Here is a 52,872-nt window from a genome sequence, read left to right as displayed (position 1 = left end):
CAAGTTCATCGCCAACCGTCGTCTGTCGCAGATCGGCTTGAAGGAAGAGTACCCGGGGACCACCAACCCGTTCCCATGGATGAGCGAGATCATGGACTTGAAGAAAGAGAAGAACTTCTTCGAGACCCGCGTGATCGAGTATCAGACTGGCGGGGCATTGAGCTGGGATTGATGCCGCTGTTCACCCTGGGTGAATAGCCTGGAATACCGAAAAGCCCTGAACCTGTTCAGGGCTTTTTCGTTTGCGTCTGATCACTGCGTTATGAAGCCAGGTGCTTCGCTTCCAGCCCTCGCGTTTCGATTACATCGAACACGTCACTGGCATCCTGTAGCAACAACCGCGAGATCGAGGCGATATTGCCCAGGTCTCGCGAGTCGCTATCGCTTAGCCGGCTGCAGGTGAACAGGATCATCAGTTTATTGACCGCCCGCATGCGCTCGCTGACGCAGGCATGCAGATCAACCAGCGGGGCATTGCGGTCGATGTAGAGAACAGGGAACTCAGTGGATACGCTGTCCATCGGGATAAAGCGCCTGGGGGTATGCTCGGTATTCATCGTAAAACTCCGTGTTACTGGAGAATGACCGCCCTTCACTGCGAAACGAATTGGGTGGCAGCTGTGCGCGGGTTCGCAGACCGACAAACACGGAAATCGGCAGGCTCGAAAGCCTCCCACACACAGCCACCATGAAACGAGCAGCAGAAATACAGCCGCCAACGCTTTCATGATGCTTTTTCGTGTTGTGCAAAAGGGCTGCGAAACCCTTCTCGCCAGATTATCCAGCGAGTGACTCAAACTCTAAGCCCGCCTCTCCATCTGGAACAATTCGCCATAGTGGGCAGGTGCCAGATGATCTTTCTGACTTAAACGTAGGACTGATTGCCGAAGGATGTCCGTTTGGTTTTCATGATCAGATGCTTCCACGTCGGCGTCGTGTCGCATTGTGAACGCCTACGTATATCCCATTGACATATCCCAGCGAGGGAATATTATGGGATATACGTCCGACATATCCCGAGGTGTATCGTGGAACAAGGCTCGATTTTTCAGAGTAACCGTAGCCAGGCGGTGAGATTGCCCAAAGCTGCAGCGCTGCCTGATGACGTGAAGCGCGTCGATGTCATTGCAATCGGCAGAACAAGGATTATCACCCCCGCTGGCGAATCATGGGATAGCTGGTTTGAGGGTGAGGGGGTGACTGCCGACTTCATGACTGAGCGTGAGCAACCCGCCGATCAGGTGCGGGATTCCTTTTAATGCTCAAATTCATGCTCGACACAAATATTTGCATTTTCACAATCAAGAATCGGCCCCAGCAGGTTCGTGAGGTATTCACGCGCCATCATGGGCAGATGTGCATCAGCTCGGTAACCCTGATGGAGTTGATCTACGGAGCGGAGAAGTCAGCCAATCCCGAGCGTAACCTGGCAGTTGTCGAGGGCTTCGCGGCACGGCTGGAAATAGTGAAATACGACGAAGGCGCAGCGGCGCACACAGGTCAGCTGCGTGCTGAACTAGCCACGGCCGGGAGGCCGATTGGCCCCTATGATCAGATGATTGCCGGACACGCCCGTTCGCTGGGGCTGATTTTAGTCACCAACAACCAGCGTGAGTTTGAACGGGTATTAGGGCTGCGGATTGAAGACTGGGTTGAGAGCTCATCCGATCCATTTGACGATCAACATCGCGCCTGATTTAGTCACAGGAAACCACTGGTTTTAGCCTCTCATGCCAGCCTTTCCGGCTGAAATTCTGAAACTGGCCGAAGAGGTGTCATTCCAGGCAGAAAAACTGACCGGAATGGCCCTTCCAGAAATAGCGATCAATGATGGTTTCCGAGGTTCGGTAAAGTTTTTTGCTCAACCGGACCCCGCCCTCGAAACCTATAGGTTGATGCTAGGAGGACGACGATAAGTGGCGAGCGCTTCCATGCTCTTGCAGTTCCTGCTCGATAAACGCCGCAATCATGGCCCGGTAGACCTGTTCGACCACATCGGGATTGGCGGCGTACTCCTCGGATAATGCCCGCACCTTGGCGATGACCTGCTCCACGCGCTGTGGAGCCCTGACTGCATCGCTGTCTTTCTTGAAGCGCGCGGCCTCAGTGACATAGGTACCCCGCTCGGCCAGCAGCGTTACGATCTGCCGATCCAGACGGTCGATGTTTTCGCGGACTTCTTCGAGTGATGTACAACGGACGGCCATATCGTTCTATCTCCTGTTGAGACCGGCCACTCTGGCTGATACATCTCTCCCTTTGCAACCCATCAGGCATACAACTCGCGCAACGCCGCCGTCGCCAGAAACCCCGAGCGCGAGGCGTAGCGATGATCCTTCTGGACACGTTCGTCGATCCGCTCAAGCAGGTGCTCGGGCAACGAGGCATTGAATCTCACCGACTTGCCCAGGTAAGGCGTCACATCGAAGTCGACGATGGCCCAGAGACCGCCGGCATAGTCCGGGTTATCCAGATAGACATCGGCCTCCCGCGCATGGGGTAACGGCTCACCGTCAGCCAGCAAACCCTCGAAATGCAAGGCCAAGGCCTCATGCACATTCTCCAGCGCTTCGGAAAAAGTGCTTCCGGCAGAAAAACAACCTGGCACATCCGGCACGGTCACGCCGTAGTCTGATTCCGCCTCTTTGTGTAGTACCACTGGAAATTTCATTGGATACCTCGCCCATATGGAAACACGTCATTACGGTTGCCATCGCTATACGCTGTGCCCTTGAGGCCAGCCGACTTCAATATGTTGTGGAGTGTTCCCTTCGGAATTTCCGTTTTGGGATGGGGAACAGTGACGCGGCCTGTCTTGCTCGGGTGCCGAAATTGGTGGTGACTTCCTTTCACCGCCACCTCATACCAACCATCGGCTTCGATCAGTTCAATGACCTCTCCGCTTCGCATGCTCACTCCTTGAGCTCTGTTGTGTAAGGTACACACGCGCGTGAATCACATCAAGCCAAAAATACACACCCTACACAACATTGTTTTTACCAAGCAAAGAAAGGCCGTGACAAGGCATGTCGCACGGTCAATGCCTGCACATGGGCAGGTCCAATCCTTACGAACACAACAGCCCGATACCGATAATCGGAATGCTGAAAAAAACGTTTGATCCGCCCCGAAAACAACTGTACAAAAACACAGTACTTTCAAATCAGCCGATCAAACCCGGAGAGAGCCATGTCCAGCCAAGCCGCCAGTCATGTGATGAGGACCACCGTTGAACGCATCGTTTTGCATCAATTCACGCCCCGGCACTGCCTGCAGGCGCGCGTCATGCTGGGCTGGAGTCATGAGCATCTGAGCCGGGAGTCTGGCGTCTCGGTCGCGGCCATCCATCGCTTCGAGGCGGGGGAATCACTCAAGGATGTTACCCGGCTGGCCCTGGCCTTTCGTTTCGAGGCAGAAGGCCTGGTGTTCTTCCCCGGGTTTGCCCCCGGACGTGGCATGAATATCCGCGGAACCACACCGGACCCGATCGAGCGCAAGGATTACGAACTGATCGAATAATCGGCTTACAGCGATGCAGCCGGCCGCTCCAGCGCGTACATCACCTGTTCGACCAACGCCTCCACCGGATAATCGGTAGCGTCCAGCCGTAGCACCGGACATGGCAGGCTCCTGATCCAGGTTTCATGCCGTTTGAGACTGCGGGTGCCATGGTCGCCGCTATCGTAGCCGGCCGCCCAGTCCAGGAAGGTACGAGTCGCGACAAATCGCTCTCCCCCTTCGAGGATCTGCGCACCGTAGCGCTGGAACTCACGAACGCGCAAACGCTGCAAGCGGACCTCAGGGTCGAGGCGCAGGAAAATCGCCAGGGTGAACGCCGGAATCAGGGGATCTCCCCAGCCACAGAGCGAGCCGGAGAGCACCCAGTTGTCCTGCCGGGCCAGTTGCTCACGTAGCAACTGCACCCGCTGGTCACGGGGACGCTTGCAACTGAAAGGCTTGTCGGCGGGCTGCCAGTAAAAGTTGTCCGAGTCAAAATGGGCAATTTCCAGACGCTCGGCCAGCGCCATGCCCAAGGTCGTAGTGCCGGAGCCCGACGCGCCGAAAAGATGAATTCGATGGGTCATGGTTGTTCCTGACGCTCTGCTTCCAGTCTCGAACTCATGGTAGACCCCTACTGGCCTGGGGTCTGTACGAAAAATCCCGCGCGCTGAGCGAGGTGTTTCCGTGCAACGGCTACATCTGCAATTGCAGCGAGCGCCGGATCACCTGCGGTGGCTGGCCATAGGCGCGCAGAAAAGCGCGGCGCATGCGCTCCGGATCGGCGAAGCCAGTGTCGCGGGCGACGATATCGATGGAGTGCCAGCCCGATTCCATCATCAACCGCGCCGCTTCCAGGCGCAGGTGTTCAATCGCCTTGGCCGGCGATTGGCCGGTCTCGGCACGAAACAGCCGGCTGAACTGACGCGGACTGAGGTGAGCCACTTGCGCCAGTTGCTCAACGGATAAATCTTCCCGCAAGTTCTCCTGGGCAAACGCCAGGGCGCTCTGAATACGATCAGACTTCGGATCGAGGTCCAGCAATGCGGAAAACTGCGACTGGCCACCCGCCCGGCGGTGATAGACCACCAGCGTGCGAGCAAGATTGCGTGTCACTTCCACTCCCAGGTCCTGCTCTACCAGGGCCAATGCCAGGTCAATACAGGCCGTCATGCCAGCCGAAGTCCAGATCGGACCATCCACGGTGAAGATCCGATCCTCTTCAAGTCGAACAGCCGGATGCAGTTGCTTGAAGATCCGCGCGTGATACCAATGGGTGGTCGCTCGTCGCCCCTCGAGCAGACCGGCCGCCGCCAAGTGAAACGAGCCGGTACAAGCCGAGGTGATACGCCGGGCAAAAGCCGGTGCGCCTCGCAGGTAGTCAATCAGGCCTGCCGTTCCTGGCACCAGGTCGTTATCACCCACCACCACCAGCGTGTCGTAATCCTGCACACCGAAGGGCTGGGTCTCGACGCTGAAGCCGATGGAGCTTTTGACCGTACCGCCGTGTTCGGAGAGCAGGTCCACCTGGTAGACCTCGCGCTCGACTTCCAGGTTGGCGTGCTCGAAAACCGTACCGGTCGCCAACGTCAGCGCCTGGAAACCCGGGAACAGGATAATGCCGATACGGATCATGGACAGGACTCGATAATGTCTTAAAAGGTGGGAGATATGACATTGCTGCCAATAAATTACCACCATAATCTTAATTCCAGCAACGCCGACATCTCGTCGACCACTCTGGAGCCTTGCAATGACTCAATCATCTTCGAAGGGTTTTGCCCTGATTACCGGCGCCTCCTCCGGCATCGGTGCCGTCTATGCCGACCGTCTGGCGCACGACGGCTACGACCTTATTCTGGTGGCCCGCAACCGCGAACGCCTGGAGCAACTGGCCGCACGGCTGGGCAAGGACACCCAACGGACCATCGAGGTGGTGCAGGCCGACTTGAATGACACGGCCGATCTGAAGCGGATCGGGAAAATCCTCGGGCAGGACTCGCGGATCACCCTGCTGGTGAACAACGCCGGCGTCGGGGCAACCACCTCGCTGCTGGAGTCCGAACAGGACAAAATGGATGCGATGATTCACTTGAACGTCGTCGCCCTGACCCACCTGGCCAAAGCGGCAGCGACCAACTTTGTGGCCCGCGCTGAAGGGACGATCGTCAATATCGCCTCCATCGTCGCCATCACGCCCGAATTGCTCAACGGTGTGTATGGCGGAACCAAGGCTTTTGTACTGGCCTTCACTCAGTCCCTGCATCACGAACTGAGCGGAAAAGGCGTGAAGGTCCAGGCCGTATTGCCAGGGGCGATCAGCACCGAGTTCTGGGACATCGCCGGGTTGCCGATCCAGCATCTGCCCGGTGACATTGTGATGAACAGCGACGATCTGGTGGATGCGGCGCTCGCCGGCCTGGCTCTTGGCGAGCTGGTTACTATCCCGTCGCTGCCGAATATTGCCGATTGGCAGGCCTTCGAACAGGCGCGCCAGGCCCTGAAACCCAACCTGTCGCACAAGGTGCCGGCGGCTCGTTATCTGAAAAGCTCCAGATAAAGACTGTGGGAGCGGTGCTTACCCGCGAAGCTTTTGGTGGCTTTGAGTGCCTCTTCGCAGATAAATCCTGCTCCCACAGTGTCCGTGTCGGATCGTGAATCCGCAGATGACTGAATATCTGTGAACAGCTACCCGGGCTTATTCAAAGTCCGGGTCCTGTCGCGCATTCGAAGCCTGCTCGTAGCCATAGGCAATCGCGAGCAGCTCGGCCTCACTCCAGCGCGCACCGTAGAAATACACCGAAGTGGGCATGCCATCGGCATCCATGCCCGAAGGCACGGTAATCCCCGGATACCCGGCAAAGATTGCACTGCCCAGTTCAAGCACCGCAAACGGATGGGGATCCCCCAATGCCGCATCCAGTCCGTTATCCGCCAGCAGCTTATCGACGTTGCTGCGCGCTTCATCGCCCAGTCCGTCTGACAGCTTCAGGTATTCGGCTTCGTCAAACGCCAGTGCATTCGCTCGCTTGAGCAGGTCCTGGTTGTAGTTTCCCGCACCGGGATTGCTTTCGTTGTAATCCACCAGTTCCTGAAAGGTCGAGACCTTCAGGCCTGAGCGACTGGCCAGATAACCAGGCAACACCCGCTTGATCGTCATATCGAACATGCGGCTCACCCGCGACCAATCGTTTTCGCTCCAATCGGTCCCTTTCAGGTCAACCGGAACCAGTTGCGCACCGGCACCACGCAGGGTGTCCAGGGCCTGGGCAAACTGCGGATGCTCGTTCAAGTCTTCGCTACCCGGCTTGAAGCGGCTGGGATAGCCGATGACCTTTCCTTGCAAGGCATCGGCTTTGAGCTTTTGTGTGTAGTCCTGCCTGACGGGCACCTGTGCGGTCGCCAGGTCTTGCGGGTCGAGGGCCACCATGGCATTGAGGAGCAAGGCCGCATCGCGCACGGTGCGTGTCATCGGTCCCGCACTATCGAGTTCGCGGGAAGCGGGAATAATGCCTGTACGGCTGAGCAATCCGACGGAAGGCCTCAGGCCAACGATGCCATTCTTCGCCGCCGGACAAATCACCGAGCCGAAGGTATCGGTCCCCAACGACAGGGGCGCATACCCCGCCGCTATCGCCGCAGCGGAGCCGGAACTGGAGCCACAGACATCACCGTCGAGCGCGTGGGGATTGCGGGTCTTGCCACCGCGACCGCTCCAGCCATCAGGCAGTTGGTCACCGCGAAAATTCGCCCACTCGCTCATATTGGTCTTGCCCAGGATAATGGCGCCTTGCTCGCGAAGTTTTTGCACGATGAACGCATCGTCAGCTGCCGCGGCCCCGACCATGGCCAGCGACCCGGCCGCGGTCTGCATCTGGTCGGCGGTGTGGATATTGTCCTTGAGCAACACCGGGATGCCATGCAGAGGGCCACGAAGGTTGCCGGCCTGACGCTCTTCGTCCAGCGTCCGGGCAATCGACAAGGCTTCGGAATTGAACTCGATCACCGCCTCGATGGCCGGCCCGAACGAGTCCAGATCGGCCGCCCGCGAAATGAGATAACTCACCAGCTCCTGAGAAGTGAAGCGCCCTTCGGCCAGCGCAAGTGCCACCTCGGCGGCACCGGCATAGACCATCCCCGCCAACGCCTCGTTTTTAACCGAGGCTGACGCCGGAAATACAGGTTGGTCGGGGGGATTCGCCTGGCTGATAAGCGGTGTCAGACAAAGGGCGTGCAGCAACGCCAACCGAGTGAGCACCACGGCGCGCTTTCTGAGGGTTCGATACATCAATCGTGTCCTGATAAAACCAAACGCCAGTGATCCATTTCACTGGCGGCGGTCATCCTAATGGGCGCTTCCGTCAGAAGCGCCGGACACAATCGGTTGCAGGCTGAGTGAAAATTCAATGCAACACGTGAGACACCCTAGCGCGCCGTGATCGGCGTTTGCGCCTCTTCCGGGTGTTCCACTTCCAGCCACCAGGCGTAACCGCGATGGGGTTGCAGCAGGTTGAAGGCTTCGCCCATCCGCGGCGTGGTGATGGACACATTGCGTTCCCAGGCCAGGGCCAGGATACGGTCGAAGGGTTCATGCCAGGCATGGAAGGACAGGTCGAACGTGCCATTGTGGATCGGCAGCAGCCAACGGCCCTTGAGGTCCAGGTGTGCCTGCAGGCTCTGTTCCGGTTGCATGTGCACATGGGGCCAATCGACGTTGTAGGCACCGGTTTCCATCAGGGTCAGGTCGAAGGGACCGTAATGTTCACCGATCTGCTTGAAGCCTTCGAAATAGCCACTGTCGCCGCTGAAGAAAATCCGCTGGTCGCCCACCATCATCACCCAGGACGCCCACAGCGTCTGGTTGTTGTCGAACAGCGTGCGACCGGAAAAGTGCTGCGCCGGGGTAGCGGCGAAGCGAATGCCACCGACCTGGGTTTCTTCCCACCAGTCCAGTTGCCGGACCTTGTCAGTGGGAATGCCCCACTTGATCAGCAGATCGCCGACACCCATGGGCGCGAGGAAATAGCGTGTCTTGGCAGCGAGTTGCAGGACGGTCTTATAGTCCAGATGGTCGTAATGATTGTGGGAAAGAATCACGCCTTCGATAGGCGGCAACTCTTCAAGGCTGATGGGCGGTTGATGAAAGCGCTTGGGACCGGCCCATTGCACCGGCGATGCACGTTCGGCAAACACCGGGTCGGTCAACCAGAAGAGTCCCTGCAGCTTGAGCAACAAGGTCGAGTGGCCAAGACGGAAGACACTGAAATCTTCCGCCGCCAGCAACTGCTCGCGGGTCAGCCCCTGGACCGGGACGCTGCCGGCCGGGCGGGTATTGCGGGGTTTGTGAAAGAGCATTTTCCAGAAAATACCGAACGTCTTGCGAAACCCGCCCTGTGGGGTGGGTGCATGGTTGCGGTACTGGCCCTGCTCCTGCAAGGACGATGGTTTGGCGCGGACAAGCGAACGAGTGGTCATTACGGGGTGACTCCCGGAAACCGCCAAGGGTTCCCACGTTCTTCTGCTGGATGATCAAGGGCCGCTGCACGCAAGCCTCGAACCGATGAAATACTGGAGTAGAGCAACTACACTACACCGTGTAGTTTCAAGCTTGCAACAAGGCTGCCAATAAGTAAACTACCTAGTGTAACTTTTCTTCTCCTGCCGAAGCCGCCCATGACCGCTCCCCTACGCCTGACCGACCGCAAACGTGAAGCCATCATCCAGGCGGCCATCGAGGCCTTTCGCGCCGACGGCTTCGAGGCCACCAGCATGGACAAGATCGCGGCCAAGGCCGAGGTGTCCAAGCGCACGGTGTACAACCACTTCCCCAGCAAGGAAGAGTTGTTCGCGGAAATCATGCACCACATGTGGGCCAAAAGTGCGGCACAAGTGGATATGTCCTACCACTCGGATCGCAGCTTGCGTGAGCAACTACGCGAATTGCTCGTCTTGAAACTGCACCTGCTCAGTGAAAACAGCTTCCTTGACCTCGCCCGGGTGGCGATTGCCGCAACCATCCATTCGCCCGAACGCGCCCAGGGCATGGTCGCGCGCCTGGCAGAACGGGAAGAAGCCTTCAACCAGTGGATTCGCGATGCCCAGGCCGACGGCACCTTCAAACCCGTGGACCCGGCTTTCGCCGCAGCGCAACTGCACGGCCTGCTCAAGACCTTCGCCTTCTGGCCCCAAATCAGCCTCGGCCAGCCGCCTCTGGATCCCTCGACCCAGAGCCGCGTCATAGAATCGTCGCTGGATCTGTTTCTCGCGGGCTACGAAATCGTCAAATAGCCGGCGCAGAGCGCCAAAACCGTCTCAAGACCTTCTAAATGGCTTGGAAGGACACTGATTATTCTTTACGGAATGCTCGACAATATTGATCCTTCTTATCCGATGAACGGCCATGCCGTGCAGAACACCGCCCAGGTGTTCAGATGAATAAAGTGGCGCAAAAAACCTATGCAAATCCAACGAGGCAAAGGGCTATCGTTTGCCAAGCGCATTTACCTGCCGCGCACGGTAGGCGTTGGTATTGGCTGCTTCAGCGTAATCGCCGCGCTTTACCCGTTGGCCATGCCGATGTGGATCTGGGTATTGCTGGCCCTCAATGCCGTGGCCTGGCCGCATCTGGCCTATCAGATCGCCAAACGCTCGCCTTTTCCCTATCGGGCTGAGCGCCGCAATATCCTCATCGATTCGCTGATGGGTGGATTCTGGGCCGCAACCATCCAGTTCACGCCACTGATCACCGTCAACATGCTGGCCTTGATGGCCATGCACAATGTCGCCGCCGGCGGACCCCGACTGATGGCCCAGGGGCTGGTCGCCCAGGCTATCGGCATCCTGGTGTCCTGGCTGATCTTCGCCCCGGCCTTCAATCCGCTGACCACGCCGATACAGATCTACAGCGTGCTGCCGGTGCTGATCTTCTATCCCCTGGTGATCGGCATGGGTTGTTATCAACTGGCCATCAACCTGGCCGAACACAAGCGCACCCTCAGCGCCCTGAGCCGTACCGACAGCCTGACCGGCTTGCTCAACCACGGCTCCTGGAAGGACCTGCTGCACCTCAAATTCCACAAATGCCGCTACAGCCAGTGCCAGGCGGTGATTGCCCTCATCGACATCGACCACTTCAAGGCCATCAACGACACCTACGGCCACCTGGTCGGCGACAGCGTACTGCGCCAATTGAGCAAGGATCTGCGGGACAACCTGCGCGAAGATGACCTGGCCGGGCGTTATGGTGGCGACGAGTTCTGCGTGATCCTGCCGGAGATGTCGCTGGAGCGGGCCAATGACGTGATGGAGCGTCTGCGCGAGGCATTCGGCAACTATCGCAACGCCGATGTCCCGGGATTGCGGGTCAGCCTGAGTATCGGCCTGGCCTCCTGCCGCAAGGATTTCAACGATGCCGGCGCCTGGCTGAACGAAGCCGACAAGGCGCTGTATGTCGCCAAGAACACCGGACGCAACAAGGTCAACAGTGCCGAAGAGGACAGTACTGAAGTGTCCTCGTGCAACCTGGTCAACCCGGCTTGAACCACTCCGCCGGTCCGAAAGGCACCCCACAAACTTGTACAGCGACACATTGCTTTGTATAAGAAAATAAATATCATATAGCCATCATTCAGCCATCGTTTTTCTGAACGATCACTTGGGTACAGGTATTCGCACAACCCACGAACGGTCATGGGTGCAGCAGTGCGGTGGGCTGTATCAAAAATAATCTGCGGTCGCATACGCCGCAGTGAACCACCAGTCATGGAGCACTGGTACCGGGCTGCTACTTCCCTTGCTCCTCTCGGACAAGCTGCAAGCCGCATGATCAGGGACTAACTCTCACGTTGTATCCCTCTCCGAGCAGACGCCATGCTATTTGCCTCCCATAAGAAAGCCATCAGCACCCTGCAACAATCCGTCACCGAGCAAGCCAACCAACTCGCGGCCATCGACCGTTCCATGATCGTGATCGAGTTCGACCTCAATGGCACGGTCCTGCGCGCCAACGAGAATTTTCTCAAGGTCACCGGCTACCGCCAGGAGCAAGTGGTGGGCCAGGCGCACCGGACGCTGTGCACGCCAGCCTACGCCCGCAGCAGCGAGTACAGCCAGCTTTGGTCGCGCCTGAAGTCCGGCCAGTTCGAAGCCGGGACCTTCGAGGTGGTCACGGCCGATGGCCGCTCCGTCTGGTTGGAAGCCAGCTACAACCCGATCAAGAATGACAGCGGCAGTCTCTTCAAGGTCATCACCTACGCCTTGGACATCACCGCCAGGATGCAACAGGAGAGCGAGGCCAACGGCAAGTTGCAGGCTATCGACCGGGCCATGGCGATGATCGAATTCAACCTGGATGGCAGTGTCATCTCTGCCAACCAGAACTTTCTCAGGCTGATGGGCTATACCCTGGCGGAGATCCAGGGCAAGCACCACAAGATGTTCTGCAAGCCGGCCACCACCAACAGCAGCGAGTACCAGGATTTCTGGCGCCGCCTGAACCAGGGTGAGTTTTTCAACGGCCAGTTCGAACGCGTCGGCAAGCGTGGCCAGACCCTCTGGGTCGAGGCCAGCTACAGCCCGGTGTACGACGCCGGCGGTCGCTTGTGCAAGGTGGTCAAGTTTGCCTCGGACGTTACCGGCGGTGTCGAGAAACACGAACAGGATGCCAAGAGTGCGACCGAGGCCTATCACCTCTCGATCGAGACACGAAAAGTCGCCGAGCACGGTACCGGGGTTATCCAGCAGGCGGCCACCGAGATGCGTGAAATTGCCTCGAACATCGAAGGTTCTTCCACGCTGATCGCCAAGCTGGGCGAGCGTTCCGAACAGATCACGGCCATCGTCAACACCATTCGCGGGATTGCGGACCAGACCAACCTGCTGGCGTTGAACGCGGCGATTGAAGCGGCCCGGGCCGGCGAACAGGGACGCGGCTTCGCGGTGGTCGCCGACGAGGTGCGCCTGCTGGCGGCGCGTACCAGCGGCTCGACTGCGGAGATTTCCGAGATGATCGGCATGATCCAGAACGAAACCCTGAAGGCCATCGACAGCATGAACGGCACCCGTGACCGGGCCGCCAAAGGGGTCGACCTGGCGGACCAGGCCGGCACGGTGATCCTGCAGATTCGCGAAGGGGCCAATCAGGCGGTGCGCGCGGTGAGCATGTTCGCTGGGCAGAGTTGATACACAACGGACCGGACGAGAGCGCCAGGGAGGGCGCCAGGCGACGTCGGATGGGGCTATAGTGAGCCTTGTTCCCCACGCCTTGCAGAGTCCACCATGACGTCAGAAAGCCCTGAAGCGAAAAGCCCTGAAACCCCGAAGAAAATCATCGACCACCTGCGTTTCCATCGCCCTCACGCCCATTTGTCCACCACCTTCGGCAACGACACCTTTGCGCTGAAAGCCGAAGCCTTTGCACGTTTTTTTGGTACGCCGATGTTTCTCGGTGCCCAGACGGTCATCGTCGCGGCCTGGATTATCCTCAACGTCGCGGGCGTGACCCAGTTCGACGTCTACCCGTTCATCCTGCTCAACCTGGCGTTCAGCCTGCAAGCGGCCTATGCCGCCCCCTTGATCCTGCTGGCCCAGACTCGCCAGGCCGCGCGGGACAAGGCCCATTCCGACGCGGACGCCCAGCATCGCGAGGCCCTGGCTGTCGCCAATACCGAACGGCAGGCGGCGGCGGCGAAAACCACCGAGCAACTGCTGACGCTGCTCGAACAGAATACCCAGTTGACCGAAATGACCAAGCAACTGACCGAACGCATCGAGAGCCTGACGCTGGAGATGCACGAGCATTTCGTGCGCAAGACCTGACAAAACGCCTCAGCCGGGTGCTTCGGCGCCCGGCCCGAGGCGTATGGTCCGGGCCAGCTCATCGAACAAGGCCACCACCGAGCGCAACGCCCGGCAATCGGGACGGGTCAGCAACCACAGTGCCGTGTCGTAGCTCGACGGCACCTCGGCCAGGGGCTGCAGGCCCTGCGGCTCGCCCAGCATGAAATCCGGCAACACGGCGATGCCCAACCCGGCCCGCGTCAACTCCGCCACCGACAACATGCTGTTGCAACGGTAACTCGGCAGCACGCCGGGAAAACGCTGGCGGCGCCAGCTCACGCTCGGATGATCGGGCAGAAAATCGTCCGGGGCGATCCAGGCCAGTCGATCCAGATCCTCAACAGCAACCGCTGACAAATACCCAGGACTGGCACACACCCGATAAGACACCGCCCCCAGGCGACGCCCCAGCAGATGTTCCGGTGGCGAGTCGGTCAAACGCAAGGCGATATCGGCATCGCGCCGGTTCAGATTGGCGAAATCGTTGGAGGTGCTGAGCTCCAGGGTCAGGGCCGGATAAGACGGCATGAACCGCGCCAGCGCCGGTAACAACAGCGTCTGCAGGACCGAATCGGTACAGGTCAGACGCACCGTGCCACTGATCACCTCGCCGCCCTGCTCGATACTGACGCACGCGGCCTCCAACGCCTGCTCGGCGCGCTCCGCCTGTTCGGCCAGGGATTGCGCCAAGCTGGTGGGCAGATAACCGGCGCGGCTCTTTTCGAACAGCTCCCGGCCCAACGCGGCCTCCAACCGACGCACCGAACGGAACACCGTCGAGACATCGACCCGGAGCAACCCCGCCGCTCGCGCCAGGGAGCGTCCACGGACCAGCGCGAGAATCAGCGAGAGGTCGGCATGCTCCAACCGATAGTGCAGCGGTGCATTGATCAATTGGGTAATTGCCTATATTGAATGCGTCGTCGCCACCTTATAGTTCACTCAGGAAATCAACAAGCGTAGGGGAAATAACCATGGAACAGCGCTCGCCACACACCGTCCTGAACATCGCCCTGATCGGCGATCACGACCCCCAGGTCACCGCTCACCGCGCGATTCCCGTGGCCCTGCAACGGGCGGCCGAGGCCGCCGAGCTTGAGGTAAACGCTCACTGGCTGGCCACGGACAGCATCACGGCGCAGACCGACCTGAGTCTTTTCGATGGTTTCTGGTGCGTGCCGGCCAGCCCTTACCGCAGTCTGGAAGGGGCGTTACTGGCGATCACTCACGCCCGTGAACAACAACGTCCGTTCCTCGGCACCTGTGGCGGTTTCCAGCATGCCGTCCTGGAGTACGCACGTCATGTACTGGGCTGGAGCGACGCCGAGCATGGCGAAATGGCGCCAGACTCTGCGCGCGCAGTGATTTCGCCGCTGAGCTGCTCCCTGGTCGAAGCCCACGACAGCATCCGGTTTGTCGAAGGCACGCTGGTCGCCAAGGCCTACGGCACCCTGGAAACCCATGAGGGTTATCACTGCCGCTACGGCATCAACCCCGAGTTCGAAAGCGCCCTGCTCGACGGCGACCTGCGTGCCAGCGGTCACGACGCCCAGGGCGATCTGCGCGCGATCGAACTCAAGGGACATCCGTTCTTCGTCGCGACCCTGTTCCAACCCGAGCGCACGGCACTGGAAGGTCATACGCCAGCGCTGGCCAGCGCGCTCCTGGCAGCCTGCGCGAGTCAGCCATGATGATCGCCCAGACACCACAACCGCCTTACTACGCCGTCATCTTCACCTCCCTGCGTACCGAAGGTGATCAAGGTTATGGCGAGGCGGCGCAGCGCATGGTCGAACTGGCCCGACAACAGCCGGGCTTTCTCGGCGTCGAGTCGGCCCGAGGCGAGGATGGCCTGGGCATCACCGTGTCCTACTGGAGCGACGAAGCGGCCATCCTGGCCTGGAAACAGCACGCCGAACACAGCGAGATCCGCGAGCATGGTCGTTCAACCTGGTACCAGGCCTTTCATACCCGGGTGTGCAAGGTCGAACGCGCCTACCCTTTCCAGCGTTGAGCACCTCAGGAAGCGCTGAGCACTTTGCGCAGCGCGATGATCTCGGGAATATCCACCCGCCGCTGGTACACCCGCAACGGCTCGGTGATATTGATCCGGTCATCGATATTCTGCGCCAGCAATAGCTCAATCCGTTCACGGCTCAGGCTCATGGCCTGCTCCACACTTGTCACCCAGACAAACTCGCAGGCCGGAAAGATAGCGTCATCCGCCACATCTATGCCGAAGGCGTCCTCACTGAAGCGAACGATGTATTGACCGGTCTTGCGATTGAAGCCGACAAAACCCTTGAGCTGGTCGGCGGCCTGGCAGATAAGTTCGGATGTGATAGGCATGGTAAACCCCGCTGAAGAGCCACAAGGCTCATGGATGGCTGGTTTACACGCAGGGCGGGCCTGTCCCTCTGGCGGGGAAATAGGCGACAAATCCTGAAGCACAATACCCGATGAAAATGCCGAAAATCGGATCTGGCGCATGTTTATGTCGGTTTCGCGATAGCCGCTGTAGCCATCAGTTGTTAAAAGGAAGCTCTGGTATTCACTCTCTGCGAAAGGAATTCGAGCATGTCCGCCAACCTCACCAAAAGCGCCCTGGCCCTGAGCCTGCTGCTGGGCCTGGGCACCGCCGAGGCCAACAGCGCCTCCAGCGCCGTTGCGGCCGCCGCCGGCATTCCCCACCCGGCCGTGATCGCCCACCGTGGCGCCTCCTTCGATGCCCCGGAATCCACCGCCGCCTCCTACACCCTGGCCCGCGACCTCGGTGCCGACTACCTGGAAATGGACCTGCAACGGAGCAAGGACGGAGTGATCTTCGCCCTGCACGACAACAACCTGTCGCGTACCACCGACGTCGCCAGCAAGTTTCCCGAGCGCAAGGACAGCCCGGCCAACGAGTTCACCTGGGCCGAACTGCAAACCCTGGACGCCGGCAGCTGGTTCAACAAGGCCTACCCCGAGCGTGCGCGCCCGGCCTACGTCGGCCTGAAAATCCTCAGCCTGGACCAGATCATCGACATCGCCCAGGCCAACCCGAAACACCAGCCGGGCCTGTACGTCGAGACCAAGGAGCCCAAGCAGTTTCCCGGTATCGAGCATGAGCTGAAGAACAAACTGCAGGAACGTGGGCTGTTGAGCCCGACCCAGGTGGTGTCCAAGGAACAGCCCCAGGTCGGCCAGGGCAAAGGCAAGGTGATCCTGCAGACCTTCGAGAAGAGCAGCCTGGAACTGCTGCAAAAGGAAATGCCGGACACACCGAAGATCCTGCTGCTGTGGGTCGGTGACGGTAGCATCGAGCCCAAGTCGAAGGTGAGCTTCGCCGACTCCGGCGAGAAGACCAAGGCCGCCTACTACGCCAAACAGGAACCCAAGGACAAGGCCGAATTCGAGAAGTGGGTCGACTACGCCAAATCCCGGGGCGCCATCGGTACCGGTCCGTCGGCGGAACTGACCCACGGCGGCGACCAGAGCTACTCGGACCTGGTCAAACCCTGGATGAACCAGTACACCCACGACCAGGGCATGCTGGTGCATGTCTATACCGTCGATACTGCGCAGGACTACAAGAAGGTGCTGGATGCCGGGGTCGATGGCATCTTCACCAATCGCGCGTCCGAGTTGCTCAAGTACTTCAAGCGCCCATCGCCGAAAACCGTGCCGCAGATTCTTGAGGCCAACGGGTACTGAGTGAACAGCACCGAGTGGACCGGCACCCTCTGGCTGGGGCGTGACTATGCCTTGATCCACGGTGAGCTGGGGCGTACCGCGCCCCATGCCCACTACGCCCACCAGGTGATCCTGGCGCCCGAAGCGCCGGTCACCCTGTTGATCGAGGATCAGCCACGCAGCGGCCACGAGTTTTTTATCGAGGCCCAGCGTGGCCATGCCATCCTCCAGGCACCGGGTCGTTCGTTCTCGCTCTATGCCGAACCCCTGAGCCTTGACCTGAGCCGGCTGCAACAGGCACTGAGCCAGGTCGAATGGTCGTTGCCGGCCCTGGAGGGCGCCTTGCGCCAGTGCCCACGCCGCCCTGTCGAAGACCCACGCATCGCCCGCGCCCTGCTGGCCCTGGAGCACTCGCTGGATGGCAAGGTCTCGGCCGACACCCTGGCCCGCGCCGCCAACCTGTCCCTGAGCCAACTGGAGCGACTGTTTGCCAGCCGCATCGGCCTGCCGATCCGCCGACTGGTGCTCTGGCGGCGCCTGCGCCTGGCACTGGCCCAGGTATTGGCGGGCCACTCCCTGACCGCGGCGGCTCACGAGGCCGGGTTTGCCGACTCCGCGCATTTTTCCCGGACCATGAAAAAACTCTTCGGTGTTACGGCCGCTCGCTCCCTGAACCGGATCCAGCTGCGGCTGCTGGATTGACCCGGCGCTGCAACGGCCCGGGTGTGGCGGGAGCCGGATGGGTCGGTGCCCGGACAAACGGATCGATCAACTGCCGGACATAACCCACAGGGAAATCCGCACGCGTGCCAATCCCCAGGTCGCCCTCGCCGATCCGGTACTCCTCCGTGTACAAAGCCGTCCCCAGCAGCCGATCCCAGAGGGTGAAGAACAGCCCGAAATTCACGTCCCCGGCCTTGCCGTATTTCATGTGGTGGAAACGATGCAACGGCGCCCAGGCGAAGATCCAGCGCAAGGGCCCCAAACGCATATCGACATTGGAATGCTGCAGCAACAACTGAATGGCGATGGCAAACGCCAGCAGGGCGGCGACATTCTGGGGGATACCGAGCAGCAGCAACGGCAGCAGTCCGGCCGTGGCCTCTATCGCCTGATGCAACGGATGCTTCATCAAGCCATTGAAGCCATACATGCGCTGCACGCTGTGATGCACCGCATGCAATCGCCACAACCACGGCAGCCGGTGGCTGGCGTAATGCGCCAGGGTGATCCCGGCATCGGCGATCAGTATTGCCAACAGCAGTTGCAGCCACAACGGCCAGGCCTGGGGCCAGACCGCGCCGAACGGCGACCACCGCGCCAGGATCGGCAAGACCAGCAGCCCCAGGGCATTGAAGCTCTCATTGACCAGCCCGTGGACGATATCCCGGAAACGATCGCCCCTGGAACGGTTCCAGAGCGGTTCATAAGGCAACCCCCACTCCGCCAGGAACGACACCGCCAGAGCCAATAGAAACAGCAGCGGCAAGCGCCAGAGCGGCTCAACCCGCCCGAGGCCCGCCCCCAGGAAGCCGAACCAGAACACCGGCGCATACACCCAACTCAACACAGCCTTCATAAGACGCTCCTCTTGATAAGCGTCCAGCATGAAAGGCCCGCCCGGTTGGCGATTGAACAAACAACGCAACCGCCTCGCGAGGAAGCGGGTTCAGGAATTAAGGGTAAATTAAGTGACCGCCCCCAAGCTGATCCCACTGAAATCGTTCAAGGGATCCTCCAGATGAAAACATTCAACGCACTGCTCGCCACCGCCACCCTGGCCCTCGCCGCCGGGTTTGCCCAGGCCGATGTCCGTCCGGACCTGATTCCCGGGCTGCTGAAATCCGGTGCGATTGCCGACTTCGAGAAACTCAACCAGGCCGCCCAGGCCAAGCATCCCGGCGCCACCATCACCGACACCGAGCTGGAGCAGGCTGCCACTGGCGGCTACATCTACAAAGTCGACCTGCTCGGAAGCGACAGTGTGAAATGGGACGTCAAGCTCGACGCCAAGACTGGCGCGGTGCTTCACGACAAGAAAGACACCTGATCCCACCAGACCTTGCGCGAGCCGGGCAAGCCGACTCCCGCAAGGTCCTGGTCATCGGCGATGACGACGCCAGCGCTTACCAGAGTGCCAGGGTATAGCTGATGATCAGACGGTTCTCGTCCAGGTCATTGCCGAAGTTCGACCGTACCGTCGCATTACGCCACTTCACCCCCACCCCTTTGAGCGCCCCGTCCTGGAACACATAACCGATATCGGTGTTGCGTTCCCATTCCTTGCCTTCGCCCGGGACCGTCCGCTGCACATTGTCACCGGTCACGTAGCGGGTCATGAAGGTCAGGCCCGGCAAGCCCAACTGAGCAAAGTCGTAGTCATAACGCACCTGCAAGGAACGCTCGTCGATATTGGCGAAGTCGCCGATCTGCACGAAGTTCACCAGGTACGGATCGCTGTGCCCGATGTACGGGAACGGGTCCTTGCCACTCATGCGCTGATAGCCGAAGCCCAGGGAGTTGCCCTTGAAGGAGTAAGTGAACATCCCGCCCAGTGCGCGGTTGTCCAGCGGACGGAAGTTGCCGTCCTCGGCACTGCGGGCGTAACGCAGGTCGGTCTTCAAGACCTGGCCCTGGCCCAGGTCCCAGTTATGCACCAGGCCCAGGAAGTTCTGCTGGTAGATATCCTCCAACTTGCCATAGCGATACTGGGTCAGCAGGTTGGGCGACCACTGGTAGTCCGCTCCGGCGAACTGGAACTTGTCGCTCGAACCGCCGATGCGGTTGGCCGTCATCTTCTGATCGTCGGTGGAGTCGACGTAGCGGATCTGGTTGAACGAGCCCCCGGTCAGCTTCAAGTGGTCGATTTCCTGCACATTAAGCAAGCCGCCCTGGAAGGTCCCGGGCAACAGGCGGGTATCGTTGGAAATGATCACCGGGTCCTTCATCTGGAAACTACCGACTTTCAGGGTGCTGTTGGAAATACGCACCTTGGCCGCCGCCGCCAGCTTGCCGTAGCTGTCCTGGGAACCGCCATGGCGGGTGTCCGCCGGCAACAGGCCGGTGCCCGCCGTCCCGCCTCCCGAGTCCAGCTTGTAACCGACCATGCCCAAGGCATCGAGGCCGAAGCCGACGGTGCCTTCGGTGTAGCCCGATTCCATGCGCAACAGGAAACCCTGGGCCCATTCATCGGCTTTGTCCCGGGAGCCCGTCTGGCGAAAATCGCGGTTGAAGTAAAAGTTGCGCAGTTCCAGGCTGCCCTTGCTGTCGGCGAGGAAATCCGCCTGGGCGCTCGGTGCACAGAGCAGGCCCAAGCCCAGTAACGTGCTCGCTGGCACGGACAAACGGGAGAAATAATCGAACGGCTTCATGGTGTGCTCCTTATTGCGGACGCGAGCCGACCCTCTCGGGGGCGTTGGGATCGCGACCGATGTGGTTGAAACGTCAGGATCAGTAGTCCCTGGGCCCGCCGGACCCAGGTGCGGCGGACATCAGCTCTCGAGCTGGCGACCGCGTGTTTCCGGCAGGCTCAGGGCCGCCAGGATCACCACCGCGTAAGCACCGGCGGCAAACACCCCGATACCGACGCCAATCGGCAGGGTTTCACTCAACGCGCCGATAAACAGTGGGAACAACGCGGCGATGGAGCGCCCGGCGTTGTAGCAGAAGCCCTGGCCCGACCCACGCATGCGGGTGGGAAACAGCTCGGTGAGGAACGCCCCCATGCCGGCGAAGATGCCCGAGGCGAAGAACCCCAGGGGGAAGCCCAACCAGAGCATCCAGGTGTTATCGATGGGCAACTGGGTGTAGGCCAGGACGATGCTCATGGAGCCGACGGCAAAGAGGATGAAGTTCTTCTTGCGGCCGATGGCGTCGGTCAGCAACGCGCTGACGACATAACCGACATAGGAGCCGACAATCACCATCGCCAGGTAGCCGCCAGTGCCCAGCACGCTCAGGCCGCGCTCGGTTTTCAGGTAGGTCGGCAACCAGGTGGTGATCGCGTAGTAACCGCCCAGCGCGCCGGTGGTCAGCAACGAGGCCCGCAAGGTGGTGCTGAGCATCCGTGGCGCGAAGATCTCGAAGAAGGCCCAGGGCGAAGGCTTTTCAGCCTGGCTCAGACGCTCGTCCCGAGCTTGCTCGAAGGTGTCGGATTCCTTGACCAGCCGACGGATCACCAGCACGAACAGCGCCGGTACCAGGCCGATCATGAACAGCGCCCGCCAGGCCTGCTCCGGCGGCAGAAAGCTGAACAATCCGGCATAGAGCAAGGCCGTCAACCCCCAGCCCAACGCCCAACCGGCCTGCACCATGCCCACCGCCTTGCCGCGATCCTGGGAGCGGATCACCTCGCCGATCAGCACCGCGCCCGCGGTCCACTCGCCACCGAAACCGAAGCCCATCAGCGTGCGCGCCACCAGCAGTTGGTCGTAGTTCTGCGCCAACCCGCACATGAAGGTGAAGAAGGCAAACCAGAGCACGGTCAGTTGCAGGGTACGCACCCGGCCGATGCGGTCGGAGAGGATCCCGGCGATCCAGCCGCCGGCCGCCGAGGCCAGCAAGGTCGAGGTGCCGATCAGTCCGGCCTCGCCCTTGGAAATGCCCCAGGTGGCAATCAGGGTGGGAATCACGAAACTCAACATCTGGGTGTCCATGCCGTCCAGGCCATAGCCGATCTTGCAACTCCAGAACGTGCGCTTTTCATTTTTGCTCAGGGGGGCGTACCAGGCGAACGGGCCGGCACGGCGCGTCCCTGAAGGCACGTGGTCAGTCATGGTGTGTTCCATGGAGGATTCCTGCGGCAGCAAGGGAAGATGACGGACACGCCTCATTGTTTTTTTGTGAAGGCGTTGTCGTGGAGAACCGATGCAGATGCGCTACATCGTGGAGTGGATTCTTCGCGCCGGAGCGGTGCAGCGTCAAACGGGAAAAAAGCCGGTCAATGCATAAGAAAAGTTGATGGCCCCTCAATGGCACCTGCCGCAATACCGGCGTGCGATGCGCAACCGCGGATCAGTTTTTCTTGTTCGCAATAACAGATTTTCTCGTTGGACGAGGCGGTCGCGGCGCCCTAAAAAGGCCTCGACCCAACACAAGAGAGACGTTCGATGAACCTGCCTGCGCTGTCCTTCGATCAGTTGCGCCATCTGGCGCCGCGCGCCTTGCGCCGACACATCGCCACCGACCAGTATCAGGGCCACACCAGCGGCCTGGGCCTGGGTCGGGTGCAAGCCAATATCGTGATTTTGCCAAGGGACTGGGCCGATGAGTTCCTGCGCTTCTGCACCCTCAATCGCCAGGCCTGCCCGATACTCGACATCACCGAACCCGGCGACCCGATCTTCCGTCACCTGGGTGAAAGCGTCGATATCCGCCACGACGTACCGCGCTACCGGGTCTATCGCCAGGGCGAACTGACTGAGGAGCCACAGAACATCAAGCATCTCTGGCGCGACGATATGGTGGCCTTCGCCATCGGTTGCTCCTTTTCCTTCGAGCAACCCTTGCTGGAGGCCGGCATCGACCTGCGTCACGTCAAATTGGGACGCAACGTGGCGATGTTCCAGACCAATATCGATACCCGCCCCACCGAACGGCTAAAGGGCAAGCTGGTGGTGAGCATGCGACCGTTGAAGGCCGCCGACGCGATCCGCGCGGTCCAGATCACCGGGCGCATGCCCAATGTGCATGGCGCGCCGGTGCACATCGGCGACCCGCGACTGATCGGCATCCACGACCTCGACACACCGGACTACGGTGACGCCGTGCCGCTGGCCGACGATGAACTCCCGGTGTTCTGGGCCTGCGGCGTGACCCCGCAGTCGGTGGTGCAGGCGTCACGCCCACCGTTATGCATTACCCATGCACCGGGCTGCATGCTGGTGAGCGATCTGCACAATCACAGCCTTTGACTCAGGCCGTGGTGTTCACCGAAGTGCCCGAGGTGCTGCTGCCCTCGGCCTGCAAGGCAGTGGTCAAGGCAGAACTGACGGTGGAAATCGAACCGGCAATGGAAGACACCTGCGACTCCGCGGCCGCCAGCAAGGTAGCCTTGGCGTCAGGGCTTTCCTTGCTGTCCTGAGCTTTCTGCATTTGCAGCTCAGCTTGTTGCAACTGCTTTTGCAGATCGGCCAGTTGCTTTTGCAGCTCCTGGACTTCCTGGGAGGAAGCACTGGAGCTGGAGCTGTCGCTGCTGCTACCGGAGGCGCCGCCAGCGCCCGCCGGTTGGCTGCCGCCGGCCGGAGTGGTGCTCGCAGCCCCGGTGGTGCTGGTACTGGTGGTGTCATCAGTAGCGGTGGTACCAGTGGTCTTGTTGGCGCTGGTGGTGGTAAGAGTTGGGGCAATGGTGACCGAAGTAATGCTGACCATGGGGATCTCCCGATTCAGTTATGGGCAATCTTGTCATCGACAGACTGGCGCCATTTTTGAGATTGATTCTGTATCACGCGTGTCAGCGTCTGGATACAAGGCCACATCCCTGTGGCCGCGGATCAGGCGCCGAGGCGCGCCGTCACATCGTTCAACTGCCCCGACAAGCCATACAGGTTCTGGCTCGCGGCCTCGGTACGCTTGACGTTGTCCAGGTTGGTACTGGCAATGGCGGTGATCTCGGTCAGGTTGCGCGAAATATCTTCGGCCACCGAGGTCTGCTCTTCGGCGGCGGTAGCGATCTGCCGGTTCATGTCGCGGATCGCTTCCACCGCGGTGGTGATGCGCTCGAGCATGGCCCCGGCCTCAGTCACCTGCTCGACGCTCTCTTCACTGCGGGCCTGCCCGCCTTCAATGGCCTGGGCCGCGTCCACCGCACCGGTCTGGACCGAATGGATGATCTGGTTGATCTCGATGATCGACGCCGCGGTGCGCTGGGCCAGGCTGCGCACCTCATCGGCGACCACGGCAAAACCACGTCCGGCTTCACCGGCACGGGCGGCCTCGATGGCGGCGTTGAGTGCCAGCAGGTTGGTCTGCTCGGCAATCCCGCGAATCACCTCCAGCACCTTGCCGACCCGTCCGCTATCGGCTTCAAGGCGGCGGATGACCGTGGCGGTGGTGGTGATCTCACCCCGCATGCGGGTAATGGTCTCGATGGTCGATTGCATCACCAGTTCACCCTGCTGGGCAGCGCGATCGGCGTCATCCGCCGCCGTGGCGGCATCCCCGGCATGACGGGCGACCTCCTGGGCGGTGGCGGACATTTCGGTCATCGCCGTGGCCACCTGGTCGGTCCGCTGGAACTGCTCGTGGGTGCCGTTGGCCATCAGGCCGGCAATCGACTTCAGTTCGCCGCTGGCACTGTCCAGGTCCGAGGTACTGCGTTTGAGATGGCTGAAGGTCTCCGCGAGAAAATCGCGCAAGGTATTCGCCGCGACCGCCAGGCGTCCCAGTTCGTCCTGGCGATCGGCGTTCACCCGATTGTCGAACTTGCCATGGCTCAATTGCGCCACGTAGTCGATCAGGCGGCGGATCGGTTCCACCAGATTGCGGTTGACCAGCCACAGGCTCAACAGACCGATCAACAACCCGGAAATCACCAGCACAACGATGCCGACCCAGATGGTCCGCTCGGCCTGGGCACTGATGGCCGCCGATTGTTCACTGCTCTGCTGGCGCAACTGGGCAACCAGCGCGCTCATCTGCTCGCTGGCGGCGCGATCGACGCCCTTGACCGCCTGGTCACCGGCCGTCGGGTCGGCCCCGGCAGCCAGGTAGGCCTCGCGACCTTTCAGGTAGTCGTTGCCCAGCACACGGTGGGCTTCACGCAGTTGCTCGATCTGCGACTTGAGCCGGGCATCCATGCCCGGCTGGCTGGCCAGACGGCCGAGGATGTCCTGCACATCGCGCTGACGCGCTTCAAACTGCGACCAGTACTGGTTCAGATCCTGGGGCTGCTTGCCGCGCAGCAAGACGTTCTTCCACTCCTGTACCTGGACCTTGAATTGTACGTTGGCCTCGTCAATCAACTGCGAGGTGTGCAAGGGGCCGTCAATCAGATTTCGATAATCCTGGACGCCATTGGACAAGAGGTGGAAACAGGTCAGCGCGATCAGCAACATGGCGATCAGGCTGCCACTCAGGAGCGTGAGCACTTGGGCTCGCAGGGATTTTTTCAGCATCGGCGGAGTCTCTCGACAAGGATTGAGCGCTCCCCGTGGGGAACACAAGCAGTCGAAACTTCCCTGTCAGCGACAACCGGGCGTATGGCCAAATAGATGGTAGCTTACATCTAATGACATCGGCGGGCCGGCAGGCCACTTGAGCCGAGCCGACCATCGGTCAACGGCGGCATGATAGCCGTCAACCCGCAGGAAACAATCAAATCCTCCTGCCAAGGCAGTACTCATCGTCACAAGTGACGAACATAGTAGTTATCGAACTCGCCACTTTCGACGATCTGAAAGCCATGACGCGTATAAAAACGATTTGAAGCGCTTTCCCTGAGCGCCCCCACCCACAAGATCGGCGCAGCGGCCTCCGCTTCCCTGAAAATCTGCCGAAGCACAACCGAACCTATCCCCAGGCCTTGCGCACTCGGTTTGATGTACAGGTGGTCAAGCAACAACCCGTCGCTGAGCGGCCTGACGGCGACGAACCCGACCCGCTCGCCAGAAACCTCGATGTAGCGGGTGAACTCGGGAGAAAAACCATCGCGAAAACGCTCTCGGGCACGTACGGGATCAAAGCGACCAATGCGTTCAAGACTGTCACGCATGGCTTCGATTCGAATGGCAACCAGCGTTTCGAAGTCACTGGATTGAGTCCCGACCAGAGTGACCCGCGGAGTATCCGTGGTAGCAAACTGCATACTGAGCACTCCAGCGTCTCTTCGGGCAAATCCGCCCAAAGCCCCTTTAATGACGCCGAGCCTACAGCACAGAACCTGTACAGAGCCTGTTCCGTCTCACCGTACGTTTACCCACGACACTCAGCCCACCCTGAAAACGTCACAAAACCGTCAAGAAGTCTTGCGATGCTGACAGCCGCGAACCTGTAAAAAATGTTTCAGGCGTTCCCCTTCAGCGAGCCTTCATGAACCACAGCCTTGACCAAAGCCATCGTGACCCGGATCTGTTCGGCCTGCTTTACGGCTTTCGCTTCCGCACCGGCGAACGGGGCGAGGAAATCGACTCGGCCACCGTCCTGCACTGCCTGCAACAACCGGAAGATCCCGATACCTTTCTCTGGTTGCATCTGAACCTGGCACACGCCGCCTGCGAGCGCTGGATGAAGAAGCACCTGCCGTTGCCCGAAGAGTTTTTCGAGGCCCTGCACGAAGGCTCGCGCTCGACCCGTATCGAACACGTGGACAACGCCTTGCTGGCGGTGGTCAACGACGTGGTGTTCAACCTCAGCAGCATGGTCTCCTCGGACATCTCCACGCTGTGGGTCTGCGCCCGCAGCAAACTGCTGATCAGCGCGCGCCTGCAACCGCTGCACTCGGTGGACAAGCTGCGCTCTTCGGTCAAGGCCGGCGAACGCTTTCGCTCGCCGCTGGAATTGCTCGTGCACCTGCTGCGCGACCAGGGTGAAGTGCTGACCCAGATAGTGCGCAAGACCAGCACCAGCGTCGACCAGATCGAAGACCAGTTGCTGGCCCTGCGCCTGAGCAACAACCGCGCCGAACTCGGGGCCATGCGCCGGATACTGGTACGCCTGCAACGCCTGCTGGCCCTGGAGCCGGGCTCGTTGCTGCGGCTGCTCAACCGTCCGCCACAATGGTTGCAGAAGGAAGACGTCAAGGAACTGCGCAAGTCCACCGAGGAGTTCTCGCTGATCCTCAGCGACCTGGAAGCCCTCGGCGAACGGATCAAGCTGTTGCAGGAAGAGATCGCCGCCAGCCTCAACGAACAGAGCAACCGCACCCTCTTCACCCTCACCGTGGTGACGGTCCTGGCACTGCCGATCAATATCATTGCCGGCTTCTTCGGCATGAACGTCGGCGGCATCCCCTTGTCGGGCGACCCGGAGGGCTTCTGGATCCTGGTGGCGCTGGTGGCGACCTTTACCGTACTGGCCGGACGCTGGGCGTTTCGCAAACGTCAGGATTACTGATCTGGCGCAGTCAGTCTGTAACATTTAGCAATGAATATGGCTGGCATCCGTTCTCAAAAAGGATTCCCGGCATGGCCATCCCCTCATCGACTGCTGCCTCGTCCGCCCTGGGCGAAAGCAAACCCCGCGTCTTCACCGCGGTGATCTTTTTCGCGGTGCTGGCCATGGGGTTGCTGTTCACCGCCTACAGCCTGATGCACGACATGCATGATTTCGGCACGGTGGTCACCACCTGGACACCGTTCCTGCTGCTCGGCGTGGCGTTGTTGATCGCCCTCGGCTTCGAGTTCGTCAACGGCTTCCACGACACCGCCAACGCCGTGGCCACAGTGATCTACACCAACTCCCTGCCGGCGCATTTCGCGGTGGTCTGGTCCGGCTGCTTCAACTTCCTCGGCGTGCTGCTCTCCAGCGGCGCGGTGGCTTTCGGCATTATCGCCCTGCTGCCGGTGGAGCTGATCCTGCAAGTCGGCTCCTCGGCTGGCTTCGCAATGATCTTCGCCCTGCTGATCGCCGCCATCCTGTGGAACCTCGGCACCTGGTGGCTGGGCCTGCCGGCTTCTTCGTCCCACACCCTGATCGGCTCGATCATCGGTGTCGGCGTGGCCAACGCCCTGATGCACGGACGTGACGGCACCAGCGGCGTGGACTGGAGCCAGGCGACCAAGATCGGTTATGCCTTGCTGGTGTCGCCGCTGGTGGGTTTCTTCTTCGCCGCCCTGTTGCTGCTTGCCTTGCGTTTGCTGGTGAAGAACCGCGAGCTGTACAAGGCACCCAAAGGCAATTCGCCGCCACCGTGGTGGATTCGCGGCCTGCTGATTCTGACCTGCACCGGCGTGTCCTTCGCCCACGGTTCCAACGACGGGCAAAAAGGCATGGGCCTGATCATGCTGATCCTGGTCGGCACCCTGCCGATGGCCTACGCCCTGAACCGCACCATGCCGGCCGACCAGGCGCTACAGTTCGCCGCCGTCGCCGAAGTTACCCAGCAGGCGCTGGTACGCAGTTCGCCACAACCGGCCCCCGCCGACCCGCGCCACACCCTTTCGGAATATGTGCGGACCAAACAGGCGACGCCGGACGTGGTGCCGTCACTGGCCGCCCTGGCCGGCAATATCGGTACCGAGGTCAAGGCTTACGGCTCGCTGGCCAAGGTTCCGGCCGAAGCCATGGGCAACGTGCGTAACGACATGTACCTGAGCAGCGAAACCATCCGCCTGATGGACAAGGACAAGGTCGGCAACTTCGACGCCGACACCCAGGGCAAGGTGCAGCTGTTCAAGCAGCAGATCGACGGCGCCACCCGCTTCATCCCGCTGTGGGTGAAGATTGTCGTGGCCATCGCCCTGGGCCTCGGCACCATGGTCGGCTGGAAGCGCATCGTGGTCACCGTCGGTGAGAAGATCGGCAAGACCCACATGACCTACGCCCAGGGTGCCTCGGCGGAAATGGTCGCGATGCTGACCATCGGCGCGGCGGACATGTATGGTTTGCCGGTGTCGACCACCCATGTCTTGTCCTCGGGCGTGGCCGGGACCATGGTCGCCAATGGCGGCGGCTTGCAGATGCGCACCATCCGCAACCTGATGATGGCCTGGGTCCTGACCCTGCCGGCGGCGATCCTGTTGTCGGGCAGCCTGTACTGGTTGTTCACGAAGATTTTCTAAGCCCCGCCCCCTCGATGAGCGCATGCCCCCGGCATGCGCTCATCTTCAAGCGTCGCCCAACTCCTCCTGCAGCACCTGCGCCAACCAGGCCATGAACACCCGCACCCGCCGGGGCAGATGGCGTTGCTGGGCATAGAGCAACGACACCTCCAGCGGCGCCGGCAGATAGTCGGGCAATACCGCCACCAGCGCACCACTGTCCAGGTGCTTGCGCACGCCCAGATACGGCGCCTGGATCAAACCGAACCCGCCCAGGCATGCCGACTCGTAGCAATCAGTGCTGTTCACCGTGACACTGCCGGCCATCGGCACCTGCTGCAACTTGCCGTTTTGCAGGTACTCGAACCCCGGGGAGCGGGCCCCCAGCATCCCGACATAGTGGATCAGCCGATGCCCGGCCAGATCGGCCACGGACTCCGGCCGGCCATACCGCTGCAGATAGGCGGGACTGGCGCAGTTGACCAGCGGCAGCTCACAGACATGCCGCGCCACCACCGATTGATCGGGTTGCGCACCGACCCGCAGCACGCAGTCGAAGCCCTCGCCCAACAGGTCGACACGGCGGTCGGTACTGCTGATTTCCAGTTCGATGCGCGGATGCAGCGCCATGAATTCCGGCAGGCGCGGCATGATCACGCGACGGGCCATGACGCTGGGCATATCGAAACGAATGCGCCCGGCCAGCAAGGCCGCATCCTGGCGGAACAAGCCCTGCAATTCATCCATCTGCGCCAGCAGGTCCTTGCTGCGCTCATACAGCACCAAGCCATCCTGGGTCGCCTGGACCTTGCGCGTGGTGCGTTGCAACAGCCGCGTGCCGAGCAGTTCCTCCAGCGCCTGGACATGCTCGGACACACTGGACTTGGGCAGCCCGAGACTTTCGCCCGCCAGGGTAAAACTCGACAGCTCGGTCACCCGGATAAAGGTCCGCAGCAGGTCCAGCTTGTTCATGACAACGCACTCTATTGTTCGGAACAGGCGATCAGTGTTTCCGATTCCGCAGCGTTTATCCAATCATGGGCGGACAAATACACTTTCCTCAGCGTTATCCACTCCCTGAGGAACACGACATGACTCGTAAAATCGCCCTGATCACCGGTGCCAGTCGCGGCCTGGGCAAAAGCACCGCGCTGCACCTGGCCGCCCAAGGCGTCGATATCATCGGCACCTACAACAGCCGCGCTGACGACGCCCAGGCCGTGGCGGCGGAGATCGAAAAACTCGGTGGCCGCGCGGCCATGCTGCAACTGGATGTGAGCCTGATCGACGGACTCAAGGTCTTCAGCGAGGAGGTTGCCAAGGTATTGGCGACGGTCTTCGAGCGTGAGCGGTTTGATTTCCTGGTGAACAATGCTGGGATCGGCGTGCATGCGCTGTTTGCCGAGACCAGTGAAGAACAGTTCGACCAGTTGCTGAACATACACTTCAAGGGGCCGTTTTTCCTGACCCAGAAACTCTTGCCGCTGCTGGCCGACGGTGGGCGTATCGTCAATATTTCCAGCGGCCTGGCGCGTTTCAGCCTGCCGGGTTATGCCACCTATGCGGCGATGAAAGGCGCAATGGAGACCTTGACCCGTTACCAGGCCAAGGAGTTGGGTGCGCGCGGGATCAGCGTGAACTGCCTGGCCCCGGGCGCCATCGAGACCGATTTCGGCGGCGGTAGCGTGCGCGACAACAAAGACCTGAATGCCTATGTCGCAGCCAACACCGCGCTGGGCCGTGCCGGCTTGCCGGATGATATCGGCGGCGCCATCGCGCTGCTGCTGAGTGACGCCGGCCAGTGGATCACCGGGCAGCGGATCGAGGCTTCGGGCGGGATGTTCCTGTAAAACCTCAGGCGGACACTCCACTGCGAACCAGCAGGTCCTTGAGCACGCTGCGCAACGGCACCTCGCCCTTGCGCGGCATTCCGGCGAACTCGATCCAGCCTTCGTTGAAGCCGTCGATCATCTGCATCCGCGGCAGCGGGTTATTCATCCCCTGGGTCGTAAACAACGCCTGCCAGGTATCACGCACCACCACTTCCATGCGCACCGGTTTGCCCAGCAACTCGGCAAAACCGCCGGCAATCTGCTCAGGCGTCACCCGCTCCGGCCCTTCCAGCTCGACCACCCGCTTGCCACTCCAGGATTCCTGCAACAACTGCGCGGCCAGACGCCCGACATCCGCCGTGGCGATCATCGGCACCGGCTTGTCCAGCGGTTGCAGAAAGCTGGGGATCACTCCCGTCTCCACCGCCGCCGCCACATCCCACAGGGCATTCTCCATAAACCAGCCCGGACGCAGGAAGGTGACCGGCAGATCCAGCGTGCCCAAGCCCTGCTCCAACAGCTGCAACTGGTTCAACAGATTCGGCTGGACCGCCTGGGCACCGATGGTCGACAAGCACACCACCTTCGCCGGCCGCGCCTGTTCCAGTGCTGCGCGCAGGGTTTCCACCACCTGGCGGGCTTCCGGGAAACCCGGGCTCGGATCGAAGTTCGACGGCATCATGATAAACACCCCCTCGACAGCGCTGAACGCCTGCGCCAACGCCTGCCCGTCATCCACGTCGGCCAGGGCCACCTGGCAGCCTTGAGCGGCCCACGGTGCGCCTTTCTCGGCACTGCGCACCACGGCGCGAACCGATTGCCCGGCGCTGAGCAGCGTACGGGCGACGGCACCGCCCACTTGTCCGGTAATGCCCATGACTGCGTACATGTAAATTCCTCCAGGAAGCGGCGACCTCTGTCGCGATGGAGGGATTCTCCAGCATGCGACAGCATCCTCCCAGAACATGAATGTCATTTTATTAGTGACGAAAAATCATCAGAAGATCTTATGCCCCAGCCTCCACGGCGCCTATGAGGTCCGTGTCCGCAGCAGCAGCCGCGCACGTACACCGTCATAGGCCCAGTGATACAGGTAGGTATAGGGCAGGAAAAACAACAGCACGCCGATATCCAGCAACAGCGCCGTCAACAGGCTGAGATCCAGCCACCAGGCCACCAGCGGTACGCTCACCACCACCAGGCCACCTTCGAACAGCAAGGCGTGGAGCAGGCGGGTCCAGAGGTTCTGCGCCAGGGCGAAACGCGCGCGCATCCGGTCGAACATGCCGTTGAATACGACGTTCCAGACCAGGGCGATAAAACAGTTGGCGACCGTCACCACGCCCATCTCCAGCAGTGGCTTGCTCATCACCCAGGCGAACAGCGGCGTGCACAGCAGCACGGCGAACACCTCGAAGCCGATAGCCTGTAGAACACGTTCGGTAAAAGACTTGCCGGGGGTCATGATGGACGCCTTCATTGATGTCTGAGGGTTGTCATTATCGCCAGCCTGACAGATACTAAAAGTCGATTACCATCGACAAAAGCGATAGTTCATGGCCTCCAATGAAATGCTCCAGGCCTTTGTCCAGGCCGCCACCCTGGGCTCCTTCTCCGCTGCGGCGCGCAAGCTGGGCAAGAGCCAGTCGACCATCAGCGCGGCCGTTGCCAGCCTTGAAATAGACCTGGGCCTTGAGCTGTTCGACCGCAGTACCCGCAAGCCCGGCCTGACCGCGGCCGGCCGTGTCATGCTGCAAAAGGCCGAGGACATCCTCGCCGCCAACAACCGCCTGGAGATGAGCGCACGCCAATTGGCCGGGGGCCTGGAAGCGAAGCTGACGGTGGTGATTTCCGACACCTACCAGTCCAACCGTTTCGAGGCCACCCTGAGCGACTTCGAAGCCCGCTACCCGGACCTTGAACTGGAGTGCCTGATCGCCGAGTGCGACGATCTGGTGGAACTGGTCCGCCAAGGCCGGGCCCAGGTGGCCTTTGCCGAACGACAGGACAGCTACCCGCCGGACCTGGGCAGCGCCACCGTGGATGAACGCACCGAATTTGCCGTGTTCGTCCATCGCGGGCATCCCTTGGCGCAACAGGCCAAGGTCGATCAGGCCAGCCTGCAGCAGCACCGTGAACTGCGCCTGGCGAGCATCGTCAATCCTTACGAGAGTCGTGCCCAGGGCCGCTTCTGGTCGGCGTCGAGCTACCTGATGCTGCTGGAAATGGCCCAGCGCGGATTCGGCTGGGCCCCGCTGCCACGTTGGCTGGTGGAGCGCTTCGACAACGCTTCGCTGGTGGAACTGTCGCTGCGTGGCTGGCCAAGGCCGGTGGCGGTGGATGCGCTCTGGTCACGCCTGCATCCACCGGGGCCGGCGGGCAGTTGGTTGCTGGCCAGGATGCTGGAGTAACGAGCCCTAGCCGGCGCCTTTCAACTCTTCCAACCGACGCTCGATAAAACGCCGCTCCGGCGCCTGCTGCGTCAAGGCCAGCGCGCGCTGGTAAGCCTCGCGGGCCTGCTCCACCCGCCCCAACCGCCGGCAGAAATCCGCCCGCGCCGAATGGGCCAGGTGATAGTCCTGCAACTCGCCGCGCCCGAGGATGCCTTCCACCAGTTCCAGCCCTGCCAACGGCCCGTCGCGCATGGCCACCGCCACCGCCCGATTGAGCTCGATGACCTCCGAAGGTACGGCCCGCAGCAACAGGTCATAGAGCCCGACGATCTGCCGCCAGTCGGTGTCCTCGGCCGTCGCCGCCTCGGCATGCACGGCAGCGATCGCGGCCTGCAAGCCATAGGGCCCGAAACGTCCGGTGCCCAGTGCACGCTCCACCAACCCACAGCCTTCGGCAATCAGAGTCGCATTCCAACACGAGCGATCCTGGGCATCGAGCAACACCAGTTCCCCACTCTCGGATACCCGCGCCTGACGTCGCGACTCATGCAACAACATCAGCGCCAGCAAGCCCATGACCTCGGGGTCAGGCAGCAACTCCAGCAACAGCCGCCCCAGGCGAATGGCCTCCGCCGTCAGATCGTCGCGGGTCAGGCTGGCGCCGAGGGACGCGGAATACCCCTCGTTGAACACCAGGTAAATAACCCGCAACACGCTGTCCAATCGTTCGGGCAATTCCGCCAGGGAGGGCACCTGATAAGGGATCTTCGCGTCACGAATCTTGGTCTTCGCTCGCACGATGCGCTGGGCGATGGTCGAAGGGCTGGAGAGAAAGGCCCGGGCGATTTCTTCCGTGGTCAGGTCGCAGACTTCGCGCAAGGTCAGCGGCACCTGGGCATCCGCCGACAACGCCGGGTGACAGCAGGTGAAGATCAATCGCAGCCGGTCATCCTCGACATCCTCGTCGTTCCATTCGTCTTGCTCCAAGGCTTCGGCCTGGGCGATCAACTGCCCCTGGGACGCGGCAAAACGCGCCCGGCGGCGCAACACGTCGATGGCCTTGAAACGCCCGGTGGAGACCAGCCAGGCACGGGGATTGGCCGGCACGCCATCGCGCTGCCAACGTTCGACGGCAATAAAAAAGGCCTCGTGCAAGGCCTCCTCCGCCAGGTCGAAATCCCCCAGCATACGAATCAGGGTGGCCAGGATCCGCCGCGACTCCTGCCGGTACACCGTCTCGACCTGTTGCTTGACGCTTTCGGCTTCGAGGGTCAATCCAACAGCCCCTGGCGGACCAGCAAGGCCAGGCGATCGAGGCTCTCGCCCCAGCCCTGATAAAACCCCATCTGTTCGTGCGCGGCCTTTTCCGCCGCCGACCAGTGCATCGCCCGGGCGGTATAAAGGGTATGACCGTCAGCCTCTTCGAGGGTGATTCGCGCCGTCATGAAGGGTTTTCCCGAGGGCATCCAGTCGGGGGTAAAGGCGTCGGTAAAGACGATCCGCTCCGGCGCGGCGATCTCCAGGAACACGCCTTGATAGGGATGTTCAACACCCTCCGCCGTGCGCATCACCGTACGAAACGAACCACCCGTCCACAGCTGCATTTCACAGATCGGCATGGTCATGCCATGGGGCCCCCACCACTGCGCCAGCAAACGGGGCTCGGTCCAGGCCCGGAAGACCACATTGCGCGGCGCCTCGATCAGGCGGCTGATGGACAACTCATGTTCGGCTCCCGCAAGGGGTAGCGCTTGGCGGTTCATGTTCAGGCTCCTTTTATTCTTATGGTTGCCGTTTGAAAGCGCTCGCGCCTTCAGAGGTTCAGTTCCCGCACCGGCCGTACCTCCACGCTGCCCACCCGCGCGGCGGGAATATGCCCGGCAATCTGCAAGGCTTCGTTGAGGTCGCGGGCTTCCACCAGATAGAAACCGGCCAGTTGCTCCTTGGTTTCGGCAAATGGCCCGTCGACGATCGACAGCTTGCCGCCGCGCATGCGCACCGTGGTCGCAGTGCTCACCGGCTCCAGCGGCTCGGCGGCGAGCATGCGGCCACTGGCCCGGATCGACTCGCCGTAGGCCAGGCACTCGGGGTCCTTGGGGCTGTCGGGATGGGAGTGCAGCAGCTCCTCATTACTGTAGATCAGGCACAGGTATTTCATGGGATGTCTCCAGGACGCTCGAACAACTATGGCTGCTGTTTCGCGCTTTGGCGAAAGCTACCGACGATCAGCAGAAGTACGAATAGTCGTCTGGAGGCGAGGGAAATCGACAGATGTAAAAAGTCGCAGGAAAAATAATATCGAGACTGCCAAAGCCGATAGAATCCGCCTCCCTACTGTCGGAAATAGGACATACCGCTGTGAGAACTTCCCTTGTCGACTACGTCACGTTGACCCCCGCCCAACACGAGCAATTGGCGTTGATCCAGGTCGATGCGGCGCAGCAGGAATTTTCCAGCGATATCGCCCGGGGCCTGGCAGTACTGCAGGCCCATACGGGCAATGATGTGAAGGGTTTTGTCCTGTTGGCCGATGAGCTGCCGGTAGGTTTCCTGTTGCTCAAGCGCCCCCCGGCATCACCAGCCTGGGCCAGCGGCGACGTCTGCACCCTGCATGGCCTGCAAGTGGATAAAAACCACCAGGGCCAAGGCCTCGGACGCGCCTGCATGCAAGCCCTGCCGGACGCCGTTCGCAGCGTCTGGCCGGCCAGCACTCATCTGATGCTGATGGTCGACGCAGACAATGACACCGCCCGCGGGCTCTATCTGAAACAGGGATTTGTCGACAGCGGCGAGACGTTTCACGGGCGGGTCGGTGAAGAGCGCAGGCTGACCTTGCCACTCTCGCCATGAACACTCGACTGACCCGCTACGACGTGTTGACCCCCCTTCAGCGCGAGCAGCTCGTGGGCCTCGAAGTCCATCCCGGACAGCTGCAATTTTGCGGCGATATCCAGTCGGCCCTGCACTTCCTGCCCCGCGAGCCCCATGACGGCGTGCTCGGTTTCGTCCTGCTCGACAACGACCTGCCGGTGGCCTTTCTGTTGCTCAAGCGCCATCCTTTCGTCCCCCATTGGGCCGGCGAAGGCAGCGCCACCCTGCATGCCCTGCAGGTCGACAAACGGCTTCAAGGCCGGGGGTTCGGCGCGGCCTGCCTGCAAGCCCTGCCCGAAGCGGCACGCCAGGCCTGGCCGCAGGTCCGTCAGTTACTGCTATCGGTAGGAACCGATAACCAGGCGGCGATGAGTCTTTACCTGAAACAGGGTTGGGTCGATAGCGGTGACGCCTATCGCGGCGAACGACGCTTGACCCTGACACTTTAAAGTTCCGGGTGGCCATAAGTATGAGATCAGTTGGTCATTTACAGTAAAACTTGATCGCTGGGCAAACTCACTTTCCAGTTATTAAATCGATGACGTCGCTGCTGAATCAGCCAGCGTATCGCTACTTGATAAGCCGTTATTTAACTCAAGTGGCCATTTAATAAACTGAAAGGACTCAATCCCCATGGATGCACAAAACCGAATCTCGAACAGCGCCCCAAAAGCCTCGCCCTCCACGGTCATCCAACGACCCGGCAGCGCCGGGAAATTTGATCTGGAATTTGGTGAACACCGCGACGGCCTGGTTATTTTTTCAGAAAGAGGTCCTGGTTTTGTCGGCCCCTCTTTATTGCGGCCCGACGGCCGTCATCGGTTTATCGGCGTGCATGAAGACCGGCCGGAAAGTATCACCCAGGCCGACTTCAGCGACGACGGCCTTTACTATAATGACTTCGCCCAATCACTCGGAAGTTCCAGCCGAAGACTGATCAAGGCGGTCCTCGACGAAGACGACAAGTTCCTCTTGCTCGGCCACTTCCGCGCCGGTGAACAGGTCTTCTGCGCCCGTATCACTGAAGACGGCATGCCGGACCCCGATTTCGGCGACAACGGTCAGGTCGCCCTGCCTTACACGGCGCCCTGGATCGGCTATGGCCGCCGACTCACCGTGCAACCCCAGGACGGCTTTATCGTCCTGGCCCTGAGAAACAGCGCCGTGGGCGAGCCGGCACGCGACGTTATCGTGCGCCTCGACCGCAACGGCAGTTTCGACCCACGGTTCGGCACCTGCGGCGTGGTCACGGCACCGGAACCGAACATCGCCTTCGAGGCGGTCCAGGTCCAGGCCGATGGCAAGCTGGTCGTGGCCGGACGACGCGGCCGCAAGGCCATGCTGATGCGCTACGGGGCCACCGGCCTGCCGGACAAGACCTTCGGTTGCGCGGGTTATCTGGAGCTGGAACCGGCCCGCGACGGCAACGCCGCGTTTTTCGATCTCGCCGTGCAGCCCGACCAGAAAATCGTCGTCACCGGCTCCGCCGATCTCACCCACAACATCGCCCTGCTCACCCGTGTCACGGCCGACGGCAAGCTGGACGTCACGTTCAACGCCGGAGTGCCCTGGGAGCTGCCGGAACTGGATATCTCCTTCGCCCTCGCAGTACAGGAAGACGGAAAAATCGTCAGCGCCGGCCATATCAACAGCGGCAGCCGCTGCTGGTTGATGCGCCACTTGGGCAACGGCGAACTGGACCCTGATTTTGGCGATAACGGGATCAGCCGACTGATCTACATCGGCGATTCCACCAGCTACCTCTCCAACCTGGAGTTGCAGCCGGATGGCAAGATCCTGGCCTCCGGCCGCTACGCCACCCATTCGGCGGTGATTCGCTGCTACGGCAACTGAACCCCCGCACGTAGCGCCACCCCGGCAGGAGCCTCGAGCAGCGGCTCCTGCCGGGAAAAGGCAAGGATCATGTCGGTTACCTGGCGTCCCTCGATGCCACCCAGGCACCCCAGAACAGGCTGGAAAAGAATCGCGTCGCGGTGCCGAATCCGGCCTCTTCGAGCAAGCGCTGAACCGCCGACTCCGAGTGTGGCGGATCGGCCCCCTGGAGAATCTTGCCAAGCTTGGCGCGCACGTCCTCGGCGCTCGCCCCCTGCTGCCGCCAGCGCTCGCCCCAGGCCGCCAGCAACAGCGGCTGGCTGGCATAGGCCTGATGGTTGCCCGCCACAATCAACGGCGCTCCCGGTTTGAGCCGGGTGGCAATCGCCTTGAGGATGTCGTGCTTGGCCTGATCGCCGGGCAGGTGATGCAACACACCGATCAGGGTCGCGGCATCATAGGGCGGCTCGTCCGTCAGTTCCTCGACCGTCCCCAGAAATACCCGCGTGCGCGCAAGCAACCCCTGCGCCTGGAGACTGGCCTGGGCCAACTCAAGCATCGGCGCCGAGGGGTCGACCGCGGTGAACCGCCAAAGCGGCTCCAGCTTCGCCGCCTTGAGGATTTCCTGGGCGGTACCACCGGCGCCCACCACCAGAATCCTCGCCTCGCCCCCGCTGCCCAGGCTGGCCGCCAGCATGCAGGCAACCAACTCGTGACAGGCGTCATAACCGGCCAGGGCAATGCGACTTTGCTCGGCGTATTCAGCGGCTCGGGACACATCGAATTTCCGAGCAGAATCCGGGTGTTCGGACGACATGGGCGTTCTCTCTTGGCGGGGATTTCAGCCCAAGGTAGTCGCCCTGCGAAAATAAAGAAAATTCATGTTTTTAATGCAATGCATTCCTTGCAGGAATATGAAAAAACAGCGGTAACTCAAGGGGAATCACGCCCCCGAACACCCCTCTGGTCGAAAGCCAACGACGGGCTTGAAACAACGGTTAACCGCATCGGGACAGCGATTCCAGCCCACTTCGTATCCGCCCCATATTGTTGCGCGAGCGCCCCGTAAAGCTTTCATATAGTCGATGTCATTTGCCCGGAATTTCGACTATTTCTCTGCGGGTCGCCGCCTGATGCGGTGTTTTCCGGAGACCTGTCATGACCCATATCCAGATCGGCCTGCTTATGCTGTTGGGCATCAGCGCGTTCGGTGTGATCACCCTCTACCTCGACTTCTGGCGTGCGTCCAAGACGCAACGGGAGAACAAATAAGCCGTTACAGGCCGACCAGACGATAGCCCACCTGCAGTTCGGTGATCAGGTGTTGCGGCTGCGCCGGGTCGGCTTCGAGTTTTTGCCGCAGGTGCGCCATGTGTACCCGCAGATAATGGGCCCGATCGGCATAGTCCAGCCCCCAGACATCCAGCAGCAATTGCCGGTGCGTCAGCACCCGGCCCTGACCCCGGATCAACGCGCTCAACAGGCGGAACTCGATGGGTGTCAGGTGCACGCCCTCGCTGCCACGCCGCACCTCATGGGTGGCCAGATCGACCTCGACCTCACCGAAGCGCACCTTGCTGCTGACCGCCGCCGTGCCGCTTTGTACCTGCCGCCGCAACTGCGCACGGATACGCGCCAGCAACTCGGGAACGCCGAACGGCTTGACCAGATAGTCATCGGCTCCGGCATCCAGCGCGGCGACCTTTTCGTCTTCGCGATCACGGGCCGACAGCACCAGGATCGGCACGCTCATCCAGCCACGCAGCTCGCTGATCAGGTCCTTGCCGTCACCGTCGGGCAGGCCCAGGTCGACGATCACCAGGTCCGGCTGGCGGCTCGCCGCATCGATCAGGGCACGCTTGCTGCTGTCGGCCTCGAAGACCTGGAAGCCTTCGTCCTGCAAGGCGATGCCGATGAAACGGCGGATATTGGCTTCATCCTCGACAATCAGGATACGGGTGCTGGTCATAAGGTTTCCATGGACGGCGGTTGACCCGCCGGTAAGCTGATAACAAAACAAAGGCCGTTCGGCACCCGCGGCCGGGCGACAACCCGTCCGCCGTGGGCTTCGACGATCCGTCGGACCAGGGCCAGTCCCAGGCCGATGCCGGACACCGCCGACTCCTGCTGGCCACGACTGAAGGCCTCGAAGAGTTGCTCGGGAGCGATACCGGACGGACAACCCGGTCCGCTGTCGGCGACCTCCAGGACAATCCGCTCATCGATCTGGCTCGCCGTTATCTCGATCGGCGTATCCGCCGGGGTGTATTTCGCCGCGTTGTCCAACAGGTTGACCAACACCCGCTCGATCAGCAGCGCATCGATCTCCACCAGGGGCAGGTCCACCGGCAACAGCGCCCGCACCGGGTGCCGGGCCAGGGGTTCGCGCAATTGGCGCAAGGCGCTTCCGACCACCTCTTCCAGGGAATGCCACTGGCGGTTGAGGCGCACGCCATGTTCCTGCAGGCGCGCCATATCCAGCAGGTTTTCGATCAGTCGTTGCATGGCACAGGCCTGATCGTGAATCCCGTTCAACAACCCGCCGACCAAGTCATCTCGTACATGGGGCGCGGCCGCATCGGCGGCACCGATAATGCTGGTCAGGGGCGTACGCAGGTCATGGGAAATGGCCGCGAGCAAGGTATTGCGCATCCGCTCGCCTTCCATCTGCACCAGGGTGCTTTGCGCCACTTCGACGAAATGCACCCGCTCCAGCGCAATCGCCAACTGGCTCATGCAGGCTTCCAGCAGGCGTTGCTCATCGGGGTCCTTCAGGCGCTCGGCATCGCTCAGGTCGAGGACCAGCACACCGCGCACGCGCATCGGCGCCTTGAGGGCAAAGTAGCAACCGGGTGCGGCGGCCAGGGTGTCACTGCCCTGCCCCGCCGGGCGCCCCTGTTCGTAGGTCCACTGGGCGATACTTTCATCCACCGGGAAGACACTGCCGGCCATGGTGCTGACCCGGTCGCCGGCATCCGGCAAGGCCAGGCCGACCCGGGCCTCGAACACCCCGCTGAAGGTGCGCAGCGCCACCGCGCCCAGCTGCTCGACGGTCAGGGCGGCGGACAGGTCGCGGGCCAACAACGCCAGCGAGGTCGCCCGGCGCTCACGGGCCGCGGCCGTGCGCGCCTCATGGCGCAGACGCGCGGTCAGTTGCCCGGTGATCAGGGCAATGCCCAGCATCAAGGCGAAGGTGAAGAAATACTGGGTGTCGTTGACGGTGAACGACAGCACCGGCTGGACAAAGAAAAAATCGAAACACAGCACCGCCAGCATCGCCGCCCAGACACCCGGCCCGCGTCCCAGGCGCAGCGCCACCAGCACCACCGTCAGCAGGAACAGCATGACCACGTTGGCCGGGTCGAAGACTTGCAGCAACAACGCCGCCACCGCCGTGGCGGCGAAACAGGCCAGGGTCGCCCACAGGTAGGCCAGGCCCCTGCCCGGCGCCAGCCTCGGTTCCGCGTCCGAGCGGGACGGCGCCGTGCGCGGCAGCTCGCCATGGGCGATCACGATCTGATCGATCTGCGGGTGGTGACGGCTGATCCGGTCGCTGACCGTCTGGTGCCAGAACTGCCAGACCCGCCGTGGCCGATGGCCGAGCAACAGGCGGTTGGCATTGCGTTCACGGGCGCAGGCCACCAGCGCTTCGGCGACATCGATGCCCGCCAGGATCGCGGTATCGGCGCCGAATTCTGCGGCCAGGGCCAGGGTCTTCACCGCCGCCGCGCGTCGTCGCTGGGCCATGCCACCCGTCGAGACCGACTCGACATGCACCACGATCCAGTCGGCTTCAAGCTTCTGCGCCAGGCGCGCGGCTTCTCGCACCAGGCGCTCATCCGAGGGCTCGCCGGCGATCCCCACCAGCAAGCGCTCGCGGGCGGCCCACAAGGTGTCGATGGAACGCTCGCGACGATAGACGCGCATTTGCGCATCGACCCGGTCGGCCGTACGGCGCAGGGCCAGTTCGCGCAGCGCCAGCAGGTTGCCTTTGCGAAAGAAGTGTCGGGACGCCCGGTCGGCCTGCGGGCCCTGGTAGACCTTGCCGTCCTTGAGACGCTGCAACAGCTCGTCGGGGGCCAGGTCGATCAGCACCACTTCATGGGCACTGTCGAACACATGGTCGGGGACGGTTTCGCGCACGCGGGTCCCGATGATGCCGCTGACCAGGTCGTTGAGGCTTTCCAGATGCTGGACGTTCAGGCTGGTCCAGACCTCGATCCCGGCCCCCAGCAGCTCTTCGATATCCTGCCAGCGCTTGGGGTGGCGCGAGCCGGGGACATTGCTGTGGGCCAGCTCGTCCACCAGCAACACCGCCGGATGGCGGACCAGTGCCGCATCGAGATCGAACTCCGGTAGCGTGCTGTCGCCATGGGCCAGGCGATGGCGCGGCAGTTGCTCAAGACCGGCGAGCAACGCGGCGGTGTCACCGCGCCCGTGGGTTTCGATCAACCCGGCCACCAGATCGCGGCCCAGGGCCCGTTCACGGTGCGCGGCCTGGAGCATGGCGCAGGTTTTCCCGACCCCGGCGTTCGAGCCGAAATAGATACGCAAACGGCCGCGCTGGGCGGCCTTCTCGTCGGCTTGCAGTTGCTCCAGCAGCGCATCCGGATCGGGTCGACCGTCGCGGGTGTTGCGGGAGGTGTCATTCAAACTCATGTCATTCCTTGTGAGACACACCCATGCCAGCCACCTAGACCACGCCCAAGCCGACCAGCAGCATATCGATCAGCTTGATCCCGGCAAACGGCACCAGCACCCCGCCCAGTCCATAGATCAGCAGGTTGCGATTGAGCAGCGCCGCCGCACCGATGGCCCGGTAGGCCACGCCCTTGAGCGCCAGCGGGATCAGGAACACGATGATCAAGGCATTGAAGATCACCGCGCTGAGGATCGCCGAGTTCGGGCTGCCCAGGTGCATCACGTTCAAGGCGCCGAGCTGAGGGTAAGTCGCCACGAACGCCGCCGGCACAATAGCAAAATACTTCGCCACATCGTTGGCCACGCTGAAGGTGGTCAGGGCACCACGGGTCATCAGCATCTGCTTGCCGACCTCGACCACTTCGATCAGCTTGGTCGGATTGCTGTCCAGGTCGACCATGTTCCCGGCTTCCTTGGCCGCCTGGGTCCCGCTGTTCATCGCCACCGCGACATCGGCCTGGGCCAGCGCCGGGGCATCGTTGGTGCCGTCGCCGGTCATCGCCACCAGCTTGCCCTGGGCCTGGTAATCACGGATCAGTTGCAGCTTGTCTTCGGGCCGGGCCTCGGCCAGGTAGTCATCGACCCCGGCTTCCACCGCAATCGCCGCCGCGGTCAGCGGGTTGTCGCCGGTGATCATCACGGTCTTGATGCCCATCCGGCGCAACTCGCCGAAGCGCTCCTTGATGCCGCTCTTGACCACATCCTTGAGCTCGATCACGCCGAGGGCACGTGCGCCATCGGCCACCACCAGCGGCGTGCTGCCGCGCCGCGAGACTTCGTCGACCCGCGTTTGCAGGGCCGCCGGGAAACCACCACCCAGCGCCTCGACATGCCGGCGAATCGCATCGGCGGCGCCCTTGCGGATCATCCGGCCATCGGCCAGGTCGACGCCGCTCATGCGGGTCTGGGCAGTGAATGCGACGAAGCTGGCGTTCAAACTCTCCAGGTCCGGCTCGTCGAGGCCGAACTTCTGCCGCGCCAACAGCACGACACTGCGCCCTTCCGGCGTTTCGTCGGCCAGGGACGCCAGTTGCGCCGCCTCGGCCAGTTCACGGTCTTTCATACCCGGTGCCGGCAGGAAGGCGCTGGCCTGGCGATTGCCGAGGGTGATGGTGCCGGTCTTGTCCAGCAGCAACACATCGACATCGCCCGCCGCTTCCACCGCGCGCCCGGAGGTGGCAATCACATTGGCCGCCATCATCCGGCTCATGCCCGCCACGCCGATGGCCGAGAGCAGGCCGCCGATGGTGGTGGGAATCAGGCACACCAGCAGGGCCACCAGTACCGTCGCGCTGACCACGCTGCCGCTGCCGTTCATGACCACGGCGAAGATCGAATACGGGCTGAGGGTAACGATCACCAGCAGGAACAACGCCGTCAGCCCCACCAGCAGAATGGTCAGGGCCACTTCGTTGGGGGTCTTCTGGCGCTTGGCCGACTCGACCATGGAAATCATCCGGTCGAGAAAGGACTCGCCTGGATTGACGCTGATGCGCACCACCAGCCAGTCCGAGAGGACCCGGGTGCCGCCGGTCACCGAGGAAAAGTCACCGCCGGCCTCACGGATCACCGGAGCCGATTCGCCAGTGATCGCGCTTTCATCCACCGACGCCACGCCCTCGATAACGATGCCATCGAGGGGCACCAGGTCGCCGGCCTCGATCAGCACCACGGCATCCTTGCGCAATTCGCTGGCCGCCATCGGCAACCATTGCGCGCCATAGCGCGGCTTTTGCAGGACCTTGGCCAGGGTCTGGCGCTTCATCCCGCGCAGGCTCGCCGCCTGGGCCCGGCTACGGCCTTCGGCCAGGGCCTCGGCGAAGTTGGCGAACAGCACGGTGAACCACAGCCACAGGCAGATGCTCAGGATAAAACCACTCGGCGCCTCGCCCTGGCCTCCCCAGGACTGCAACCACAACAAGGTGGTGAGCAGGCTGCCCAGGTACACCACGAACATCACCGGATTTTTCCACTGGGCCTGGGGCAGCAGTTTCCTGAAGGCATCCACACCGGCCGCCAGCAACAGCTCGCGGTCGAACAACGGCAAACGGGCTTTCATGTCACTCATGATCGATTCTCTTACTCAGTGACGACAGGGGGCTGGTGAGGTGTCGCCAAGGCATCCAGCGCCAGGTTGAGTTGCAGCACATTGACCCGCGGCTCGCCGAGCAGGCCGAAGGTACGCGTCTCGGTCGAAGCCCGGACCAAGGTCAGCAGGGCGTCTTCGGGCAGGTGCCGCAGCGGTGCGACGCGCCGCGCCTGGATCAGCGCGTTGGCCACTGAAATATGCGGGTCCAGCCCAGATGCCGAAGCCGTCACCGCGTCCACCGGCACCGCGGCTTGCGGGTCCAGGCCGTTCAAGGCGCGATAGGCTTCGGCCCGTTCCTTGACCGCGTCGAGCAGACGCTGGCTGGTCGGTCCCAGGTTGCTGGCCCCGCTGAGGCCGGCGTTGTAGGGCGTGGTAACGGTCTTGCTGGCGTCGTTCGGATCGACGCTCTGGGTCACGCTGGGGCGGGCCTGGAAATACTCCGGGCGGCTGAACGCCTGGCCGATCAGCACCGAACCGACCACCTGGCCGTCGCGTTCCAGCAGGCTGCCCTGGGCCTGGAACGGAAACAGCAGGTTGGCCACCAGCGTGGTCAGCGCCGGATAGGCCAGGCCGGTCAGCAGCATGAACAACACCGAGGACACCAGCACCGGGCGCCACAGGCCCCGGAACAGCCCTTGAGTCACCGCCTGCGGCGGCGTGGAAATACGCGTAGTCATGCAAACATCCTCACTTGTAGGTCTGGCCGGAGAGCAGTTGCAACTGCTCGACCACGGGCCCCAGCGCAAGCGCCGGCAGGAAGGTCAGGCCGCCGACCACCAGCACCACGAACACCACCAGGAACATGAACAGCGGCGTGGCGGTGGGAATGGTCCCGGCACCGGCCGGCGTGGTCTTTTTAAAGGCCAGGGAGCCGGCCACGGCGAGCATCGGCAGCAGGGTGAAGAAACGCCCCAGCAACATGGCGAAGCCAAGGGTGGTGTTGAAGAACGGCGTGTTGGCGTTCAGCCCGGCGAAGGCCGAACCGTTGTTGGCGGTACCGGAGGTATAGGCGTAGAGCACCTCACTGAAACCGTGGGGCCCGACGTTGTTCAGGCTGTCCAGGGTGCCCGGCCAGAGGGCGGCCAGGGCGGTGAAGCCGAGGATGCAGATCGGATGCGCGAGCACCGAGAGCATCACCAGTTTCATCTCCCGGGCTTCGATGCGCTTGCCGAGGAACTCGGGGGTGCGACCGATCATCATGCCCACCAGGAACACCGTCAGCAGGGCGTACTGGATCAGGTTGATAAAGCCCACGCCGTCGCCGCCGAACACGCAGTTGAGCATCATCTGCGCCATGGGCACGAAGCCGCCCATGGGCATCAGCGAGTCATGCATGGCGTTGACCGAGCCGGTGGTGGCGCCGGTGGTGGTGGCGATGAACAGGCTGGTATCGGCAATGCCGAAACGCAGCTCCTTGCCTTCCATATTGCCGCCGCTCTGGGTCGCCGACAGCAGTTGGTCGACGCCCAGCTGGGTCAACAGCGGGTTGCCGCCCTGCTCGGCAAAATAGACCACCGCCAGAAAGCCGATGAACATCACCAGGAAGGTGCCGAAGAACACCCAGCCCTGGCGCCGCCGGGCCAACAGGCTGCCGAAGGCGTAGGTCAGCGCCGACGGAATCAGCAGCATGCTGAAGATATGCAGGATGTTGGTCAGGGGCGTCGGGTTCTCGAACGGGTGCGCGGCGTTCATGCTGAAAAAGCCGCCGCCGTTGGTGCCGATATGCTTGATCGACTCGAAGCTCGCCACCGCACCGACGATCAGTTGTTGCCGGGCGCCCTCCAGCGTGGTCGCCAGGGCCTGGGAAGCAAAGGTCTGCGGCATGCCCTGCCAGACATAGACCAGCGCCATGACGAAGCACAACGGCAACATCACCCGGTAGAGGATGCGCGTGAAGTCCACCCAGTAGTTGCCGATATCCGTCGCGCTGCTGCGGCTCAAGCCACGGATAAAACCGGCGGCGGCGACCACTCCGGAGGTGGCGCCGACAAACATCAGGAAGGTGATCACCGCCATCTGGCTGAAGTTGGACAGACTGGTTTCGCCCGAATAGGCCTGCCAGTTGGTGTTGGTGATAAACGAGGCGGCGGTGTTGAACGCCAGGTCCGGGGTCTGGGCGGCCAGGCCCAGCGGGTTGATCGGCAGCGAACCCTGCAGGCGCAACAGCAGGTAGCCGAACAGCATCATTGCGCCGTTGGACAACAGCAGCGCCGAGCCATAGCGGGCCCAGCCCATGGTTTCCCGTGGATCGACGCCCAGCAGGCGATAGGTCAGGCGTTCCGGCAGCGCATGGCCGGGGTGTGAAAACACCCGGCTCAGCCAGCGCCCCATCAAGACGGCAAGTCCGGTCATCAGCACCAGGACCAGCGCAAATTCCAGCAGTACGGTCAACATGTGCAAGCTCCGTTCAAATCTTGTTCAAGGCGACAATGAACAAGGCTGTCGCGCCGAAAAACACCAGGGTCGCGCCCAGGAAAATCAGGTCGTACATGGTTGGTTTCCTTGTTCGATAGGGTCCTTGCGGACCGCACAAAGCGCCTGCGGCGAGGCGTGCCCGGGGATCAGAAATCTTCGGCGCGGATCAGCGCGTAACCCAGGTAGACGAACAGGCCGGCCGCGCCCAGGCCGCTGATCAGGTAGATGAGTTTGAGTGTCAGCACAGGTGTCCCCTTGCGAAATCGGTCGGCTCGCTCAAGCGCACGCAATGGCGCCGCAAGCCAGATCAAAGGGTACGGAGGTGGGTATTAAGGTCGGGCACTGATTGCCGGGGGGGACGTTAAGATGGCGTATAGAAGCGCGCTCCCCTGCTGTCGAAGGGGAGCGCGTGGCACGCAGGATCAGGCCTTGATCGGCAACCAGATTTCCACGGTGCCGGTGCCTTTTTCGGGATTGAAATCGGCGCTGTAGCGCTCGAATTCCGGCGCATCGGCCGCCAGGTAGCCGGATTGCGGCAACCAACGGTTCCAGATGGCCTCGAAGGTCTGCTTGAGGGTGTCGAGGGAACCTTTGTGTTCAAACACCGCGTACTGCTGGGCCTGCAGTTCCACCCAGCGATACAGCTCGGGAAGGTCGTCAAGCTTGCTGATCTGCACCCCGGCGATGTACTCGAAGCCACCCTGGCCATCCGGATGGCAGCAGATACCGTACGTCACCTCACCCACCTGACTGGGGACTTTTCCGATGTGCGGCACGAACGCGTCCCACAGATCCGGGATGGCGCCCGACGTCTCGGCGGTAAAACGTGCGCCCAGGCCGGCGATCAATTGAAAGTGACCGTGCTCGAAGCGCGGCGCTGGCAAGGCCTGCGTGTAGTCAAGGTTGTGTGCTAAGTCCATGGGTGCAGAACTCCATATGGGAAACGACTCCGAAAGGCAGTATAGAAGCAAATAATCGTGTCGTTTGGGCGACCCGCGCTTGTCCCCCCCGGAGAAAATATTTTCCGTCGCCCATCTGGACAGATGGCCAGCATCGCCCTTATTGTCTGCCCCGCAGGCCACCGCAGTGGCCGACGTCGCTCGGACGGTTCCGGGCGCTTACGTGTCAGAGGTTTACATGGCAGACCAAGGTTCGCCGCGCCGCTTTGCGCGCATTGATCGACTCCCCCCCTACGTATTCAACATCACTGCCGAGCTGAAGATGGCCGCCCGTCGTCGTGGCGAAGACATCATCGACTTGAGCATGGGTAACCCCGACGGCGCCACCCCGCCGCATATCGTCGAAAAACTGGTCACCGTCGCCCAGCGCGAAGACACCCACGGCTACTCCACGTCCAAGGGCATCCCACGGCTGCGTCGGGCGATTTCCCACTGGTACAAGGATCGCTACCAGGTCGATATCGACCCGGAAAGCGAAGCCATTGTCACCATCGGTTCGAAAGAGGGCCTGGCCCACCTGATGCTCGCCACCCTCGACCAGGGCGACACGGTGCTGGTGCCCAACCCCAGCTACCCGATCCATATCTACGGTGCGGTGATCGCCGGCGCCCAGGTCCGTTCGGTGCCGCTGGTGCCGGGCGTGGACTTCTTCGCCGAACTGGAGCGGGCCATCCGTGGCTCCATCCCCAAGCCGAAGATGATGATTCTCGGTTTCCCCTCGAACCCCACCGCGCAGTGCGTGGAACTGGACTTCTTCGAACGGGTGATCGCCCTGGCCAAGCAGTACGACGTGCTGGTGATCCACGACCTGGCCTATGCCGACATCGTCTACGACGGCTGGAAAGCCCCGTCGATCATGCAGGTGCCCGGCGCCAAGGACATCGCGGTGGAGTTTTTCACCCTGTCCAAGAGCTACAACATGGCCGGCTGGCGTATCGGCTTCATGGTCGGCAATCCGGAATTGGTCAGCGCCCTGGCGCGGATCAAGAGCTACCACGACTACGGCACCTTCACGCCGTTGCAAGTGGCGGCCATCGCCGCGCTGGAAGGTGACCAACAGTGCGTCAAGGATATCGCCGAACAGTATCGCCAACGGCGCAACGTGCTGGTCAAGGGCCTGCATGAACTGGGCTGGATGGTCGAGAACCCCAAGGCCTCGATGTACGTCTGGGCGAAGATTCCCGAGGAATATGCCCAGATGGGCTCGCTGGAGTTCGCCAAGAAGCTGCTGGCCGAAGCCAAGGTCTGCGTCTCGCCGGGGGTCGGCTTTGGCGAGTACGGCGACGACCATGTGCGGTTCGCCCTGATTGAAAACCTCGACCGTATCCGCCAGGCGGTACGCGGGATTCGTGGGATGTTCCGCACCGATGGCCTGCTGAAGAAAGCCACTGCGGAATAAGCTGTGTAGCGAGCGCGCTTGTCACATGAATCGGGGCCGACACCTTCACAGGTGTCGGCCCCGATTCGTTTAGACCACCAGCGACAACAGCAGGATAAACACCAGCCCCACCACCGACAGAATGGTCTCCATGGCCGTCCAGGTCTTGAACGTCTCGGCCACGGTCATGTTGAAGTACTGCTTGACCAGCCAGAACCCGGCATCGTTGACGTGGGACAGGATCAACGAACCCGCCCCCGTCGCCAGCACCAGCAGTTCGCGGTTCACCCCGGGAATCAGGTCCACCACCGGCATCACGATGCCCGCCCCGGTAATGGTCGCCACCGTCGCCGAACCCGTGGCGATGCGGATCACCGCCGCCACCAGCCAGGCCAGCAGGATCGGCGAAATCTGCGCATTCACGGCGATATGCCCGATCACGTCACCCACGCCACTGGTCACCAGCATCTGCTTGAAGCCACCGCCGGCACCGATGATCAGGATGATCGCCGCAGTCGGCGCCAGGCTGGCATCGAGCAGCTTGAGCACACGCTTGGAGTCCATGCCCTGGCGCTTGCCGAAGGTGTACAGCGCCAACAGCAGGGCCAGCAGCAAGGCACTGATCGGGTGACCGATCATGTCCATCCAGATGCGGAAGAAATGCCCGTCCGGCAAGGCAATGTCGGCAAAGGTCTTGAGCAGCATCAGGAACACCGGCAGCAGCACGGTGACCAGGGTCACGCCGAAGCTCGGCAGCGCCTTCACTTCCGGTTCGCGGGCCAACTGGTCGACCAGTTCCCGGGAAGGGTTGCCCGGGATGTACTTGGCAATGAAGGTGCCGTAGATCGGCCCGGCGATAATGGCGGTCGGCAGGGCAACGATCAGGCCGTAGAAAATGGTCTTGCCGATATCGGCGTTGAACACTCCGATGGCCAGCAGCGGCCCCGGATGCGGCGGCACCAGGCCGTGCACCGCCGAAAGCCCGGCCAGCAGCGGAATGCCGATCTTGATCAGCGGCACGCCGGTCCGGCGCGCAACGATGAACACCAGCGGAATCAGCAGCACGAAGCCGATTTCGAAGAACAGCGGGATGCCCACCAGGAACGCCGAGCACATCATCGCCCACTGCACCCGCTCCTTGCCGAAGGCGCGGATCAGGGTCTGGGCGATCTGATCGGCGCCGCCGGAATCGGACATCATCTTGCCGAGCATGGTCCCCAGCGCGAGGATGATCCCGACAAAGCCGAGCACGCCGCCGAAGCCGTCCTGGAAGGCCTTGATGATCTTGTCCGCGGGCATCCCCGAGGTCAGGCCGAGAAACGCCGACGCAATGATCAACCCGATAAAGGGGTGAATCTTGAAGCGGGTGATCAACACGATCAGCCCGATAATCGTGACCACTGCATCGAGTAACAGATAGGTCTCGTGGGACAGTCCGAACATAAGGTGTCTCCTGCTTGTTGTTTTTATACGCTGCGTGGTTTGACGATAGCCGAATGGGATAGCGCTATCTTTTCGAGACGAAAATCAGGCCGAACGTTCCAGCCCGTGGGCCTGCCACCAGCGATGGGCCGACTGGGCCAGACGCTCGACGCTCTGGGTCGAGGCATCGAGGGCCAGGGTCAGGGGCTCGCCGACGGGGGATTCAAGGGTGGCGAACTGGCTGTCGATCAGGGTCGAGGGCATGAAGTGTCCCGGACGATGGGCCACCCGTTCGGCGGCGACTTCACGGCTCAGTTCGAGAAACACGAAGCCCAGTCCTGGCGCCGCGCTGCGCAGGCGTTCGCGGTAGCTGTGCTTGAGCGCCGAACAGGTCAGCACCGGATGCCCGCCGCTGGCCAGGACCCGGCGCAACTCGTCGCACAGGCTGTCGAGCCAGCCGGCACGGTCGTCATCGGTCAGGGGAATGCCGGCACTCATCTTGGCGATATTGGCGGCGGGGTGAAAGCTGTCGCCTTCGATCTGGGTCGCGCCGTTGAGCCGGCACAAGGCCTCGCCCACACTGGACTTGCCGCAACCGGAGACGCCCATGATGACCAGGGCAGTGATGGGTTGACTCATGTAACACCTCAGCACGCAGACAGCGCTGTCTTTGTCAGAGCTTCCATTACTCGGAAAGCAAAGCACAAAACACACACTGCCGACGCTTTCTTGTCATTTTTATGGGGTGATGCGGTAAACATCCACGACAGCATCCGACGCGATCAGGCCAACCGCGCTCGAACAATTGCAGGCTCGTCGAGACAGCGCTACCTTAGTGCCTTGAATTTTGTTTGGCAAGCCGTCCGATGACCTCCCCCAAAACCGACAAGAATACCCGTACCACGGGACGCCCTACCCTCAGCGAAGTCGCGCGCCTGGCCGGCGTCAGTCCGATCACCGCGTCGCGGGCCCTGCGCGGCATCAGCAGCGTGGCCACGGAACTGGTGGAAAAAGTCCGACAGGCGGCTGCGGAACTGAACTACGTGGTCAATCCGGCCGCCCGGGCCCTGGCCTCGGCCCAGAGCCATTCGGTGGTGGTGCTGGTGCCGTCATTATCCAACCTGCTGTTTATCGACACCCTCGAAGCCATTCACTCGGTGCTGCGCCCGCGGGGCTTCGAGGTGCTGATCGGCAACTATCACTATTCCCGTGACGAAGAAGAAAACCTGCTGCGCAACTACATGTCCTACCAGCCACGGGGCCTGTTGCTGACCGGCTTCGACCGTTCGGAAAGCGCGCGGCGGATGATCGAGGCGAGCAATGTGCCGTGCGTCTACATGATGGACCTGGACCCCGGCGCCGGGGTGAACTGCGTCGGCTTCTCGCAACAGAACGCCGGCGCCACCGTGGCCGAACATTTGATTTCCCGTGGTCGCAAGCACCTGGCCTATATCGGCGCGCAACTGGACCAGCGCACACTCCTGCGCGGCGAAGGCTTTCGCCAGGCGCTGCAAGCCGCCGGGCTGTACCACCCGGACCTGGAACTGCTGACCCCGCGCCCCTCGTCGGTGGGCCTGGGCGGCGAACTGTTCCTGCAACTGATGCAGAGCCATCCACAAGTCGACGGGATCTTCTTCGGCAACGACGACCTGGCCCAGGGCGCCCTGCTGGAGGCCATACGCTGTGGCATCAAGGTCCCGGAGCAGGTCGCAGTGGTGGGTTTCAACGACCTGCCCGGCTCGGCCTTCATGGTCCCGCGCCTGAGCAGCATCCGCACGCCCCGGGAAGCCATCGGCCGGCGGGCGGCGGAGCAGATGCTGAGTTTGATGGCCGGCAACCCGGTGGCCCAGCCAGTGCAGGACATGGGCTTTGAACTGATGGTGCGCGAGAGCAGTTGAAAGGTCGCCGGCACTGGAATCAATCCCCGCCCCAGCGGGGATTGAGCGGCATCAGGCCTGATCGGTGCGACGCTTTTCCCTGACCAGCAACAACGCGGCAAACACGCCGATCCAGACCACCGAAGCGCCGTAATTCAGACGCTGGTACAGGCCGAAGCCCTCACCCGCCGCCACCGCCAGTCCCATCAACGGCAAGGCCGCCAAGGCCACCACAGTGCACGCCAGGGAAAACCAGGCGAAGGCTTTCGAGCCCAGCAAACGCACGGCGAGATACACCCACAGGGCGTTGGCGATCACCAAAGTCAGAAACATCATCAGCCACGCGCTGTTATGCACGGTCTGGCTGAACGACGGATGCTGCAACCCACAGCCGGC

56 protein-coding genes and 2 pseudogenes (1 of these 58 cut by a window edge) are annotated in these 52,872 nt (G+C 61.9%); 25 read left to right on the top strand and 33 right to left on the bottom strand.

Annotation, left to right across the window (positions count from 1 at the left end; all coding sequences use genetic code 11):
* Nucleotides 1-172, top strand: a pseudogene (locus tag CWE01_RS29845) (ribonucleotide-diphosphate reductase subunit beta); the annotation flags it as partial.
* A gap of 88 nt (nt 173-260) precedes the next feature.
* On the opposite strand, the gene CWE01_RS29840 reads toward CWE01_RS29845, so the two are convergent.
* Nucleotides 261-557 (bottom strand): fructose-bisphosphate aldolase, encoded by a 297-nt coding sequence (locus tag CWE01_RS29840; protein WP_100944169.1) that lies wholly within the window; start codon nt 555-557, stop codon nt 261-263.
* 471 nt (nt 558-1,028) lie between these two features.
* On the opposite strand from CWE01_RS29840, the gene vapB reads away from it, so the two are divergent.
* Nucleotides 1,029-1,259 carry a type II toxin-antitoxin system VapB family antitoxin gene (gene vapB, locus CWE01_RS29835; protein WP_100944168.1) on the top strand — a complete coding sequence of 77 codons (231 nt, stop codon included), beginning with the start codon at nt 1,029-1,031 and terminating at the stop codon, nt 1,257-1,259.
* Nucleotides 1,259-1,696 (top strand): tRNA(fMet)-specific endonuclease VapC, encoded by a 438-nt coding sequence (gene vapC, locus CWE01_RS29830; RefSeq protein ID WP_100944167.1) that lies wholly within the window; start codon nt 1,259-1,261, stop codon nt 1,694-1,696. Before vapB ends, vapC begins: the two co-directional genes overlap by 1 nt.
* 202 nt (nt 1,697-1,898) lie before the next feature.
* Here the strand turns inward: vapC and CWE01_RS29825 are convergent, their stop codons facing one another.
* The 3 genes from CWE01_RS29825 to CWE01_RS29815 all read right to left on the bottom strand — a co-directional run bounded on the left by CWE01_RS29825 (nt 1,899) and on the right by CWE01_RS29815 (nt 2,910).
* Nucleotides 1,899-2,207, bottom strand: a complete 309-nt coding sequence (locus CWE01_RS29825) for a chorismate mutase (RefSeq protein ID WP_100944166.1) — start codon at nt 2,205-2,207, stop codon at nt 1,899-1,901.
* Between the two features lie 62 nt (nt 2,208-2,269).
* Nucleotides 2,270-2,671: a type II toxin-antitoxin system HicB family antitoxin gene (locus CWE01_RS29820; protein WP_100944165.1), complete on the bottom strand. Its 402-nt coding sequence runs from the start codon at nt 2,669-2,671 to the stop codon at nt 2,270-2,272.
* A complete protein-coding gene (locus CWE01_RS29815; RefSeq protein WP_100944164.1) occupies nt 2,668-2,910 on the bottom strand; it encodes a type II toxin-antitoxin system HicA family toxin in 243 nt (80 codons plus the stop codon). Before CWE01_RS29815 ends, CWE01_RS29820 begins: the two co-directional genes overlap by 4 nt.
* Before the next feature lie 279 nt (nt 2,911-3,189).
* On the opposite strand from CWE01_RS29815, the gene CWE01_RS29810 reads away from it, so the two are divergent.
* Nucleotides 3,190-3,519, top strand: a complete 330-nt coding sequence (locus CWE01_RS29810; protein ID WP_100944163.1) for a helix-turn-helix transcriptional regulator — start codon at nt 3,190-3,192, stop codon at nt 3,517-3,519.
* Nucleotides 3,520-3,524: 5 nt separating this feature from the next.
* On the opposite strand, the gene CWE01_RS29805 is transcribed toward CWE01_RS29810, so the two are convergent.
* On the bottom strand, nt 3,525-4,085 hold the full coding sequence (locus CWE01_RS29805; RefSeq protein WP_100944162.1) for an AAA family ATPase: 561 nt from the start codon (nt 4,083-4,085) through the stop codon (nt 3,525-3,527).
* A 109-nt stretch (nt 4,086-4,194) separates the two neighbouring features.
* Nucleotides 4,195-5,133, bottom strand: coding sequence for a GlxA family transcriptional regulator (locus CWE01_RS29800; protein WP_100944161.1), 939 nt, complete (start codon nt 5,131-5,133; stop codon nt 4,195-4,197).
* Nucleotides 5,134-5,251: 118 nt separating this feature from the next.
* Here CWE01_RS29800 and CWE01_RS29795 point away from each other — a divergent pair, with 118 nt between their 5' ends.
* The gene (locus tag CWE01_RS29795) at nt 5,252-6,058 is read left to right on the top strand and encodes an SDR family oxidoreductase (RefSeq protein WP_100944160.1); all 807 of its coding nucleotides are present in this window, start codon (nt 5,252-5,254) and stop codon (nt 6,056-6,058) included.
* Nucleotides 6,059-6,196: 138 nt separating this feature from the next.
* Here CWE01_RS29795 and CWE01_RS29790 read toward each other — a convergent pair whose 3' ends face one another.
* Together CWE01_RS29790 and CWE01_RS29785 are read right to left on the bottom strand one after the other, a co-directional pair.
* The gene (locus tag CWE01_RS29790) at nt 6,197-7,786 is read right to left on the bottom strand and encodes an amidase family protein (RefSeq protein ID WP_100944159.1); all 1,590 of its coding nucleotides are present in this window, start codon (nt 7,784-7,786) and stop codon (nt 6,197-6,199) included.
* Between the two features lie 137 nt (nt 7,787-7,923).
* Entirely contained in the window at nt 7,924-8,973 is a 1,050-nt protein-coding gene (locus CWE01_RS29785) for an MBL fold metallo-hydrolase (RefSeq protein WP_100944158.1), read from the bottom strand.
* A gap of 198 nt (nt 8,974-9,171) precedes the next feature.
* Here CWE01_RS29785 and CWE01_RS29780 point away from each other — a divergent pair, with 198 nt between their 5' ends.
* The 5 genes and pseudogenes from CWE01_RS29780 to CWE01_RS29765 all read left to right on the top strand — a co-directional run bounded on the left by CWE01_RS29780 (nt 9,172) and on the right by CWE01_RS29765 (nt 13,314).
* Nucleotides 9,172-9,786: a TetR/AcrR family transcriptional regulator gene (locus CWE01_RS29780; protein ID WP_100944157.1), complete on the top strand. Its 615-nt coding sequence runs from the start codon at nt 9,172-9,174 to the stop codon at nt 9,784-9,786.
* Nucleotides 9,787-9,954: 168 nt separating this feature from the next.
* Nucleotides 9,955-11,037: a diguanylate cyclase gene (locus CWE01_RS29775; RefSeq protein WP_100944156.1), complete on the top strand. Its 1,083-nt coding sequence runs from the start codon at nt 9,955-9,957 to the stop codon at nt 11,035-11,037.
* Between the two features lie 330 nt (nt 11,038-11,367).
* Nucleotides 11,368-12,132 (top strand): annotated as a pseudogene (locus CWE01_RS34445) (PAS domain-containing protein); the annotation flags it as partial.
* Complete coding sequence (locus tag CWE01_RS34440; RefSeq protein WP_256579433.1) at nt 12,106-12,678, top strand: methyl-accepting chemotaxis protein; 573 nt, start codon at nt 12,106-12,108, stop codon at nt 12,676-12,678. The pseudogene CWE01_RS34445 and the gene CWE01_RS34440, both read left to right, overlap by 27 nt.
* A gap of 96 nt (nt 12,679-12,774) precedes the next feature.
* Nucleotides 12,775-13,314: a DUF1003 domain-containing protein gene (locus tag CWE01_RS29765; protein WP_100944154.1), complete on the top strand. Its 540-nt coding sequence runs from the start codon at nt 12,775-12,777 to the stop codon at nt 13,312-13,314.
* A 9-nt stretch (nt 13,315-13,323) separates the two neighbouring features.
* Here the strand turns inward: CWE01_RS29765 and CWE01_RS29760 are convergent, their stop codons facing one another.
* Nucleotides 13,324-14,238 (bottom strand): LysR family transcriptional regulator, encoded by a 915-nt coding sequence (locus CWE01_RS29760; RefSeq protein WP_305884398.1) that lies wholly within the window; start codon nt 14,236-14,238, stop codon nt 13,324-13,326.
* 71 nt (nt 14,239-14,309) lie between these two features.
* On the opposite strand from CWE01_RS29760, the gene CWE01_RS29755 reads away from it, so the two are divergent.
* Nucleotides 14,310-15,026 (top strand): CTP synthase, encoded by a 717-nt coding sequence (locus CWE01_RS29755; protein ID WP_100944152.1) that lies wholly within the window; start codon nt 14,310-14,312, stop codon nt 15,024-15,026.
* Nucleotides 15,026-15,349 carry an antibiotic biosynthesis monooxygenase gene (locus CWE01_RS29750; protein ID WP_100944171.1) on the top strand — a complete coding sequence of 108 codons (324 nt, stop codon included), beginning with the start codon at nt 15,026-15,028 and terminating at the stop codon, nt 15,347-15,349. Before CWE01_RS29755 ends, CWE01_RS29750 begins: the two co-directional genes overlap by 1 nt.
* A gap of 5 nt (nt 15,350-15,354) precedes the next feature.
* Here the strand turns inward: CWE01_RS29750 and CWE01_RS29745 are convergent, their stop codons facing one another.
* Nucleotides 15,355-15,684, bottom strand: a complete 330-nt coding sequence (locus CWE01_RS29745; protein WP_100944151.1) for a DUF2025 family protein — start codon at nt 15,682-15,684, stop codon at nt 15,355-15,357.
* A gap of 228 nt (nt 15,685-15,912) precedes the next feature.
* On the opposite strand from CWE01_RS29745, the gene CWE01_RS29740 reads away from it, so the two are divergent.
* Together CWE01_RS29740 and CWE01_RS29735 are read left to right on the top strand one after the other, a co-directional pair.
* The gene (locus tag CWE01_RS29740; protein WP_100944150.1) at nt 15,913-17,031 is read left to right on the top strand and encodes a glycerophosphodiester phosphodiesterase; all 1,119 of its coding nucleotides are present in this window, start codon (nt 15,913-15,915) and stop codon (nt 17,029-17,031) included.
* Complete coding sequence (locus tag CWE01_RS29735; RefSeq protein WP_100944149.1) at nt 17,032-17,712, top strand: helix-turn-helix domain-containing protein; 681 nt, start codon at nt 17,032-17,034, stop codon at nt 17,710-17,712. It abuts the gene before it with no gap.
* Here the strand turns inward: CWE01_RS29735 and CWE01_RS29730 are convergent.
* Entirely contained in the window at nt 17,663-18,589 is a 927-nt protein-coding gene (locus CWE01_RS29730) for a sterol desaturase family protein (protein ID WP_100944148.1), read from the bottom strand. The two genes, CWE01_RS29735 and CWE01_RS29730, sit on opposite strands and share 50 nt — an antisense overlap.
* Before the next feature lie 162 nt (nt 18,590-18,751).
* On the opposite strand from CWE01_RS29730, the gene CWE01_RS29725 reads away from it, so the two are divergent.
* Nucleotides 18,752-19,060 (top strand): PepSY domain-containing protein, encoded by a 309-nt coding sequence (locus CWE01_RS29725; RefSeq protein WP_100944147.1) that lies wholly within the window; start codon nt 18,752-18,754, stop codon nt 19,058-19,060.
* 76 nt (nt 19,061-19,136) lie between these two features.
* Here the strand turns inward: CWE01_RS29725 and CWE01_RS29720 are convergent, their stop codons facing one another.
* Together CWE01_RS29720 and CWE01_RS29715 are read right to left on the bottom strand one after the other, a co-directional pair.
* On the bottom strand, nt 19,137-20,381 hold the full coding sequence (locus CWE01_RS29720) for an OprD family porin (protein WP_100944146.1): 1,245 nt from the start codon (nt 20,379-20,381) through the stop codon (nt 19,137-19,139).
* Nucleotides 20,382-20,501: 120 nt separating this feature from the next.
* Complete coding sequence (locus CWE01_RS29715) at nt 20,502-21,785, bottom strand: MFS transporter (protein WP_177145495.1); 1,284 nt, start codon at nt 21,783-21,785, stop codon at nt 20,502-20,504.
* Nucleotides 21,786-22,118: 333 nt separating this feature from the next.
* On the opposite strand from CWE01_RS29715, the gene CWE01_RS29710 reads away from it, so the two are divergent.
* Nucleotides 22,119-22,922, top strand: a complete 804-nt coding sequence (locus tag CWE01_RS29710) for a putative hydro-lyase (protein ID WP_100944144.1) — start codon at nt 22,119-22,121, stop codon at nt 22,920-22,922.
* Between the two features lies 1 nt (nt 22,923).
* Here the strand turns inward: CWE01_RS29710 and CWE01_RS29705 are convergent, their stop codons facing one another.
* From CWE01_RS29705 to CWE01_RS29695, 3 genes are all read right to left on the bottom strand, one after another.
* Nucleotides 22,924-23,379, bottom strand: a complete 456-nt coding sequence (locus CWE01_RS29705) for a hypothetical protein (protein WP_100944143.1) — start codon at nt 23,377-23,379, stop codon at nt 22,924-22,926.
* A gap of 122 nt (nt 23,380-23,501) precedes the next feature.
* Entirely contained in the window at nt 23,502-25,124 is a 1,623-nt protein-coding gene (locus CWE01_RS29700; protein ID WP_100944142.1) for a methyl-accepting chemotaxis protein, read from the bottom strand.
* 230 nt (nt 25,125-25,354) lie between these two features.
* Nucleotides 25,355-25,813: a GNAT family N-acetyltransferase gene (locus tag CWE01_RS29695; protein ID WP_100944141.1), complete on the bottom strand. Its 459-nt coding sequence runs from the start codon at nt 25,811-25,813 to the stop codon at nt 25,355-25,357.
* Nucleotides 25,814-26,037: 224 nt separating this feature from the next.
* On the opposite strand from CWE01_RS29695, the gene CWE01_RS29690 reads away from it, so the two are divergent.
* The gene (locus tag CWE01_RS29690; protein WP_100944140.1) at nt 26,038-27,060 is read left to right on the top strand and encodes a transporter; all 1,023 of its coding nucleotides are present in this window, start codon (nt 26,038-26,040) and stop codon (nt 27,058-27,060) included.
* Between the two features lie 62 nt (nt 27,061-27,122).
* Nucleotides 27,123-28,727, top strand: coding sequence for an inorganic phosphate transporter (locus tag CWE01_RS29685; RefSeq protein ID WP_371315594.1), 1,605 nt, complete (start codon nt 27,123-27,125; stop codon nt 28,725-28,727).
* A gap of 45 nt (nt 28,728-28,772) precedes the next feature.
* Here the strand turns inward: CWE01_RS29685 and CWE01_RS29680 are convergent, their stop codons facing one another.
* Nucleotides 28,773-29,678, bottom strand: coding sequence for a LysR family transcriptional regulator (locus tag CWE01_RS29680; RefSeq protein ID WP_100944138.1), 906 nt, complete (start codon nt 29,676-29,678; stop codon nt 28,773-28,775).
* A 119-nt stretch (nt 29,679-29,797) separates the two neighbouring features.
* On the opposite strand from CWE01_RS29680, the gene CWE01_RS29675 reads away from it, so the two are divergent.
* Entirely contained in the window at nt 29,798-30,556 is a 759-nt protein-coding gene (locus CWE01_RS29675; protein WP_100944137.1) for an SDR family NAD(P)-dependent oxidoreductase, read from the top strand.
* 4 nt (nt 30,557-30,560) lie between these two features.
* Here CWE01_RS29675 and CWE01_RS29670 read toward each other — a convergent pair whose 3' ends face one another.
* Together CWE01_RS29670 and CWE01_RS29665 are read right to left on the bottom strand one after the other, a co-directional pair.
* Nucleotides 30,561-31,427 carry an NmrA family NAD(P)-binding protein gene (locus tag CWE01_RS29670; RefSeq protein ID WP_100944136.1) on the bottom strand — a complete coding sequence of 289 codons (867 nt, stop codon included), beginning with the start codon at nt 31,425-31,427 and terminating at the stop codon, nt 30,561-30,563.
* 141 nt (nt 31,428-31,568) lie between these two features.
* Complete coding sequence (locus CWE01_RS29665; protein ID WP_100944135.1) at nt 31,569-32,003, bottom strand: multidrug/biocide efflux PACE transporter; 435 nt, start codon at nt 32,001-32,003, stop codon at nt 31,569-31,571.
* Between the two features lie 91 nt (nt 32,004-32,094).
* Between CWE01_RS29665 and CWE01_RS29660 the strand changes: the two genes are divergently transcribed.
* Nucleotides 32,095-32,949, top strand: a complete 855-nt coding sequence (locus CWE01_RS29660; RefSeq protein ID WP_100944134.1) for a LysR family transcriptional regulator — start codon at nt 32,095-32,097, stop codon at nt 32,947-32,949.
* Between the two features lie 6 nt (nt 32,950-32,955).
* Here CWE01_RS29660 and CWE01_RS29655 read toward each other — a convergent pair whose 3' ends face one another.
* The 3 genes from CWE01_RS29655 to CWE01_RS29645 are packed head-to-tail and all read right to left on the bottom strand — an operon-like array spanning nt 32,956 to nt 35,089.
* Nucleotides 32,956-34,206, bottom strand: coding sequence for an RNA polymerase sigma factor (locus tag CWE01_RS29655; RefSeq protein ID WP_100944133.1), 1,251 nt, complete (start codon nt 34,204-34,206; stop codon nt 32,956-32,958).
* Nucleotides 34,203-34,694: an SRPBCC family protein gene (locus tag CWE01_RS29650; protein ID WP_100944132.1), complete on the bottom strand. Its 492-nt coding sequence runs from the start codon at nt 34,692-34,694 to the stop codon at nt 34,203-34,205. Before CWE01_RS29650 ends, CWE01_RS29655 begins: the two co-directional genes overlap by 4 nt.
* 50 nt (nt 34,695-34,744) lie before the next feature.
* Nucleotides 34,745-35,089: a YciI family protein gene (locus tag CWE01_RS29645; protein ID WP_100944131.1), complete on the bottom strand. Its 345-nt coding sequence runs from the start codon at nt 35,087-35,089 to the stop codon at nt 34,745-34,747.
* Nucleotides 35,090-35,289: 200 nt separating this feature from the next.
* Between CWE01_RS29645 and CWE01_RS29640 the strand changes: the two genes are divergently transcribed.
* The 3 genes from CWE01_RS29640 (at nt 35,290) to CWE01_RS29630 (ending at nt 37,656) form a co-directional block, all read left to right on the top strand.
* Nucleotides 35,290-35,781 carry an N-acetyltransferase gene (locus tag CWE01_RS29640; RefSeq protein WP_100944130.1) on the top strand — a complete coding sequence of 164 codons (492 nt, stop codon included), beginning with the start codon at nt 35,290-35,292 and terminating at the stop codon, nt 35,779-35,781.
* Nucleotides 35,778-36,251, top strand: coding sequence for an N-acetyltransferase (locus tag CWE01_RS29635; protein ID WP_100944129.1), 474 nt, complete (start codon nt 35,778-35,780; stop codon nt 36,249-36,251). Before CWE01_RS29640 ends, CWE01_RS29635 begins: the two co-directional genes overlap by 4 nt.
* 184 nt (nt 36,252-36,435) lie before the next feature.
* A complete protein-coding gene (locus tag CWE01_RS29630) occupies nt 36,436-37,656 on the top strand; it encodes a hemolysin (protein WP_100944128.1) in 1,221 nt (406 codons plus the stop codon).
* Nucleotides 37,657-37,732: 76 nt separating this feature from the next.
* Here the strand turns inward: CWE01_RS29630 and CWE01_RS29625 are convergent, their stop codons facing one another.
* The 8 genes from CWE01_RS29625 to CWE01_RS29590 form a co-directional block, all read right to left on the bottom strand.
* The gene (locus CWE01_RS29625) at nt 37,733-38,452 is read right to left on the bottom strand and encodes a bifunctional 2-polyprenyl-6-hydroxyphenol methylase/3-demethylubiquinol 3-O-methyltransferase UbiG (protein WP_100944127.1); all 720 of its coding nucleotides are present in this window, start codon (nt 38,450-38,452) and stop codon (nt 37,733-37,735) included.
* A 459-nt stretch (nt 38,453-38,911) separates the two neighbouring features.
* The gene (locus tag CWE01_RS29620; protein WP_100944126.1) at nt 38,912-39,604 is read right to left on the bottom strand and encodes a response regulator; all 693 of its coding nucleotides are present in this window, start codon (nt 39,602-39,604) and stop codon (nt 38,912-38,914) included.
* On the bottom strand, nt 39,601-42,294 hold the full coding sequence (locus tag CWE01_RS29615) for a sensor histidine kinase KdpD (protein WP_100944125.1): 2,694 nt from the start codon (nt 42,292-42,294) through the stop codon (nt 39,601-39,603). Before CWE01_RS29615 ends, CWE01_RS29620 begins: the two co-directional genes overlap by 4 nt.
* A gap of 34 nt (nt 42,295-42,328) precedes the next feature.
* Nucleotides 42,329-44,395, bottom strand: coding sequence for a potassium-transporting ATPase subunit KdpB (kdpB, locus tag CWE01_RS29610; RefSeq protein ID WP_100944124.1), 2,067 nt, complete (start codon nt 44,393-44,395; stop codon nt 42,329-42,331).
* A 20-nt stretch (nt 44,396-44,415) separates the two neighbouring features.
* Complete coding sequence (gene kdpC / locus CWE01_RS29605; protein ID WP_100944123.1) at nt 44,416-45,102, bottom strand: potassium-transporting ATPase subunit KdpC; 687 nt, start codon at nt 45,100-45,102, stop codon at nt 44,416-44,418.
* 10 nt (nt 45,103-45,112) lie between these two features.
* Entirely contained in the window at nt 45,113-46,819 is a 1,707-nt protein-coding gene (gene kdpA / locus CWE01_RS29600; RefSeq protein WP_100944122.1) for a potassium-transporting ATPase subunit KdpA, read from the bottom strand.
* Nucleotides 46,820-46,986: 167 nt separating this feature from the next.
* Nucleotides 46,987-47,085 (bottom strand): K(+)-transporting ATPase subunit F, encoded by a 99-nt coding sequence (kdpF, locus tag CWE01_RS29595; protein WP_100944121.1) that lies wholly within the window; start codon nt 47,083-47,085, stop codon nt 46,987-46,989.
* Between the two features lie 177 nt (nt 47,086-47,262).
* Nucleotides 47,263-47,760 carry a GyrI-like domain-containing protein gene (locus tag CWE01_RS29590; protein WP_100944120.1) on the bottom strand — a complete coding sequence of 166 codons (498 nt, stop codon included), beginning with the start codon at nt 47,758-47,760 and terminating at the stop codon, nt 47,263-47,265.
* 217 nt (nt 47,761-47,977) lie between these two features.
* Here CWE01_RS29590 and alaC point away from each other — a divergent pair, with 217 nt between their 5' ends.
* On the top strand, nt 47,978-49,198 hold the full coding sequence (gene alaC / locus CWE01_RS29585) for an alanine transaminase (protein ID WP_100944119.1): 1,221 nt from the start codon (nt 47,978-47,980) through the stop codon (nt 49,196-49,198).
* Between the two features lie 69 nt (nt 49,199-49,267).
* Here alaC and CWE01_RS29580 read toward each other — a convergent pair whose 3' ends face one another.
* Nucleotides 49,268-50,620, bottom strand: coding sequence for a GntP family permease (locus tag CWE01_RS29580; protein WP_100944118.1), 1,353 nt, complete (start codon nt 50,618-50,620; stop codon nt 49,268-49,270).
* Between the two features lie 84 nt (nt 50,621-50,704).
* The gene (locus tag CWE01_RS29575; protein ID WP_100944117.1) at nt 50,705-51,238 is read right to left on the bottom strand and encodes a gluconokinase; all 534 of its coding nucleotides are present in this window, start codon (nt 51,236-51,238) and stop codon (nt 50,705-50,707) included.
* A gap of 227 nt (nt 51,239-51,465) precedes the next feature.
* On the opposite strand from CWE01_RS29575, the gene CWE01_RS29570 reads away from it, so the two are divergent.
* Complete coding sequence (locus CWE01_RS29570; protein ID WP_100944116.1) at nt 51,466-52,497, top strand: LacI family DNA-binding transcriptional regulator; 1,032 nt, start codon at nt 51,466-51,468, stop codon at nt 52,495-52,497.
* Nucleotides 52,498-52,548: 51 nt separating this feature from the next.
* Here CWE01_RS29570 and CWE01_RS29565 read toward each other — a convergent pair whose 3' ends face one another.
* Nucleotides 52,549-52,872, bottom strand: the 3' portion of a protein-coding gene (locus CWE01_RS29565; protein ID WP_100944115.1) for a DUF998 domain-containing protein. Its footprint extends 321 nt past the window's final position; 324 of the gene's 645 nt are visible here — the last part of the coding sequence; its start codon lies beyond the right edge, outside the window; it ends in the stop codon at nt 52,549-52,551.

Origin of the sequence: Pseudomonas sp. QS1027, assembly GCF_002814235.1 — a bacterium.
Lineage (GTDB): Bacteria > Pseudomonadota > Gammaproteobacteria > Pseudomonadales > Pseudomonadaceae > Aquipseudomonas.
The sequence above is the reverse complement of the archived record's forward strand: the minus strand, read 5'-3'. Positions and strand labels throughout refer to the sequence as shown.

What these genes read in the sequence shown, in the direction of transcription:
- vapC (WP_100944167.1), top strand. Translation starts at nt 1,259, where the DNA reads ATGCTCAAATTCATGCTCGACACAAATATTTGCATTTTCACAATCAAG.
- CWE01_RS29775 (WP_100944156.1), top strand. Translation starts at nt 9,955, where the DNA reads ATGCAAATCCAACGAGGCAAAGGGCTATCGTTTGCCAAGCGCATTTAC.
- CWE01_RS29790 (WP_100944159.1), bottom strand. Translation starts at nt 7,786, where the DNA reads ATGTATCGAACCCTCAGAAAGCGCGCCGTGGTGCTCACTCGGTTGGCG.
- CWE01_RS29720 (WP_100944146.1), bottom strand. Translation starts at nt 20,381, where the DNA reads ATGAAGCCGTTCGATTATTTCTCCCGTTTGTCCGTGCCAGCGAGCACG.
- CWE01_RS29580 (WP_100944118.1), bottom strand. Translation starts at nt 50,620, where the DNA reads ATGTTCGGACTGTCCCACGAGACCTATCTGTTACTCGATGCAGTGGTC.
- CWE01_RS29750 (WP_100944171.1), top strand. Translation starts at nt 15,026, where the DNA reads ATGATCGCCCAGACACCACAACCGCCTTACTACGCCGTCATCTTCACC.
- CWE01_RS29840 (WP_100944169.1), bottom strand. Translation starts at nt 557, where the DNA reads ATGAATACCGAGCATACCCCCAGGCGCTTTATCCCGATGGACAGCGTA.
- CWE01_RS29710 (WP_100944144.1), top strand. Translation starts at nt 22,119, where the DNA reads ATGAACCTGCCTGCGCTGTCCTTCGATCAGTTGCGCCATCTGGCGCCG.
- CWE01_RS29755 (WP_100944152.1), top strand. Translation starts at nt 14,310, where the DNA reads ATGGAACAGCGCTCGCCACACACCGTCCTGAACATCGCCCTGATCGGC.
- CWE01_RS29715 (WP_177145495.1), bottom strand. Translation starts at nt 21,785, where the DNA reads ATGACTGACCACGTGCCTTCAGGGACGCGCCGTGCCGGCCCGTTCGCC.
- CWE01_RS29645 (WP_100944131.1), bottom strand. Translation starts at nt 35,089, where the DNA reads ATGAAATACCTGTGCCTGATCTACAGTAATGAGGAGCTGCTGCACTCC.
- CWE01_RS29575 (WP_100944117.1), bottom strand. Translation starts at nt 51,238, where the DNA reads ATGAGTCAACCCATCACTGCCCTGGTCATCATGGGCGTCTCCGGTTGC.
- CWE01_RS29570 (WP_100944116.1), top strand. Translation starts at nt 51,466, where the DNA reads ATGACCTCCCCCAAAACCGACAAGAATACCCGTACCACGGGACGCCCT.
- kdpB (WP_100944124.1), bottom strand. Translation starts at nt 44,395, where the DNA reads ATGAAAGCCCGTTTGCCGTTGTTCGACCGCGAGCTGTTGCTGGCGGCC.
- CWE01_RS29815 (WP_100944164.1), bottom strand. Translation starts at nt 2,910, where the DNA reads ATGCGAAGCGGAGAGGTCATTGAACTGATCGAAGCCGATGGTTGGTAT.
- CWE01_RS29795 (WP_100944160.1), top strand. Translation starts at nt 5,252, where the DNA reads ATGACTCAATCATCTTCGAAGGGTTTTGCCCTGATTACCGGCGCCTCC.
- CWE01_RS29705 (WP_100944143.1), bottom strand. Translation starts at nt 23,379, where the DNA reads ATGGTCAGCATTACTTCGGTCACCATTGCCCCAACTCTTACCACCACC.
- CWE01_RS29620 (WP_100944126.1), bottom strand. Translation starts at nt 39,604, where the DNA reads ATGACCAGCACCCGTATCCTGATTGTCGAGGATGAAGCCAATATCCGC.
- CWE01_RS29615 (WP_100944125.1), bottom strand. Translation starts at nt 42,294, where the DNA reads ATGAGTTTGAATGACACCTCCCGCAACACCCGCGACGGTCGACCCGAT.
- CWE01_RS29700 (WP_100944142.1), bottom strand. Translation starts at nt 25,124, where the DNA reads ATGCTGAAAAAATCCCTGCGAGCCCAAGTGCTCACGCTCCTGAGTGGC.
- CWE01_RS29820 (WP_100944165.1), bottom strand. Translation starts at nt 2,671, where the DNA reads ATGAAATTTCCAGTGGTACTACACAAAGAGGCGGAATCAGACTACGGC.
- CWE01_RS29635 (WP_100944129.1), top strand. Translation starts at nt 35,778, where the DNA reads ATGAACACTCGACTGACCCGCTACGACGTGTTGACCCCCCTTCAGCGC.
- CWE01_RS29650 (WP_100944132.1), bottom strand. Translation starts at nt 34,694, where the DNA reads ATGAACCGCCAAGCGCTACCCCTTGCGGGAGCCGAACATGAGTTGTCC.
- CWE01_RS29680 (WP_100944138.1), bottom strand. Translation starts at nt 29,678, where the DNA reads ATGAACAAGCTGGACCTGCTGCGGACCTTTATCCGGGTGACCGAGCTG.
- CWE01_RS29675 (WP_100944137.1), top strand. Translation starts at nt 29,798, where the DNA reads ATGACTCGTAAAATCGCCCTGATCACCGGTGCCAGTCGCGGCCTGGGC.
- CWE01_RS29590 (WP_100944120.1), bottom strand. Translation starts at nt 47,760, where the DNA reads ATGGACTTAGCACACAACCTTGACTACACGCAGGCCTTGCCAGCGCCG.
- CWE01_RS29665 (WP_100944135.1), bottom strand. Translation starts at nt 32,003, where the DNA reads ATGACCCCCGGCAAGTCTTTTACCGAACGTGTTCTACAGGCTATCGGC.
- CWE01_RS29780 (WP_100944157.1), top strand. Translation starts at nt 9,172, where the DNA reads ATGACCGCTCCCCTACGCCTGACCGACCGCAAACGTGAAGCCATCATC.
- CWE01_RS29765 (WP_100944154.1), top strand. Translation starts at nt 12,775, where the DNA reads ATGACGTCAGAAAGCCCTGAAGCGAAAAGCCCTGAAACCCCGAAGAAA.
- CWE01_RS29725 (WP_100944147.1), top strand. Translation starts at nt 18,752, where the DNA reads ATGAAAACATTCAACGCACTGCTCGCCACCGCCACCCTGGCCCTCGCC.
- kdpC (WP_100944123.1), bottom strand. Translation starts at nt 45,102, where the DNA reads ATGACTACGCGTATTTCCACGCCGCCGCAGGCGGTGACTCAAGGGCTG.
- CWE01_RS29825 (WP_100944166.1), bottom strand. Translation starts at nt 2,207, where the DNA reads ATGGCCGTCCGTTGTACATCACTCGAAGAAGTCCGCGAAAACATCGAC.
- alaC (WP_100944119.1), top strand. Translation starts at nt 47,978, where the DNA reads ATGGCAGACCAAGGTTCGCCGCGCCGCTTTGCGCGCATTGATCGACTC.
- CWE01_RS29740 (WP_100944150.1), top strand. Translation starts at nt 15,913, where the DNA reads ATGTCCGCCAACCTCACCAAAAGCGCCCTGGCCCTGAGCCTGCTGCTG.
- CWE01_RS29800 (WP_100944161.1), bottom strand. Translation starts at nt 5,133, where the DNA reads ATGATCCGTATCGGCATTATCCTGTTCCCGGGTTTCCAGGCGCTGACG.
- CWE01_RS29785 (WP_100944158.1), bottom strand. Translation starts at nt 8,973, where the DNA reads ATGACCACTCGTTCGCTTGTCCGCGCCAAACCATCGTCCTTGCAGGAG.
- CWE01_RS29805 (WP_100944162.1), bottom strand. Translation starts at nt 4,085, where the DNA reads ATGACCCATCGAATTCATCTTTTCGGCGCGTCGGGCTCCGGCACTACG.
- CWE01_RS29670 (WP_100944136.1), bottom strand. Translation starts at nt 31,427, where the DNA reads ATGTACGCAGTCATGGGCATTACCGGACAAGTGGGCGGTGCCGTCGCC.
- CWE01_RS29745 (WP_100944151.1), bottom strand. Translation starts at nt 15,684, where the DNA reads ATGCCTATCACATCCGAACTTATCTGCCAGGCCGCCGACCAGCTCAAG.
- CWE01_RS29810 (WP_100944163.1), top strand. Translation starts at nt 3,190, where the DNA reads ATGTCCAGCCAAGCCGCCAGTCATGTGATGAGGACCACCGTTGAACGC.
- CWE01_RS29695 (WP_100944141.1), bottom strand. Translation starts at nt 25,813, where the DNA reads ATGCAGTTTGCTACCACGGATACTCCGCGGGTCACTCTGGTCGGGACT.
- CWE01_RS29630 (WP_100944128.1), top strand. Translation starts at nt 36,436, where the DNA reads ATGGATGCACAAAACCGAATCTCGAACAGCGCCCCAAAAGCCTCGCCC.
- CWE01_RS29660 (WP_100944134.1), top strand. Translation starts at nt 32,095, where the DNA reads ATGGCCTCCAATGAAATGCTCCAGGCCTTTGTCCAGGCCGCCACCCTG.
- kdpA (WP_100944122.1), bottom strand. Translation starts at nt 46,819, where the DNA reads ATGTTGACCGTACTGCTGGAATTTGCGCTGGTCCTGGTGCTGATGACC.
- CWE01_RS29730 (WP_100944148.1), bottom strand. Translation starts at nt 18,589, where the DNA reads ATGAAGGCTGTGTTGAGTTGGGTGTATGCGCCGGTGTTCTGGTTCGGC.
- CWE01_RS29690 (WP_100944140.1), top strand. Translation starts at nt 26,038, where the DNA reads ATGAACCACAGCCTTGACCAAAGCCATCGTGACCCGGATCTGTTCGGC.
- CWE01_RS29625 (WP_100944127.1), bottom strand. Translation starts at nt 38,452, where the DNA reads ATGTCGTCCGAACACCCGGATTCTGCTCGGAAATTCGATGTGTCCCGA.